At 60.2% G+C, this 56,509-nt stretch carries 55 protein-coding genes, 2 tRNA genes and 1 riboswitch; of the genes, 37 read left to right on the forward strand and 20 right to left on the reverse strand.

The features are described 5' to 3' along the window. On the forward strand, positions 1-305 hold a 305-nt coding region (locus BMY73_RS11815; RefSeq protein ID WP_139214209.1), incomplete at its 5' end, for a transposase. Positions 306-447: 142 nt separating this feature from the next. Here the strand turns inward: BMY73_RS11815 and BMY73_RS11820 are convergent. Both BMY73_RS11820 and BMY73_RS11825 read right to left on the reverse strand, forming a co-directional pair. Continuing rightward, positions 448-861: a YbaN family protein gene (locus BMY73_RS11820; protein WP_092407245.1), complete on the reverse strand. Its 414-nt coding sequence runs from the start codon at positions 859-861 to the stop codon at positions 448-450. A gap of 10 nt (positions 862-871) precedes the next feature. Beyond that, positions 872-1,459: a UPF0149 family protein gene (locus BMY73_RS11825; RefSeq protein ID WP_062389228.1), complete on the reverse strand. Its 588-nt coding sequence runs from the start codon at positions 1,457-1,459 to the stop codon at positions 872-874. A 211-nt stretch (positions 1,460-1,670) separates the two neighbouring features. Here BMY73_RS11825 and recQ point away from each other — a divergent pair, with 211 nt between their 5' ends. The 5 genes from recQ to BMY73_RS11850 all read left to right on the forward strand — a co-directional run bounded on the left by recQ (position 1,671) and on the right by BMY73_RS11850 (position 8,106). Beyond that, positions 1,671-3,797: a DNA helicase RecQ gene (gene recQ / locus BMY73_RS11830; RefSeq protein WP_062389231.1), complete on the forward strand. Its 2,127-nt coding sequence runs from the start codon at positions 1,671-1,673 to the stop codon at positions 3,795-3,797. Positions 3,798-3,938: 141 nt separating this feature from the next. After that, the gene (locus BMY73_RS11835) at positions 3,939-4,373 is read left to right on the forward strand and encodes a MarR family transcriptional regulator (protein WP_062389234.1); all 435 of its coding nucleotides are present in this window, start codon (positions 3,939-3,941) and stop codon (positions 4,371-4,373) included. 136 nt (positions 4,374-4,509) lie between these two features. Then, on the forward strand, positions 4,510-6,822 hold the full coding sequence (locus tag BMY73_RS11840; RefSeq protein ID WP_062389236.1) for a FimV/HubP family polar landmark protein: 2,313 nt from the start codon (positions 4,510-4,512) through the stop codon (positions 6,820-6,822). Positions 6,823-6,825: 3 nt separating this feature from the next. After that, complete coding sequence (locus BMY73_RS11845; protein ID WP_062389239.1) at positions 6,826-7,122, forward strand: Rdx family protein; 297 nt, start codon at positions 6,826-6,828, stop codon at positions 7,120-7,122. Positions 7,123-7,290: 168 nt separating this feature from the next. Further along, positions 7,291-8,106, forward strand: coding sequence for a UDP-2,3-diacylglucosamine diphosphatase (locus tag BMY73_RS11850; RefSeq protein ID WP_062389242.1), 816 nt, complete (start codon positions 7,291-7,293; stop codon positions 8,104-8,106). 146 nt (positions 8,107-8,252) lie between these two features. Here the strand turns inward: BMY73_RS11850 and BMY73_RS11855 are convergent, their stop codons facing one another. Further along, a complete protein-coding gene (locus tag BMY73_RS11855) occupies positions 8,253-8,570 on the reverse strand; it encodes an Mpo1-like protein (protein ID WP_370588163.1) in 318 nt (105 codons plus the stop codon). Between the two features lie 131 nt (positions 8,571-8,701). On the opposite strand from BMY73_RS11855, the gene BMY73_RS11860 reads away from it, so the two are divergent. Then, positions 8,702-9,709, forward strand: a complete 1,008-nt coding sequence (locus BMY73_RS11860; protein WP_062389710.1) for an AraC family transcriptional regulator — start codon at positions 8,702-8,704, stop codon at positions 9,707-9,709. Between the two features lie 51 nt (positions 9,710-9,760). Here the strand turns inward: BMY73_RS11860 and BMY73_RS11865 are convergent, their stop codons facing one another. Further along, positions 9,761-11,215 carry a TrkH family potassium uptake protein gene (locus tag BMY73_RS11865; protein WP_062389245.1) on the reverse strand — a complete coding sequence of 485 codons (1,455 nt, stop codon included), beginning with the start codon at positions 11,213-11,215 and terminating at the stop codon, positions 9,761-9,763. A 173-nt stretch (positions 11,216-11,388) separates the two neighbouring features. Between BMY73_RS11865 and BMY73_RS11870 the strand changes: the two genes are divergently transcribed. After that, positions 11,389-11,949, forward strand: a complete 561-nt coding sequence (locus BMY73_RS11870; RefSeq protein ID WP_062389249.1) for a nitroreductase family protein — start codon at positions 11,389-11,391, stop codon at positions 11,947-11,949. Positions 11,950-12,252: 303 nt separating this feature from the next. On the opposite strand, the gene BMY73_RS11875 is transcribed toward BMY73_RS11870, so the two are convergent. The 6 genes from BMY73_RS11875 to BMY73_RS11900 form a co-directional block, all read right to left on the reverse strand. Next, complete coding sequence (locus tag BMY73_RS11875) at positions 12,253-13,596, reverse strand: sensor histidine kinase (RefSeq protein ID WP_062389253.1); 1,344 nt, start codon at positions 13,594-13,596, stop codon at positions 12,253-12,255. 105 nt (positions 13,597-13,701) lie between these two features. Continuing rightward, positions 13,702-14,145, reverse strand: coding sequence for a Spy/CpxP family protein refolding chaperone (locus BMY73_RS11880; protein WP_062389256.1), 444 nt, complete (start codon positions 14,143-14,145; stop codon positions 13,702-13,704). Between the two features lie 268 nt (positions 14,146-14,413). Then, positions 14,414-15,091, reverse strand: coding sequence for a response regulator transcription factor (locus BMY73_RS11885; RefSeq protein ID WP_062389259.1), 678 nt, complete (start codon positions 15,089-15,091; stop codon positions 14,414-14,416). A gap of 7 nt (positions 15,092-15,098) precedes the next feature. Further along, entirely contained in the window at positions 15,099-15,518 is a 420-nt protein-coding gene (locus BMY73_RS11890; RefSeq protein WP_092407249.1) for an SH3 domain-containing protein, read from the reverse strand. A gap of 157 nt (positions 15,519-15,675) precedes the next feature. Further along, complete coding sequence (locus tag BMY73_RS11895; protein WP_062389265.1) at positions 15,676-15,975, reverse strand: YciI family protein; 300 nt, start codon at positions 15,973-15,975, stop codon at positions 15,676-15,678. 1 nt (position 15,976) lies between these two features. Then, a complete protein-coding gene (locus BMY73_RS11900; RefSeq protein ID WP_062389270.1) occupies positions 15,977-16,585 on the reverse strand; it encodes a septation protein A in 609 nt (202 codons plus the stop codon). Between the two features lie 65 nt (positions 16,586-16,650). On the opposite strand from BMY73_RS11900, the gene BMY73_RS11905 reads away from it, so the two are divergent. The 6 genes from BMY73_RS11905 to rluB all read left to right on the forward strand — a co-directional run bounded on the left by BMY73_RS11905 (position 16,651) and on the right by rluB (position 21,588). Continuing rightward, on the forward strand, positions 16,651-17,511 hold the full coding sequence (locus tag BMY73_RS11905) for a PHP domain-containing protein (protein ID WP_062389274.1): 861 nt from the start codon (positions 16,651-16,653) through the stop codon (positions 17,509-17,511). A 13-nt stretch (positions 17,512-17,524) separates the two neighbouring features. Further along, entirely contained in the window at positions 17,525-18,157 is a 633-nt protein-coding gene (locus BMY73_RS11910; RefSeq protein WP_092407365.1) for an L-threonylcarbamoyladenylate synthase, read from the forward strand. Between the two features lie 131 nt (positions 18,158-18,288). Further along, a complete protein-coding gene (locus BMY73_RS11915) occupies positions 18,289-18,987 on the forward strand; it encodes a segregation and condensation protein A (RefSeq protein WP_162770565.1) in 699 nt (232 codons plus the stop codon). A 17-nt stretch (positions 18,988-19,004) separates the two neighbouring features. Then, positions 19,005-19,796: an SMC-Scp complex subunit ScpB gene (gene scpB, locus BMY73_RS11920; protein ID WP_092407251.1), complete on the forward strand. Its 792-nt coding sequence runs from the start codon at positions 19,005-19,007 to the stop codon at positions 19,794-19,796. Positions 19,797-19,964: 168 nt separating this feature from the next. Beyond that, a complete protein-coding gene (locus tag BMY73_RS11925) occupies positions 19,965-20,153 on the forward strand; it encodes a DUF1289 domain-containing protein (RefSeq protein ID WP_062389289.1) in 189 nt (62 codons plus the stop codon). A gap of 208 nt (positions 20,154-20,361) precedes the next feature. After that, complete coding sequence (rluB, locus tag BMY73_RS11930) at positions 20,362-21,588, forward strand: 23S rRNA pseudouridine(2605) synthase RluB (RefSeq protein ID WP_092407255.1); 1,227 nt, start codon at positions 20,362-20,364, stop codon at positions 21,586-21,588. A gap of 119 nt (positions 21,589-21,707) precedes the next feature. Here rluB and BMY73_RS11935 read toward each other — a convergent pair whose 3' ends face one another. Further along, entirely contained in the window at positions 21,708-22,682 is a 975-nt protein-coding gene (locus BMY73_RS11935; protein WP_092407257.1) for a M29 family metallopeptidase, read from the reverse strand. A gap of 71 nt (positions 22,683-22,753) precedes the next feature. Further along, positions 22,754-22,891: a hypothetical protein gene (locus BMY73_RS28315; protein WP_062389297.1), complete on the reverse strand. Its 138-nt coding sequence runs from the start codon at positions 22,889-22,891 to the stop codon at positions 22,754-22,756. Between the two features lie 533 nt (positions 22,892-23,424). Between BMY73_RS28315 and BMY73_RS11940 the strand changes: the two genes are divergently transcribed. Together BMY73_RS11940 and arfB are read left to right on the forward strand one after the other, a co-directional pair. Continuing rightward, complete coding sequence (locus tag BMY73_RS11940; RefSeq protein ID WP_092407259.1) at positions 23,425-24,849, forward strand: amino acid permease; 1,425 nt, start codon at positions 23,425-23,427, stop codon at positions 24,847-24,849. A 143-nt stretch (positions 24,850-24,992) separates the two neighbouring features. Beyond that, positions 24,993-25,406: an alternative ribosome rescue aminoacyl-tRNA hydrolase ArfB gene (gene arfB / locus BMY73_RS11945; protein ID WP_062389304.1), complete on the forward strand. Its 414-nt coding sequence runs from the start codon at positions 24,993-24,995 to the stop codon at positions 25,404-25,406. A 48-nt stretch (positions 25,407-25,454) separates the two neighbouring features. On the opposite strand, the gene BMY73_RS11950 is transcribed toward arfB, so the two are convergent. From BMY73_RS11950 to phhA, 5 genes are all read right to left on the reverse strand, one after another. Beyond that, a complete protein-coding gene (locus BMY73_RS11950) occupies positions 25,455-26,669 on the reverse strand; it encodes an MFS transporter (protein WP_092407369.1) in 1,215 nt (404 codons plus the stop codon). 190 nt (positions 26,670-26,859) lie between these two features. After that, positions 26,860-27,039: a hypothetical protein gene (locus BMY73_RS11955; protein WP_092407261.1), complete on the reverse strand. Its 180-nt coding sequence runs from the start codon at positions 27,037-27,039 to the stop codon at positions 26,860-26,862. 716 nt (positions 27,040-27,755) lie between these two features. Then, positions 27,756-28,952 carry an amino acid aminotransferase gene (locus tag BMY73_RS11960; protein WP_092407263.1) on the reverse strand — a complete coding sequence of 399 codons (1,197 nt, stop codon included), beginning with the start codon at positions 28,950-28,952 and terminating at the stop codon, positions 27,756-27,758. Then, positions 28,953-29,309, reverse strand: a complete 357-nt coding sequence (locus BMY73_RS11965; RefSeq protein ID WP_092407265.1) for a 4a-hydroxytetrahydrobiopterin dehydratase — start codon at positions 29,307-29,309, stop codon at positions 28,953-28,955. A gap of 14 nt (positions 29,310-29,323) precedes the next feature. Then, complete coding sequence (phhA, locus tag BMY73_RS11970) at positions 29,324-30,112, reverse strand: phenylalanine 4-monooxygenase (protein ID WP_092407267.1); 789 nt, start codon at positions 30,110-30,112, stop codon at positions 29,324-29,326. A gap of 283 nt (positions 30,113-30,395) precedes the next feature. Between phhA and BMY73_RS11975 the strand changes: the two genes are divergently transcribed. Then, positions 30,396-31,949, forward strand: coding sequence for a sigma-54-dependent transcriptional regulator (locus BMY73_RS11975; RefSeq protein WP_092407269.1), 1,554 nt, complete (start codon positions 30,396-30,398; stop codon positions 31,947-31,949). A gap of 71 nt (positions 31,950-32,020) precedes the next feature. Here the strand turns inward: BMY73_RS11975 and BMY73_RS11980 are convergent, their stop codons facing one another. After that, positions 32,021-32,287 (reverse strand): DUF2790 domain-containing protein, encoded by a 267-nt coding sequence (locus BMY73_RS11980; protein WP_062389323.1) that lies wholly within the window; start codon positions 32,285-32,287, stop codon positions 32,021-32,023. 450 nt (positions 32,288-32,737) lie between these two features. Here BMY73_RS11980 and acs point away from each other — a divergent pair, with 450 nt between their 5' ends. From acs to astE, 14 genes are all read left to right on the forward strand, one after another. Then, entirely contained in the window at positions 32,738-34,693 is a 1,956-nt protein-coding gene (gene acs / locus BMY73_RS11985; RefSeq protein ID WP_092407271.1) for an acetate--CoA ligase, read from the forward strand. 600 nt (positions 34,694-35,293) lie between these two features. Further along, positions 35,294-36,070: an ABC transporter substrate-binding protein gene (locus BMY73_RS11990; RefSeq protein WP_062389332.1), complete on the forward strand. Its 777-nt coding sequence runs from the start codon at positions 35,294-35,296 to the stop codon at positions 36,068-36,070. 90 nt (positions 36,071-36,160) lie between these two features. Beyond that, on the forward strand, positions 36,161-36,850 hold the full coding sequence (locus tag BMY73_RS11995; protein ID WP_092407273.1) for an ABC transporter permease: 690 nt from the start codon (positions 36,161-36,163) through the stop codon (positions 36,848-36,850). After that, complete coding sequence (locus tag BMY73_RS12000; protein ID WP_092407275.1) at positions 36,847-37,545, forward strand: ABC transporter permease; 699 nt, start codon at positions 36,847-36,849, stop codon at positions 37,543-37,545. The genes BMY73_RS11995 and BMY73_RS12000 overlap by 4 nt, the downstream gene beginning before the upstream one ends. A gap of 1 nt (position 37,546) precedes the next feature. Further along, positions 37,547-38,659: a succinylglutamate desuccinylase/aspartoacylase family protein gene (locus BMY73_RS12005; RefSeq protein ID WP_092407277.1), complete on the forward strand. Its 1,113-nt coding sequence runs from the start codon at positions 37,547-37,549 to the stop codon at positions 38,657-38,659. 21 nt (positions 38,660-38,680) lie between these two features. Next, on the forward strand, positions 38,681-39,445 hold the full coding sequence (locus BMY73_RS12010) for an ABC transporter ATP-binding protein (RefSeq protein ID WP_092407371.1): 765 nt from the start codon (positions 38,681-38,683) through the stop codon (positions 39,443-39,445). Positions 39,446-39,592: 147 nt separating this feature from the next. Beyond that, the gene (locus BMY73_RS12015) at positions 39,593-40,582 is read left to right on the forward strand and encodes a GlxA family transcriptional regulator (RefSeq protein WP_092407279.1); all 990 of its coding nucleotides are present in this window, start codon (positions 39,593-39,595) and stop codon (positions 40,580-40,582) included. A 391-nt stretch (positions 40,583-40,973) separates the two neighbouring features. Then, positions 40,974-42,194 (forward strand): aspartate aminotransferase family protein, encoded by a 1,221-nt coding sequence (locus tag BMY73_RS12020; protein ID WP_092407281.1) that lies wholly within the window; start codon positions 40,974-40,976, stop codon positions 42,192-42,194. A gap of 172 nt (positions 42,195-42,366) precedes the next feature. After that, a complete protein-coding gene (gene aruF / locus BMY73_RS12025) occupies positions 42,367-43,398 on the forward strand; it encodes an arginine/ornithine succinyltransferase subunit alpha (protein ID WP_092407283.1) in 1,032 nt (343 codons plus the stop codon). 104 nt (positions 43,399-43,502) lie between these two features. Then, entirely contained in the window at positions 43,503-44,528 is a 1,026-nt protein-coding gene (gene astA / locus BMY73_RS12030; RefSeq protein ID WP_062389356.1) for an arginine N-succinyltransferase, read from the forward strand. Then, on the forward strand, positions 44,525-45,994 hold the full coding sequence (gene astD / locus BMY73_RS12035) for a succinylglutamate-semialdehyde dehydrogenase (protein ID WP_175500174.1): 1,470 nt from the start codon (positions 44,525-44,527) through the stop codon (positions 45,992-45,994). The genes astA and astD overlap by 4 nt, the downstream gene beginning before the upstream one ends. A gap of 181 nt (positions 45,995-46,175) precedes the next feature. After that, positions 46,176-47,522, forward strand: coding sequence for an N-succinylarginine dihydrolase (astB, locus tag BMY73_RS12040; RefSeq protein WP_092407287.1), 1,347 nt, complete (start codon positions 46,176-46,178; stop codon positions 47,520-47,522). Between the two features lie 79 nt (positions 47,523-47,601). Beyond that, positions 47,602-47,892 carry a hypothetical protein gene (locus tag BMY73_RS12045; protein ID WP_062389364.1) on the forward strand — a complete coding sequence of 97 codons (291 nt, stop codon included), beginning with the start codon at positions 47,602-47,604 and terminating at the stop codon, positions 47,890-47,892. A gap of 160 nt (positions 47,893-48,052) precedes the next feature. Continuing rightward, on the forward strand, positions 48,053-49,060 hold the full coding sequence (gene astE / locus BMY73_RS12050; protein ID WP_092407289.1) for a succinylglutamate desuccinylase: 1,008 nt from the start codon (positions 48,053-48,055) through the stop codon (positions 49,058-49,060). Between the two features lie 149 nt (positions 49,061-49,209). Here astE and BMY73_RS12055 read toward each other — a convergent pair whose 3' ends face one another. Continuing rightward, the gene (locus BMY73_RS12055) at positions 49,210-49,704 is read right to left on the reverse strand and encodes a 6,7-dimethyl-8-ribityllumazine synthase (protein WP_062389371.1); all 495 of its coding nucleotides are present in this window, start codon (positions 49,702-49,704) and stop codon (positions 49,210-49,212) included. A 126-nt stretch (positions 49,705-49,830) separates the two neighbouring features. After that, positions 49,831-49,976, reverse strand: a riboswitch (FMN riboswitch). Positions 49,977-50,160: 184 nt separating this feature from the next. On the opposite strand from BMY73_RS12055, the gene ltaE reads away from it, so the two are divergent. The 6 genes from ltaE (at position 50,161) to BMY73_RS12085 (ending at position 55,981) form a co-directional block, all read left to right on the forward strand. Beyond that, a complete protein-coding gene (gene ltaE, locus BMY73_RS12060) occupies positions 50,161-51,165 on the forward strand; it encodes a low-specificity L-threonine aldolase (protein ID WP_092407291.1) in 1,005 nt (334 codons plus the stop codon). A gap of 144 nt (positions 51,166-51,309) precedes the next feature. Next, entirely contained in the window at positions 51,310-53,934 is a 2,625-nt protein-coding gene (gene alaS / locus BMY73_RS12065; RefSeq protein WP_092407293.1) for an alanine--tRNA ligase, read from the forward strand. 103 nt (positions 53,935-54,037) lie between these two features. Next, the gene (locus BMY73_RS12070; protein ID WP_062389379.1) at positions 54,038-55,270 is read left to right on the forward strand and encodes an aspartate kinase; all 1,233 of its coding nucleotides are present in this window, start codon (positions 54,038-54,040) and stop codon (positions 55,268-55,270) included. Positions 55,271-55,455: 185 nt separating this feature from the next. Then, positions 55,456-55,644: a carbon storage regulator CsrA gene (gene csrA / locus BMY73_RS12075; protein WP_020290522.1), complete on the forward strand. Its 189-nt coding sequence runs from the start codon at positions 55,456-55,458 to the stop codon at positions 55,642-55,644. A 62-nt stretch (positions 55,645-55,706) separates the two neighbouring features. Beyond that, positions 55,707-55,797, forward strand: a tRNA-Ser gene (locus tag BMY73_RS12080). 107 nt (positions 55,798-55,904) lie between these two features. Then, a tRNA-Arg gene (locus BMY73_RS12085) sits at positions 55,905-55,981 on the forward strand. Positions 55,982-56,022: 41 nt separating this feature from the next. On the opposite strand, the gene BMY73_RS12090 is transcribed toward BMY73_RS12085, so the two are convergent. Then, positions 56,023-56,502: a DUF4124 domain-containing protein gene (locus BMY73_RS12090; RefSeq protein ID WP_092407295.1), complete on the reverse strand. Its 480-nt coding sequence runs from the start codon at positions 56,500-56,502 to the stop codon at positions 56,023-56,025. Positions 56,503-56,509 lie beyond the last annotated feature (7 nt).

Here is a 56,509-nt window from a genome sequence, read left to right on the forward strand (position 1 = left end):
CGAACTTGTACAAAGATCGCTGGAGGATCGAGCTGTTTTTCAAGTGGATCAAGCAACATCTGAAACTCAAACGCTTCTATGCCTTCTCCGAAAACGCCGTGCGCCTGCAGATCTACAGCGCCTTGATCAGCTATCTGTTGTTGCACCTGTTCCACCGCCGCTCAGGGTTTCAGGGCTCGTTGTTTGAGCTGACGGTTCGTATCGCTTATGCCTTGCATGAACGGCCTGCTACCCAGGAATTCAAAGACCGACGACGACAGGAACAGGATCAGTTGAAGGCTGCTCAGGGCAGCCTTCAACTATGAAACATATTTACCGGACACTAGTGACGCTCTGCGTGGGAATACCTGTCAGGACGCTCCGCGTCCACGTTGACGCACAGCGTCAGTGGCTGCGTTACCACGCGGAGCGTGGGAACGATCAAACCATAGCCTGCGAATAAAGCCCTCACCGCCGCAACGTCTTCTGCCGCACGATATAAATCGTCACCAAAACAGCACTTACCGCCATAAATACCCGCGCCCAGACCATCGGCACCAGCCAGCACGAAAAACCGATGCTGACCCACATCAGCCCGATCGCGTAGACCTTGCCCTTGAGCGGAATACCCTCGCCATTCAGATACCCACGAATCCACGGGCCAAGCCGAGGGTGATCGACCAGCCAATGATAAAAACGAGGAGAACTGCGCGCGAAACAAGCGGCGGCCAGCAGAAGAAAAGGCGTGGTCGGCAACACCGGAAGAAAAATCCCGATGACACCCAACGCCACGCTCAGCCAGCCAATGCCTTGCAACAGATACCGCACGAACCGGGACCGGCTCGTGCGGCGTGTGAAATCACTGGAATTGCCGTGCGCCATAGGCGCCGACTCAATGGTGGCGAGGTTTGAGGATCGCCGGCTTTTCATCCGGGGCGTGCAGCAACAGATACAGCGCGGTCAGCGCCTCAGGGATCTGCACGATCATGTCATCCATCAGGTTGGCATCTGCCGCAATGTCGGCGAACTCAGGTTGCTCGTCGAACAGGCCCGAACCGACCATGATCGGCAGCAGCATCTCGCTGACTTCCTCTTCGTCGTTCTCGAACCAGGCCGCTTCACGCAGGAAGACGCCTTCCATGAAACCGATGCACCAGCCGCGCAGTTCGGAGTCGTCGGGGTCATCACCCAGGTCCAGGTCGCAAGGCAGTTCGAATTCTTCGTCCGACGCGAGCTGACGGGCGATGTGCGCCTTGAGCAGGATCAGGGTGGATTCGATCTCTTCGTGCTGAGCCTCGTCCGCGTAGTGCGGTGGCTCGGCGAACAGCGCATCGATCCACTCACGGTCCGGCACGGTTTCGGCACAGATCGAGAGCGCGGTCAGGTAGCCATGGGCGGCCACATAGTCCAGCGCTTCGTCATGCAGCTCATCGGCGTCGAGGAAGGCTTGCAGGCGGTGTAATTGCTCAGCGAAGGACATTGAAGGACTACCTTGGAAATAAACGATGCTGAATTCTAGGCCCTGAGCGCTGCAGATGCCAGTCAAGAGGCCGTTGGAATCGGCATTCGCGCTAATTTCGACCGCTCATGTCACCGCTGTCCTATCTGTCCGGGCGCTCCGGTATACTGCCGCGCTTTGCGATTTCGACAGCGAATCTTCACCCGCTGCAGCGGCACCATCCGGGGTATTTATGCTCGACCAGGCTCAACGCGTACTTAAAGACATCTTCGGCTACGACAGTTTTCGTGGCTTTCAGGGTGCCATTATCGAACGCGTGGCCAAGGGTGGAGATGCGCTGGTACTGATGCCGACCGGCGGCGGCAAATCCCTGTGTTTTCAGGTGCCTGGCCTGTTGCGTGACGGTCTGGCGGTGGTGGTGTCGCCGTTGATCGCCCTGATGGACGATCAGGTGGCGACGCTCGAAGAACTGGGCGTGTCGGCGGCGGCGCTGAACTCGACCCTCAGCCCCGAGCAGCAACGGGACCTGGCCAACCGCATCCGTCTGGGCGAAGTGAAGATGCTGTACCTGGCGCCGGAGCGTCTGGTTCAGCCGCGCATGCTGTCGTTTCTGCAAAACCTGAACATTGCCCTGTTCGCCATCGACGAAGCCCACTGCGTGTCGCAATGGGGGCATGATTTCCGACCCGAATACCTGCAACTGGGTCAACTGGCCGAGCTGTTCCCGGATGTCCCGCGCATTGCGCTGACCGCGACCGCCGACAAGCGGACGCGGGAGGAAATCGTCACCCGTCTGCATTTGCAGAACGCCGAGCGTTTCCTGTCCAGTTTCGATCGTCCCAACATCTTCTATCGCATCGTGCCCAAGGAACAGCCGCGCAAGCAGTTGCTGGCGTTTCTTTCCGAGCGCCGCAGCGACGCGGGCATTGTCTACTGCCTGTCGCGCAAGAAAGTCGAAGAAACCGCCGCCTTCCTCAGCGACAACGGTTATCCCGCGCTGCCGTATCACGCGGGCCTGCCCATCGAAACGCGTTCGGAAAACCAGCGCCGCTTCCTGAACGAGGAAGGGCTGATCATGGTCGCCACCATCGCCTTTGGCATGGGCATCGACAAGCCCAACGTGCGCTTCGTTGCGCACATGGACCTGCCCAAGTCGCTGGAAGCGTATTACCAGGAAACGGGCCGGGCAGGGCGTGATGGTCTGCCGGCCGACGCCTGGATGGCTTATGGCTTGCAAGACGTGCTGATGCTCAAGCAGATGCTGCAGAACTCCGAAGGTGATGAGCGCCACAAGCGTGTCGAGCACCACAAGCTGGATGCAATGCTGGCCTTGTGTGAAGAAACCCGCTGTCGGCGTCAGGCGCTGTTGGCGTACTTCGACGAAGACATGCCCAACCCCTGCGGTCATTGCGACAACTGTGTCGACGGCGTGCAGACCTGGGACGCCACCGAGCCCGCGCGTCAGGCCCTGTCGGCGATCTATCGCACCGGTCAGCGTTATGGTGTCGGTCATCTGGTAGACGTCCTGTTGGGCAAGGAAAACGACAAGGTCCTGAGCTTCGGCCATCAGAAACTGGCGGTGTTTGGGGTGGGCAAGGCCCGTAGTGAGGGCGAGTGGCGCTCCTTGTTCCGTCAGCTGGTGGCACGGGGGCTGGCCGACATCGATCTGGAAGGTTACGGCGGCCTGCGTCTGAGCGACACCTGCCGCCCCTTGCTGCGGGGCGAAGTGACATTGCAACTGCGCCGTGATCTCAAACCGCAAACCACGCCGAAAGCGTCGGGCAGCCCGGCCAGTCAACTGGTCCGTGGCGAAGAGCGCGAACAGTGGGAAGCGTTGCGCGCATTGCGCCGCAAGCTGGCGGAAGAGCATGGCGTGCCGCCATACGTTATTTTCCCCGACTCGACCTTGCTGGAAATGCTGCGCAGCCAGCCCGGCACGATGGCCGAGATGGGCAGGGTCAGCGGTGTGGGCGCGCGCAAGCTGGAACGTTACGGCGAGGCGTTCCTGGAGGTGCTCGGCGGCGCGGCGCCTGCTCCGCGGGTCGTGACCGATGTGCGGCATGAGTTGATCAGCCTGGCCCGTGCCGGAATGACGCCGATGCAGATTGCCGGTCAACTCCAGTGCTCGGAAAAGAACGTCTACACGATGCTCGCCGAGGCGATTGGCAAACAGCAGCTGTCGTTGGAGCAGGCGCTGGACCTGCCCGAAGACCTGCTCAGCGAGATTCAGGATGCTTTCCTTGACGGTGAAGGCGAACTGCCCCCCGTCGCCGCGATCGCTGAACTGTTCACCGGGCGCGTGCCCGAAGGCGTGCTGTATTGCGTGCGTGCGGCGTTGCAGTCGGAGTTTGAGGTTTAAGTCACGTCCACGCCAAACCTGCCGCTCTTCGGACTCATCCCGTCCCTGCGACGAAACACCGCGCCTGGCTACTTGCCTCGTTCCAAGCTCCATGGTTAGCTGCCTATTAATTAGGAATCGTCTTTAACCATCGAGTTAACTATGCCATTAACAGAAGAACACCGCTTTGGCATGCAGTTGGCCAACCTTTCCCGTGGTTGGCGTGCCGAGCTCGACCGTCGTCTGGCCGATCTCGGGTTGTCCCAGGCCCGTTGGCTGGTCCTCTTGCATCTGGCGCGTTTCAAGGAGGCGCCGACTCAGCGCGAACTGGCACAAAGCGTCGGCGTAGAAGGGCCGACGTTGGCCCGCCTGCTCGACAGCCTTGAAAATCAGGGGCTGGTCCGTCGTCAGGCCGTCGTCGAAGATCGCCGTGCGAAAAAGATCCTGTTGTGCGAGCCCGCCCGACCGCTGATCGAGAAAATCGAAACCATTGCGACGGCGTTGCGTCATGAACTTTTTGTCGGCATTGATGAGGAAGAGTTGCGCATCTGTATGCGCGTTCATTCGACCATCCTGGCGAATCTGGAAAAATCTTGAGCGCATGGCGTTAAGTCGGCGACAAATACGTTGAAGGTGTCGAAACATCCTGTTCTATTTGCACCCATACTGGTTTTTCCCGGACACGCTGTCCGCTTCACGAAATTGCAGGGAAGCCTGCCTTATAAGGGTTCGCATGCTGAAGAGTTTTCAGGCCGGTCGTCGGCGCGGGTGTCACGCAGCGTCTCGCGTTCAGTCGGGTCTTCGCACAGGGTTGCTCGCTGTAGCGGTCGCTTCGGCAGCCATGCTCCACAGCACCGTGGCAGCTGCTCTGGGCTTGGGCGAAATCACTCTGCATTCGGCGCTCGGCCAGCCTTTCAACGCTGACATCGAACTGATCGAAGCGGGCGGCCTGACCCCTGAAGAAATCGTCGTTGCGCTGGCACCGGCTGAAGCCTTCACCAAGGCAGGCGTGGAACGTGTTTTTTTCCTCAATGACCTGCGTTTTACCCCCGTTATTCGTGGCAGCCGTGCCGTCGTGCACGTCGAATCGCGCAAAGCGGTCACTGAACCGTATATGGATTTTGTCGTGCGTCTGGTGCGACCCAACGGCGATCAGTTGCGCGAATACACGGTACTGCTCGACCCGCCCACTTCACCAACGGGCCTCGCCGCGACGCGCAGCCGTGCTCAATCGCCTGCCTCGGGCGAAAAAAATGACGTCTCCCGACTGCCCGTCGCGCCACCGAAGGCTGTGCAGGGCAAGCGTTACACCGTGGTCTCCGGCGACACGCTGGCAGGCATCGCGCGCCGCATGCAGGCGCCGGGCAGCAAGGCTTCTGGCAATGAGCTCATCAGCGGTATTCAGGCGCTCAACCCCCAGGCTTTCCCCAATGGTGAGCGCAGCCAGTTGAAGGTCGGCCAAGTTCTGTTGTTGCCGGACAGCGCGATCGAACCCAAACCATCCGTACCCGCCACTGCGGGCGCCCGGCCTCCGACCACTGCTCCCGGCACAGCGCCCCTTGTGCCAGGCGCCCCTGCGCCGGCATCGGATGCCGGCCAGCAGTTGACCGCCACTGCGTTGGAAAACCAGCAACTGGCCAAAACCGTGGACGACCTCAAGGCGCAGGTCCAGCAGGCGAATGAGGACGAGGCGGGCAAAGACAAACAGATCATCGAGTTGCAGACGCAACTGGCTGAAATGAAAGCGCTGGCGGCGCGACCTGCGCCCGCCGCTGTGCCTGCTCCGGCACCTGCAAGCCCTTCTGTCGAGAAGACCCAGCCGGTTGCGACGGCGCCTGCGCCTGTTCAAGTGCCGGCCGCGGCGCCGTCGGTGGAAGACGATGAGCTGCCATGGACGACGATCCTGGCCGCCTTGCTGGTCCTGCTGTTACTGCTCGCGCTGGCGTGGTCTGTCCGGCGCAATCGCATCAAAAACCAGTTGGCGCTGCAACCTGAGCCTGCCGAACCGATCATCAAGCCGGCCCAGGCGACGGTCACACCGGTCTTCGAAGTGCCCGCCGTGACGCCGCGCCCGGTGGCCACTGCCGCGCCGGCTGCCGGCACCACCGCGCCCGCAGGTCAGCGTCTCGCCGGGGCTGCGACGGATGCACTGGACGGGGCGAGCATTTACATTGCGTACGGTCGTTTTGCCGAGGCGCTGGCGATCCTGCGAGAGGCACTCGACAAGCAGCCTCAGCGCACCGATGTGCGGCTGCGCATTCTTGAATTGTTGGGCGAGCAGGGCGATATCGCCGGGTTCGACGCCGAAGAAAAGGTCCTGCTTGACCAGGGTATTGAGGCGCAGAAGCTTGAAGAGATCCGCAGTCGTTATCCGAAACTCAAGGCGGTGGCTGCCCCGGTGGCGCCCGCACCGCTGGCGGCAGAGTCGTCAGTGACGCCGGGCCTCGTAGCAGGGGCTGCTGTCGGCGCAGGGATTGCGGCAGCCCGCGACACCCCGGCAGGCCAACTGGACGAAAACGCAGCGGCGGCCCTGAATCCCGATCCAGCGGACGATTTCCAGCTCAACCTGGACGAACTGTCGATGGACGCCGACTGGGACCTGGTCGACCCGTTCGACAGCACCCCGGCACCGCGCACGCCTGCGCCCGAAGCGCCGCCCGCGCTGGATCCGTCGTTCTCCTCCAACCTGACGGAATTGCCGGAAGTCTTCGAAATGCCGGAAGAGCAGTTCCTCAGCGACTTCGCCGAGGAAGACGAAACGATAGACATGGACGTGCAGTTCGAGGAAGAGCCCAAGCCTGTCTCGATCGTGCAAAGCAACAGTGACCTGATGGACGATGCGTTTCTCGACAGTTTCATGACCGACGACACCGAATTCGACCTGATGGACCTGGATGAAGCGCCACTGAGCAAGATCAATGAAGCGCAAGTGTTGATCGATGAAGGCAATATCGAGGAGGCACGACGGCTGTTGCAGCAAGTCATTGATGAGTCCGACGACGGCCCTCGGCAAACGGCACGTGATCTACTGGCCGGGCTGGGCTGAGCCATGACTGGGAAACCTGAGATCGTCATCACGTATTGCACGCAATGCCAGTGGCTGTTGCGTGCGGCGTGGCTCGCTCAGGAACTACTCAGTACCTTCGGCGACGACCTGGGAAAGGTGTCGTTGGTGCCGGGGACCGGCGGGGTGTTCCACATTACCTGCAACGCCGTGCAGATCTGGGAGCGCAAGGCCGATGGCGGCTTCCCCGAAGCCAAGATCCTCAAGCAACGCGTGCGCGACCAGATCGATCCCGAGCGCGACCTCGGCCATAACGACCGCAACACCCCGCTCGACAGTTGACATGACTTGCGTCTGACGACGCCCCGCGTTGTGGTGGGAGCGAGCTCAGTGTCCTGGAACTACGGCACTGTGTTGCCTCGTTTGTCATGTCATCAAACCTCAACAATGCCGTCATGTTCATTTCACTGACCCGGTCCACCCTTGTGGAAACTCAAGTGGAGGTCATCCATGAGCATTGCCGAGAACGTGAAACCGAGTCGTAAGCAGCGTGTCCGGACCTTATGGATCTCTGATGTGCATCTGGGAACCCGGGACTGTCAGGCCGAGCACCTGTCCGGTTTTCTCAAGCAGTATCATGCCGACAGGGTTTATCTGGTCGGCGATATCATTGATGGGTGGAAACTGCGCGGCGGTATGTACTGGCCGCAAGCGCACACCAACGTCATCCGCCGTCTGTTGACCATGAGTAAGCGGGGGACCGAAGTGATTTATGTCACGGGTAACCACGACGAGTTCTTGCGCCGTTATTCCAAGCTGATTCTGGGCAATATCCAGTTGGTCGATGAAGCCGAGCACGTCACCGCCGACGGTCGACGCCTGCTGGTGATCCATGGCGATCAGTTCGACGTGATTACCCGTTACCACCGCTGGCTGGCGTTTCTGGGCGATTCGGCCTATGAATTCACCCTGACCCTCAACCGCTGGCTCAACCACTGGCGCGCCAAATACGGGTATGGCTACTGGTCACTGTCGGCGTACTTGAAGCACAAGGTCAAGACGGCCGTGAACTTCATCAGCGACTTCGAAGAAGCCATCGCTCATGAATGCGTCAAGCGTGGGCTGGACGGCGTGGTCTGCGGGCACATTCACCATGCCGAGATTCGACAGGTGGGCGCAGTGGAGTACCTGAACTGCGGCGACTGGGTCGAGTCCTGCACGGCGCTCATCGAGCATTGGGACGGGACCATCGAGCTGTTCCGACTGGCCGATGCGCACATCAAGGCCAGGAACCTGGCGACGGAGGCCGTCGGCGAGACGGTTTGACAGGCCGCAATGCCGGCGTTGGCAACCTGTAAGCGCGCTTGCTCGCGATTGCGGTGTGCCAGTCAACGAACCTGTCACAGACGTGCCGCCATCACGGGCGAGCACGCGCCTAAAGCAAATAGCTGTTATCAGTCCCTATCGCCGAGTTAAAAAGGCACTTTGCCAGTCAGCATGTCCCGGTACATCACGAAATCGCCGAGCAAGCTGTAGAACGGATGCTTGAACGTGGCAGGCCGGTTCTTTTCGAAAAAGAAATGCCCCACCCATGCGAAGGTGTAACCCGCCAGCGGCAGCACCCACAGCCACACCCAGCTGGCGCTGAGCACAACGGTCGCCAGGATCAGGATCACTAGACTCGTGCCGATGAAATGCAGACGCCGACAGGTGCTGTCACGGTGTTCCTGCAGGTAATACGGATAGAAATCGGCGAATCGCTCAAAGTTTTTTACGTCATCCACAGCCATTGTCTCTGATGCCCGTCATGTGAATCAGTTTAGCCGAGCGCTCCTGGCGACCAGTGACAATGGGTGCCAACGTAGTATCCTTCGGCTATCCGTCGCAGGGGGCGACCGATTCTGAACAAGAAGACGTGAGCATGGAAAAAACGACTTCTTCAAGTTGGGCGATGGGGATCGTCAAGTCCCTGGAAATGGATGGGCTGGACTGCAAGGCGTTGTTCAAGGAGCTGGGGTTGGTGTATGCCGACCTGGAAAATCCCGACGCCCGCTTTCCGCAGGACTCCATGACCCGCCTCTGGCAACGCGCCGTCGAGCTGTCCGGCAATCCGGCGGTTGGCCTGAACATGGCCCGGGTGGTTCGGCCTGCGTCGTTCAGCGTCGCCGGTTATGCCTTGATGTCCAGCCGTACCCTCAAAGAAGGATTCGACCGGCTGGTGCGTTATCAGCGAATCATCGCCGACAGTGCCGACCTGAGTTTTCGCCTTCTCCCTGAAGGCTATGCGCTGATTCTCACGGTGCATGGCGATCTTCTGCCGCCCACACGACAAAGCGCGGAGGCTTCACTGGCCTTTGCGCTGGCGTTCTGTGGCTGGCTCACCGGCCGTCCACTTCATCCGCGCCATGTACTGATTCAGGGTGACCAACCCAAGAACGTCGAACCCTATAAAAAGTTCTTCCATGCGCCGCTGACGTTCAATGCGCCTTACGACGCGCTGGTGTTTGACCGTGCGGATATGGAAGCGCCGCTGCCCACCGCCGATGAGGCGATGGCCAGGCTGCATGATCGCTTTGCCGGGGAGTTTCTTGCCCGGTTCGCGAGCAACCGCGTCACGCATCAGGCTCGCCAGGTGTTGTGCCGTCTTCTGCCGCAAGGCGAACCCAAGCGCGAAGCCGTCGCCCGGAGCCTGCATCTGTCGCAGCGCACCTTGCAGCGACGGTTGCAGGAGGAAGGCACCAGTTTTCAGACCCTGCTCGACGACACCCGTCGCGAACTCGCCGAGCAATACCTGGCGCAGCCGCAAATGACACTGCTGGAAATCGCCTATCTGCTGGGCTTCGCCGACCCCAGCAACTTTTTCCGCGCGTTCCGCCGCTGGTTCGATGAAACGCCGGGGGAATATCGCGTGCGTAAGGCGATCGAGTAGTCGCTGATGATTCCTACAGGGATCTGGCGGATTCTGCCGGGCTGCGTGAGATCAATGCCGCCAGAACGCCGGAATGCACAGCACCAGCACGGTGATGATTTCCAGGCGACCCAGCAGCATGCCGACCGACAAAATCCACTTGGCCGCATCCGGCAACGTCGAAAAGTTACCGGCAGGTCCGATGGTTTCACCGAGCCCCGGGCCAACGCCCGATACCGTACTGGCGGCGCCGGTCAACGCTGTCATCCAGTCCAGGCCCAGCAGCGACAGCAGCAAGGCGATCAGGCAGATGGTGATGGTGAAGAAGAACGAGAAGGTCAGAATCGACCGCACGATTTCATCGTCCAGCCGATGGCCGTTGTACTTCTGCTTGATGACGGCGCGCGGATGAATGAGTTGATGCAGGTTGGCCTTGAGCAGAATGTAGGCGACCTGAAAGCGAAACACCTTCACGCCTCCGGCCGTCGAGCCGGAGCATCCGCCTATGAAGCCCAGATAAAAGAAGAACATCAGCGCGAAGTTGCCCCACAGGCTGTAGTCCCCGAGCGCAAAACCCGTGGTGGTCAGCACCGATGTGACGTTCAGCGCGACGTGCCGAAGCGCGTCGTACCACGGCAGGTCCGTGGTCGCCCAGTACCAGGCGGTCATCACCAGCCAGGTCACCAGCAGCAGACCGATGAACCCCCGAACCTGTTCATCCTTGAGCAGCGCTTTGCGATGTCCCCTCAGGGTGGCGACGTACAGGGTGAACGGCAGGCTGCCAAGGATCATCACCACAATCGCCACCCAATGCACCGCCGGTTGCCGCCATTTGGCGAGCGACTGATCAGACGTGGAAAAGCCGCCGGTGGATATCGCCGACATTGCATGGTTGATCGCGTCGAACAGGCTCATGCCCGCCCACCAGAACGCCAGACTGCCCAGCACGGTGATGCCGACATACACCAGCACGATAAATTTGGCCACCATGTGCGAGCGCGGCATGACTTTTTCCGAACGGTCGGAGGACTCAGTCTGGAAGAGCCGCATCCCGCCGATACGCAGCAGCGGCAGAATCGCCACCGCCATCGCGATGAAGCCGATCCCTCCAAGCCAATGCAGCAGCGAGCGCCAGATCAGAATGCCCGGTGACATGCTGTCCAGGCCGCTGAGCACCGTAGAACCCGTGGCCGTGATCCCGGACATGCTTTCGAAGAAAGAGTCGGTATAGCTGATGTGCTGCGTGAGCAAGAACGGCAGTGCCGCGAATACGCACACCACCACCCAGCTGCTGACGGTCAACAGGTACATGTCGCGCGGACGCAGATGAACGTGCTCGGGACGGCCCTGGCCAACCAGCGCCAGCCCGGCGACAAGCGTGATCATGCTCGACCAGAGGAATGACGGCATGTCGCCAGTTCGGTCGAAGATCATCAACGTGACCATGGGCACGACCATGGCGATGGCCAGGGTGATGAGGAAGATGCCGATAATGAAACCGATGATGCGAAGAGTCGGCAACGCCATGCAGTCGCTCTGATCAGGTGGTGGAAAAGGCGCACATTCTACCCGCAGGTCTGGGCAAGTAAACCGAGTCCGGCCGCAGGGGTCATGTAAGTAAATACGTCTGTCATTCGTTATTGAAGTTCAAGAACGCATTGGCAGCACTACAATGCCCCATCATTTAAGGAGACGATTCAATGGAAGCGCTCGACGTATTACTCAATCGCGTGTCCGTTCCCCGGCTGGTCGAGCCAGCCCCGGATGCTGCCCAGCGTGAAATCCTGTTCAGCGCGGCCTTGCGTGCGCCCGATCATGGGCAGCTACGGCCTTACCGTTTTCTCACCGTGGAAGGCGATGCGCGCAACCGCATGGGCGAGCTGTTGGCAGAGGCGCTGGTCGAGAGCGGCGGCGGTGCGGATGAGAAAGCGCTGGAAAAAGCCCGTTCAGGCCCACTGCGCGCTCCGCTGGTCGTTGTGGTGATCGCCCGTTTGCAGGACCACTTCAAGGTGCCGAAGAAGGAGCAAGCCATCACCGCAGGTTGCGCCGCTCATGGCGTGCTGCTGGCGGCGTATGCATTGGGTATTGGGGCGGTCTGGCGCACAGGCGATTTGTCTTATTCCCCACACGTCGCGAAAGGGTTGGGCCTGGCGCCGGATGAAGAGGTCGTTGCCTTTCTGTATCTGGGCACGCCTCTGAATCCGCCTCGCGAAGCGCCGAAGCTGGAGGTCGCGGAGTTCGTCAGCGCGTGGCAGGGTTAACCCATAGCGCAGACCTTTTAGGCGTCGGTTCGCCGTGGCTGTGAGCGGGCGGATGCGTTGTGTCAGTCAGCATTGCGCGTGAAGACAGGTTGCATTCGCCAGCAAGCCGGCTCCCACAGTATCTGCGTCGTTCTCAAGCCCGGAGCCTGTAGGAGACGTCCGAGGTTACGAGGGTATGGGCCGCACTTCGGACGAATGCGGTGTGTCAGTCACCGTTGAGGGTGCTGACCTGAAGCATTCGCGAGCAAGCTAACTCCCACAGGTCTGCGGTCTGGATGCAGGTCCGCGCGTCAACCCGGACCCTCATTCAGCAGGTACCGGGCCCATGTCGCACGGAACGACGATGCTGGCGATGAATCCGCCTTGCGGATGATTCTCCAGCACCAGGCTGCCACCGTGCTTTTCCGCCGCCCGTTTGGCGATGGCCAGGCCCAGGCCGTAACCCGGTGCCGTCTGGTTCGGTGCGCGGTAGAAGGGTTCGCCCAGTTGAGCCAAGTGCTCCGCGCTGACGCCGGGACCGTGATCGCGCACACTGATGAACAGCATGGCGTCCTCCTTGCGCGCACTCAGCTCGATGGGTTGCCCTGCCGGGTTGAACCGCAGCGCATTGCGCAGCAGGTTGTCCAGCGCGCGCTCGAGCACGTTCGGCCAGCCCTGCAACTGAACGCCTGGCTGAGCGTCAACACTGACGGTCTGGTCAGTGCTGCTCATTTCGGTTTCAGCCTTCAAGTGATGCAACAGCCCAGGCAGGTCGACGGGCGTCGCATCGCCCATGTCTGCGTCCAGGCGCGCGAGCGCCAGAATTTCACTGATCAGCTCTTCCAGGCGATCACATTCGCGGGTCAGGCGCGGCCACAGTTTTTCCCGCTCGGCAGGCTCCGCGCGTTCGGCCAGTGCCAGGGCGACACGCAACCGTGCCAACGGGGACCGCAGTTCATGGGACACGTCACGCAGCAACTGACGCTGACTGCCGATCAGGCTCTGCAGGCGAGCGCCCATGCGGTTGAAGTCGTTGGCCAGCACGCCGAACTCATCGCGACGGTTGGCGAGTTGCGCCAGACTGTTTTGCTGATAGGTGGTCTGCCCCAGATCGTGGACGGCACCTCGTAGACGACTCAGCGGCCGGGTGATCGACAGGGTGACGAACAGGCTGAACAATGTCAGCACGACCAGTGCGATGCCCAATGCACTCAGGGGCCAGAGCAGGCTTTCGCGGTGCCAGGCATTCAGTTCCGGGTGTGGAATCCGGTAGATCAGCAGATAGGTTTCGTTGGTTTTGGGGCTGGTGTATTCGGAGGTCAGGCGACGCCAGGGCAGCGGGCGTTCATCGTCTTTTTGCTGGCGCGCTTCAAACGCGGCAGCGCGAGGCGGAAAGGTGCCGGGAATCACGGCCTCTCCACTGTCGTTCAACACCTGCACGTCAATGTGGTATTTACGCTTGAGATTCTGCAGAAACGCCTGCGCCGGACCTTCGCCCTGTTCCTCATACAGCTGTGTCCACTTTTCCGGCAGCTTGTGCAAGCCGGGGTGACGACTGAGTATCCAGGCATCCTGATTGAGCATGTGCCCCAGCAGGATCGACAGACCCGCCACCAACGCGATCGCGAGCCAGAAGCTTGCCAGGATTCGCCAGAACAGTGACCGCACGTGAAGTCCTCAATCAACCCCTTAATGACAAAAGCCCGACACGCCGGGGAGAGCGTGTCGGGTTGGGGGAGTGTACTGCCGCGCCAGCAGCCTGCTACCGGATTTTTACTGGGTTTTCTGCGCCTTTTGCGCTTTCCAGGCTTCGAACTCGGCACGGTCCGCGCGACGTTGCGCCTGATCCTTCTGGATCTGGTCGAAGGTTTTCTGCTGATCAGGTGTCAGCAACGCGCGGATGTCAGACTGGGTTTTTGCATGCCTGGCCGCCAATTCGTCCTGCATGGCCTTCTGATCGGCTGGCGACAGCTTGGCCAGGTACTTCTGGGTGATCTCGGAGCGGCCGTGCCATTGTTCGCCCATCAGTTTGCCGACTTGCTGACGCTGTTCCGGGGTCAGATTCAATTTGTCGTACGGGCCTTTACGGTGGTGCATGCCAGGGCCGTCGAAGCCAGGACCGCCTGGGCCACCCATCGGGCCGCCTTCCGGTGGCATCGCCATCGCAACGGTCGGCAGAGCAGCCGCGAACATCAAAGCCATCAAAGTCTTGCGCATGGTGTATCTCCTTGTCTCGAATCCGGCTTTGTGCCGGTTGAGGCCAGTGTAGGGAGATCAAGGTCAAGCGAGGTCAGGGGTGGGTAAAGCTTGGGTAAAGAGGTTTTGTCATGAGGCTGACGGATCAATGTGAGGCCGGCTACCTGTAGGAGCGCGCTTGCCCGCGATTGCGATCCGTCAGGTATCACGATGTGCCTGACACACTGCTTTCGCGAACAAGCTCATTCCTACAGGGTTTGTGTCATGCCCGGATGGCGGGACAGTAGCCTCACACCGCGTAGTAGTAACCCCGGCTGCGCAACGCGACGATGCGCGGGCGTCCGTCCGCGTGCGGGCCGATTTTCTTGCGCAGGTTGCTGACGTGCATGTCCAGGCTACGGTCGTAGAGCGTGAGCTTGCGACCCAGTGCCAGTTGCGCGAGTTCCTGCTTCTCCAGCGGTTCACCGGGTTGGCCGAGGAGCGCTTCGAGCAGGCGGGCCTCGGAGACGGTCAGGGTGAATTCCTGATCATCGATGGTCACCACGCCTCGGGCCGGACTGAAGCACAGGTCACCCAGTTCGATCTGGCTGGAGACGGCAGCGGGATGACTGCGGCGCAGGACCGCCCGCAGGCGTGCCGTCAACTCGCGAGGGTCGCAGGGTTTGGCAAGGTAATCGTCAGCGCCCAGTTCCAGACCCAGAATGCGGTCCAGCGGCTCGCCGCGTGCCGAAAGCATCAACACGGGAAGGTCGGGGTGATCCGTGCGTAATTGCTTGAGCAGCTCCAGGCCGCTGCCATCGGGCAGCATGACGTCCAGCACCACGGCGGCGGGAGCACTGTCGGCGAGCGCCTTGCGTGCGCTCTGGCCATCGTGACACGCCCGTACCTGAAAGCCTTCCTGGCTCAACCAACTGCTCAGGAGCTCACACAGCTCCTGGTCGTCATCAATAAGTAACAGCTCGCTCATGACTCACTCAATTTAGCCATTGCCGACGCCGTCTACGCCAGCCGCTGGCAAAGATACCGCACAGCAGGGCCACCATTGCAACGCCGCCCCCCGTGACGAACCATTGTTGTTGCTCGGTCAGTACGCGCGCAGGCATGACCGACTGTGCTTCTTTGAGCTGCAGTTTAAGCCTTTGGTTCTCCTGACGCAGGCGTCCGAGCTGAATACTTTCGCGTTCAGTGTCGGCATTTTGCAATTGGCGGGTCAACGCCTCGCGTTGCCTCTCGCTTTCAGCCAGACGCTGGCGAAGGTCGTCCAACTGGCTGGTAGCGCCGGGCATCGGCAACGCGTGGCCGACGGTATCGGTCGTTTGTTCGGCCTGGACATCGAGACTCATTGCCGAAACGGCCAGCGCGGCCGCCAGCAGACACCACGGACGTGGACGCATCTGAACTCCTGACTTTTCCTGCGGCACCGGAAAGCGCGCCTGCTTTATTGGGTATCTGGCAGGGTATCGGCAGCAGCATGCGAATAATGAGCAGTCAGAAGGGCAGTGTTGCGAACCCGGCCTCCTGAGGAGGCCGGGTGAACCATCGGGAGGACGGTTAGGGCAGGACTTGTTTGAAAGGCTTGACCACCACGTGGTCATAGACGCCTGCCTTGACGTAAGGATCGGCGTCGGCCCAGGCTTGCGCCGCGGCCAGGGAGTCGAACTCGGCGACGATCAGGCTGCCGGTGAACCCTGCAGTGCCTGGATCATTGCTGTCGACCGCCGGGTTGGGCCCGGCAAGCACGATGCGGCCTTCGGCTTTCAATGCGTTCAGGCGCTCCAGGTGCGCAGGGCGCGCTTCCAGGCGTTTCTCCAGCGAGTTGGCGACGTCCGTTGCTACGATTGCGTAGAGCATTTCAGTCCTCTGTCTTTTTTGTTGATGGCTGGGTCGATGCGTCGGCATCGTGGATGTGACGGGCCAGGAAAATGCCTTGGCCGATCAGGAAGATCAGGGTCATGCCCAGGCTGCCGAAGACTTTGAAGTCAACCCAGAAGTCCTGGTATGTGAATGCCACGTACAGGTTGGCGGCACCGCAGAACAGGAAGAACACGATCCAGGCGATGTTCAGCTTGACCCAGATCGGCTGAGGCAACGTCAGTGCGTGCCCCATGATGCGCTGGATCAGCAGGCGATCGCCGATGAAATGGCTGCCGGCGAAGATCAGCGCAAATAGCCAGTTGACCACCGGGGCTTTCCATTTGAGGAACGTTTCGCTGTGGAACGCCAGCGTCAGGCTCCCGAACACCAGGCAGGCGATCAACGTCAGCCACTGGCTTTTTTCAAGTGTGCCCTGCCGGATATAAAGGATGCCGTAGACCACGATGGAACTGGCGATCAACATCGCGGTGGCGCTGAAAATCCCGCCTACCATGAAGGTGTGCCCCAGAATGTCGACGGCCTGAGGACTGATTTTGTAGACGATGAAAAACAGGATTAGCGGGATGAAGTCGATGAATTGTTTCACAGTAAGAGCCAGAAGCTGGATGTGACGGCATAATAACAAACATCAATGACTGCGAAAGCGCCCCTATGAATGTCGATCTGCACTGCCACAGTACCGCCTCCGATGGTGCGCTTGCGCCCGCGGCACTTGTCGCGCGTGCTTACGAGAACGGCGTTCGGGTGCTGGCGCTGACCGACCACGACACCATCGAAGGCCTTGACGAGGCCCGCGCGGCGGCGGTTGCGCTGGATATGCAACTGGTCAATGGCATCGAGCTGTCATGCACCTGGGGCGGTGCCACCATTCATATTCTGGGGTATGGCTTCGATGTCGATGCCCGGCCGTTGCTCGACGCCATTGAGCAATTGCACACCGGGCGCTGGTTGCGCGCTGAAGAAATTAGTCGCAAATTGGCGATGAAAGGTATGCCCGGCGCGCTGGAAGGCGCTCGCGCGGTCCAGCAGGCACTCGGCGACAGCGGCAATGCACCGGCGCGGCCGCACTTCGCGGACTTTCTTGTCAATGAAGGTTTCGTAAAAGACCGCGCCGAGGCGTTCCGGAAATGGCTCGGCGCAGGCAAGCTTGGCGACGTCAAGCAGCACTGGCCAACGCTGGAGGATACCGTCGCTACGCTACGGGCCGCAGGCGCCTGGATCAGCCTGGCGCACCCATGGCATTACGACTTCACCCGCAGCAAACGCCGCAAGCTGGTCGCCGACTTCATTCAGGCCGGCGGCCATGCAATGGAGGTGGTCAATGGCCTGCAGCCTGCCGATCAGGTCGGCAGCCTTGCCATTCTGGCCCGTGAATTCGGTCTGCTGGTCAGCGCCGGCAGTGATTTCCATGCGCCTGGCGCCTGGTCCGAAATTGGTGTCTATCGCCCGTTGCCTGAGGATCTGCCGCCACTTTGGGGGCGATTCAAACATGACCAGCCTACTGCCGTCTGAACAGGAAGATACCGTGAGTCAATTTTTCCAGGTCCATCCGGAGAACCCGCAGTCGCGTCTGATCAAGCAGGCGGTCGAGATTATCAGGGCCGGCGGGCTGGTGGTTTACCCGACCGATTCGTCCTATGCCCTGGGGTGCCGGATGGAGGACAAGACCGCGGTCGACCGCATTCGCCGCCTTCGTCAGCTCGATGACAAGCACAACTTCACCCTGATGTGCTGCGACCTGTCGCAACTGGGCACGTTCGCCAAAGTCGACACCGCCGCGTTCCGCTTGCTCAAGGCCCATACACCGGGCCCGTACACATTTATCCTAGGGGCGACCCGCGATGTGCCGCGACTGGTGCTGCATCCCAAGCGCCGTACCATCGGCTTGCGGGTGCCGGAGCATCCGATCGCTCAGGCGCTGCTGCGCGAGCTTGGCGAGCCGCTGATGAGTGTCAGCCTGATCCTGCCGGGGGAAACCCTCCCGATGAGCGATCCCCACGAAATGCGTGACGTGCTCGAGCATCAGGTCGACCTGATCATTGACGGCGGCGAGGGCGGAATATCGGCGTCCACCGTGATCAATCTGGCCGAAGGTGACCCGCAAGTGGTCCGTGTGGGCTGTGGCGACCCGACGCCGTTCGGGGTCGAAGTCGAGTGACCGACGTCGAAACGCCTGGCGTGGCGTTGCTCGACCCGCAAGCCGATGCGCAGCAGGAGCTGCCCTTCGCGATGGTCTACGGTCAGGCCGTCACGCAGATGCCGCTTGACCTGTACATTCCCCCGGATGCGCTGGAAGTCTTTCTCGAAGCCTTTGAAGGTCCGCTCGACCTTCTGCTGTACCTGATTCGTAAACAGAACATCAATATCCTCGACATTCCGGTGGCGGAAATCACCCGTCAGTACATGGGCTACGTCGAACTGATGAAGACCGTGCGCCTGGAGCTCGCGGCAGAATACCTGGTGATGGCCGCGATGCTTGCCGAGATCAAGTCGCGCATGCTGCTGCCTCGCTCGGAATCGGTCGAAGAGGAAGAGGACGATCCGCGCGCCGAGCTGATTCGTCGCTTGCAGGAGTACGAGCGTTTCAAGGCCGCCGCTGAAGGCATCGACGGATTGTCCCGCGTTGGCCGCGATGTCGTGGTGCCGAAGCTCGATGCGCCGGAAGCGCGGGCGCGCAAGTTGTTGCCCGACGTCGCGCTGGAAGAGTTGTTGATGTCCATGGCCGAGGTATTGCGCCGTGGCGACATGTTTGAAAGCCATCAGGTCAGCCGGGAGGCGCTCTCGACCCGCGAGCGCATGAGCGATGTGCTGGAGCGTCTGAAAGGCGCCGGATTCGTGCCCTTTGCCGAGCTGTTCACGGCCGAGGAGGGGCGTCTGGGTGTGGTCGTGACCTTCATGGCCATCCTGGAGCTGGTCAAGGAGCAACTGGTCGAGCTGGTGCAGAACGAGCCATTCGCTGTCATTCATGTGCGCGCACGAGCCGAATAAAGAGCAAGAGCTGATCGATGAACCTGAACGAACCCCGCGAACTCGCGCCGCTGCTCGAAGCCTTCCTGCTGGCCTCGGGAAAACCCCAATCGCTCGATCGATTGTACGAGCTGTTCGAGGAGGGCGAGCGTCCCGAGCCCGCCGTCTTCAAAAAAGCCCTGACGTTGCTGAGCAAATCCTGCGACAACCGGGCTTTCGAGTTGAAGGAGGTCGCTTCGGGTTATCGCCTGCAGATTCGCGAAAAATTTGCGCCATGGGTCGGTCGCCTGTGGGAGGAGCGCCCGCAGCGTTATTCCCGTGCATTACTCGAAACCATGGCCTTGATTGCCTATCGTCAACCCATCACGCGCGGCGAAATCGAAGACGTGCGGGGCGTGGCGGTCAACAGCAACATCGTCAAGACCTTGCTTGAACGTGAATGGATCAGGATCGTCGGTTACCGCGACGTGCCGGGCAAACCCGCGATGTTCGCCACCACCAAGGCGTTCCTCGATCATTTCAACCTGAAAAATCTCGATGAGTTGCCGCCCCTGGCCGACCTTCGCGAGATGGAAGCCGAGCCGATTCTGGACTTCGACGACGCCCCGGTGCCCGCGCATTTGCAGGCACTGGCCGATGCCAGTCTGGAAGCGGACCCCGACGTCGAGCCGGAACCGCCGCGTGACGAAACCAGTTTCCGCAGTCTGCTGGCGGAACTCGACACCATGGAACAGGGCCTGAAAACCGATTTCGACGATTTATTGCTCGATGAGGGCGATACAGAGTCTGAATTGGAAGACGAGCCGACGGACGACGAAGATCCGCAGTGACAGGCTGTTGGCGTTATAGCTGCCATTAGATCCTGGTGCTGAAACACGCTTCTGCAGGCGCCGGCTTGCTGGCGATTGCGACGTGTCATTCAACGCTTGTTTCACTGATCAATGGATATCGCCAGCAAGCCGGCTCCTACATTCAGATCATCAGTCAGGCCCAAGCCCATGAGCACCAAAGACCCCTGCATCAGCGTCTGCAAGTTCGACGACGACATCTGTATCGGTTGCGGGCGAAGCAAGCGTGAGATCAAGTCGTGGAAGAAGATGGACAAGGACGAAAAACGCTCGGTCCTGGCCGAGTCGGCCATGAGGTTGATCACGCTCAAGGCGTCCGGTCGGCGGAAAAAGAAATAGGTCCGGCGTTGCCTTCCGGTTTTTCGTCTAGTCTCTGATGCGCAATGCGCGCCATGAGCGTATGATTCGCGACCTTTTGGCGATCCACACGCGCCACAGGTTTTCAGTTTTCAGCCCTTCTGGTCCGGAGAGTCTCTCTTGCCCAGACGCAGGGCAACAGGTCGTGCCCACTCGCGCGCCCTGATTCGACACACCGGGAGGTGCCCAGATGAGTGAACAAGACAAGCAGGACAAAGAGATCGGCCCAGCAGGCGAAAAACTGCAGAAGGTCCTCGCACGCATTGGCGTCGGCTCTCGCCGTGACGTCGAGGCCTGGATCGGCGAAGGCCGCATCAAGGTCAACGGCGTTCAGGCAAGCCTGGGTCAGCGCGTCGATCTGCATGACGCCATCACCGTTGACGGTCGCGTGATCCGTCGCGAAGAAGCGGCCGAAACCGTTCGCCGCGTCATCATGTACAACAAGCCCGACGGCGAAATCTGCACCCGTGACGACCCAGAAGGCCGTCCGACCGTGTTTGATCGGCTGCCGCGCCCGAAGGAAGGCCGCTGGATCAATATCGGTCGTCTGGACATCAATACCACCGGGTTGCTGATGTTCACCACCGACGGCGAACTGGCCAACCGTCTGATGCACCCCTCGTTCGAAATGGACCGCGAATACGCCGTTCGGGTGCGGGGTGAAGTCGACGACGACATGCTGCTGCGCCTGAAGAACGGTGTGATTCTGGAAGACGGTCCTGCGCGTTTCACCGACATCCAGCAAGCGCCGGGCGGTGAAGGTTTCAACCATTGGTACCACTGCGTGGTGATGGAAGGCCGTAACCGCGAAGTCCGTCGCCTGTGGGAATCCCAGGGGCTGGTGGTCAGCCGTCTGAAGCGCGTGCGCTTCGGTCCGGTGTTCCTCAATTCCGACCTGCCGATGGGTCGCTGGCGCGAAATGAGTCAGCAGGAAGTCGACATCCTCAGCGCCGAGGTGGGCCTGAAACCGGTCGCAATGCCGCAGATGAACGCCAAGACCAAGGACAAGCTGGAGCGTCTTCAGCGCCAGTCTTCGCGTCCATTGGGCAAAGGCGAACGCGTGCGTCAGTTGCGTCCGGCCAAGGACGCCGCGCCAGTCGAGCGAGCGCCTCGCGAGCCGCGCATGGCCGACGGCGAGCGCCCGGCGCGCAAGCCGGCCGAAGGTGGTCGTCCGGCTCGCACGCCACGTCCTGCCGCTGGCGGTCGTAGTGACAGCCGTGGTGAACCGCGTGGCGACAGCAGCCGCGGCACGCCAGTGGCCGAACGTCCGAGCGACATGAACAAGCGCCCGGCCAAACCGAAGGCTTCGCGTCCCGGCATCAAGCTGGTCGATGACAAAAGCCCGTCGGGCAAGCGCCGTGGACCGCCAGCCGGTTCCGGTCAGCGCCCGGGCTTCGGTCGTCGCAAGCCTGAGTGATTGCGGTGTGAACTGAAAACGCCAGTCGAAAGACTGGCGTTTTTGTTTCTGTCGCAAAGGGCCTGTTGGAGTGAGCGTGTCCGCGCTACCTGCGCACGCCTGGCGAGCGAGGGCGATGCCTAAACATTCAGGTTGAACGCCCCGTCAAACACCACGCGTTTATCCACGCTCAGCGTTCCGCTGTCGAAGATCAGGTCCAGATGATGGCTGCCTTTTGCGCCGCCGCCGAGGCCCAGATGAAGGCCGCAGTGACGTTCTTCGAACCCGGCGTTGCGTGCGTACAGCCGGGTCACGCCTTCGTTGGTGCCGATGCCCAGCTCCTCCACTCGCCGGTTGGACGGGTTGGCGTCCAGGTATTTGTTGAAATCTATTTCCAGTCCCGGCACCTCGGTCTCGACGCGAGTGATGGTGGAGTTTTCGATCCACAGCTCCAGCGGTGATTCGATCACCCCGTATTTGCGCGCGAACGGGATCGTGCTGAGAAAGGTGCCGACGAATTTAACGTGGCCGTTGATCGAGTCGCTGTGGGTGGCGATTTCACCCGGCGCCAGGTCGTAGTTGCCGACCCCGTTGATGTTGGTCCATTTCTTCAATTCACGCAGCGGCGCTTCGAAGTACGAACCCTGTTCATCGCTGAAGCTCAGCGTTTCGCCCTGATTCATGCGCTCGATCAGGGCCGCGTTCAACTGTGCGATGCGCTCGGGTTTTACACTGAAGGTGTCGTAGAAATAGCGGCCATAATCCTTGAACAACAGGGATTTCTTCCATTGATCCGACATCACCGTCTGCAACGAGCGAATGAAGGCCGGGCCTTCGGCGCTGGGATGGGGCAGGGTCGAGGCATCGTAGAACAGCACGTAGAGGTCGGCGTCGGTAATGGCCTGGGCCAACTCATCCATAGGGGATGTATCAAGCCCCATCGTGCTGAAGCGGAAGGTATCGCGGGCGGTGGGGCTTTCGACGATGTTGCCGACTATTGCTGTGTAATCTCCGGTGTGGGCCAGCAACACCTTGGGTGAGGACATCCCGTTGATTGCCGGATGGTGTCGCAAGTAATAAAGAAAGTGCTCGATGGCGCTGCTCTGTTCCGTCATGGGGGCGCTCCGCTGCAAATGCTGAAAACAAAAAGGGCGAACGCGTCAGACGCGTTCGCCCTCTGTCTGCCTTAGAACGGCCACATCGCGGTGCCAAACGCCACCACGGCGTCGGCTTGCATCATCTCCACGGCGGCGTCATGAGTCGGTGCTTCAAACCAGTCGTCCAGTTGCAGTTCTTCTTCCAGAGTTTGTTCCACTGATTGCATAGGTGAATCTCCTGGGGAATGACGTACTTGCCGAATGCGACGAGGACATCTGGCCGGCGCCTTTGACGGCCTCGTCATGGAAGCACACTGACCTTCTTGGCCAGCAGCGATGAAAAAACTAGTTCAATAGTCTGACTGTTGCAAAAGAAAATTCAGGCTTGAAATACTGGCAATCTGCCTGAAAAACAAAAAGTTGCAGGAAAAACAACGCCACAACTGAAGCGTTTCCGCTGAATTATTTTTACGACGGAATTGTGTCGGTTTTCATGAATTTTCCGCGCAGTTCAAATGCAAAATAGTCTGACCTTTATCCGGGATCCTTGTATTTGCCGGGGCATAACCCTGACCGAGCGCACAGCTTTTCTCGGCCAACTGCAACCTTGCCGGTGTACAATGCGCCGCGTTTTTTCTGTGATTCATCGGCGTATGGACGCCACAAACATTCGGGGTTACCCACTCCGTTTCATTCCGCCGCGTCATGAGCGCGTCGGGTTCGATTCCGTCACAGACAAGAACAAGAAGGTGACTATCCAATGAGTGAACACATGTCCCATTCGGGTGACTTGAAACGTGGTCTTAAAAACCGTCACATCCAGCTGATCGCCTTGGGCGGCGCCATCGGCACAGGATTGTTCCTGGGATCGGCGGGCGTTCTCAAATCGGCGGGCCCGTCGATGATTCTCGGTTATGCCCTGTGCGGCTTCATCGCCTTCATGATCATGCGCCAGTTGGGCGAGATGATTGTCGAAGAGCCGGTTGCCGGGTCGTTCAGTCATTTTGCACACAAGTATTGGGGCGGTTTCGCAGGCTTTCTGTCCGGCTGGAACTGCTGGGTGCTGTACATTCTGGTGGGCATGTCCGAGCTGACGGCCGTCGGCAAATACGTGCAGTACTGGTGGCCGGAGATTCCGGCCTGGGCGTCGGCCGCCGTGTTCTTCGTGATGATCAACGTCATCAACCTGGCCAACGTCAAAGTCTTTGGCGAGGCAGAGTTCTGGTTCGCGATCATCAAGGTCGTGGCCATTCTGGGCATGATCGCGCTGGGCAGTTACATGCTGGTCAGCGGCAGCGGCGGCCCACACGCGTCCGTCAGCAACCTGTGGGACCATGGCGGGTTTTTCCCCAATGGCGTGAGCGGTCTGGTGATGGCCCTGGCGTTCATCATGTTCTCGTTCGGCGGTCTGGAAATGCTGGGCTTCACCGCAGCCGAAGCCGATCAACCGCGCACCGTGATCCCCAAAGCCATCAATCAGGTGATCTACCGCATCCTGATTTTCTACATCGGGTCGTTGGTGGTCCTGCTGTCGTTGACGCCATGGGACGCCTTGCTGGTTGACCTGAACGCATCCGGCGATGCCTACAGCGGCAGTCCGTTCGTGCATGTGTTCTCGATGCTGGGCAGCACGACAGCGGCCCATATTCTTAACTTCGTGGTGCTGACGGCCGCGCTGTCGGTCTACAACAGTGGTACGTACTGCAACGCGCGGATGCTGTTCGGCATGGCCGAGCAGGGCGATGCGCCGCAGTCGCTGGCGCGGGTCGACGGTCGTGGCGTGCCGGTGCGGGCGATTCTGGTGTCGGCGGCAGTGACATTGATTGCGGTGTTGCTCAACTACCTGATCCCGCAGAATGCGCTGGAACTGTTGATGTCGCTGGTGGTTGCGACCCTGGTGATCAACTGGGCGATGATCAGTTACTCGCACCTGAAATTCCGCCAGCACCTGGCCCGGAAGGACCGGCAGCCGTTGTTCAAGGCCCTCTGGTATCCGTTTGGCAACTACCTGTGCCTGGCGTTTGTCGTGCTCATTCTGGGGATCATGCTGATGATTCCGGGCATTCAGGTGTCTGTGTATGCAATCCCGGTGTGGCTGGTGGTCATGTGGGTGTTCTACGTGATCAAGAACAAGCGCCATGCCGATGGTGAGTCGATGGCGCAGCGTACGTCGATTATCAAATAAACGCCGAAACGGCGGCTTTATGTAGGAGCGCGCTTGCCCGCGATTGCCATCTATCCATCACCTCTTCGGTGGCTGATACCCTGCGATCGCGGGCAAGCGCGCTCCTGCAAGGTTTTCATTCCCTTCACGAGCTGCGATGTCCCATGCTGATCATTTCCAACAACGTGCATCTGCCGGACAGCGAAGTCGAGCTGACGGCCATTCGTGCGCAAGGCGCGGGCGGTCAGAACGTCAACAAGGTGTCCAGTGCGGTGCACCTGCGGTTCGACATCCAGGCGTCGTCCTTGCCGCCGTTTTACAAGGAACGGCTGCTGGCGCTGCGGGACAGTCGGATCACCAGCGACGGCGTGATCATCATCAAGGCCCAGCAATACCGTACCCAGGAACAGAATCGCGCGGACGCGCTGGAGCGGCTGAGCGAATTGATCGTCAGCGCGGCGAAGGTCGAGAAAAAGCGTCGGCCCACCAAACCGACGCTGGGGTCAAAGACTCGCAGGCTTGAGTCCAAATCCAAACGCGGGTCGATCAAGGCGGGGCGGGGGAAAGTGGATTTTTGAGGGCACGACAGGGCTCTCACTGCTGAAGGCGTGGAAGCCCTGTATCCGTCAGACCGGCGCCGCTTTGTCTCGTATCACCTTGCCCTGCCTATACAGGTAAACGCTCAGCGCCAGCCCGCCCAGCGAAGCCAGTGCCGCAAACAGAAAGATCGACGAGAAACCGAAACCGGCGGCCACGGCGCCCGCCACCGGACCGGTAATCCCGAGCGACAAGTCGATGAACAGCGAGTACGCGCCCACTGCCGCGCCCCGGCTGGCGGCGGGCACCAGATTCACCGCCTCGACACCCAGTGCTGGAAACACCAGCGAGAAGCCAAAGCCGGTCAGCGCAGCGCCTGCCAGCGCCAGATCGGGATTGGGTGCCAGCCACAACAGCAGTAAACCCAGCGCCTCAACCGACAGACAGGCAATCGCCACGCGGAAACCGCCGATGCGGTTGATCATGTTGCCGAACAGCAGTCGCGCGCCGATGAAGCAGGCGCCAAACAGGCTCAGGCACAGCACCGCATTCGGCCAGGTGTGGCTCGCGTAATACAGCGTGATGAACGTCGCGATGGTGCCGAAGCCGATCGACCCCAGCGCCAGGCCCGTGCCATGCGGCAGCACCAGACCGAGCACATGCAGAAACGGCATGCGCTCGCCGTGTACGATCGGCGCGGGTGTCTTTTTCCACGCCAGCGAAATCCCCAGGGCCGCCAGGAGCATGATGCTCACGCCCATGCTCCACAGGCCCATGGCATTGACCAGCAACACGCCCAGCGGCGCGCCGATGGCCAATGCGCCGTAGCTGGCAATGCCGTTCCAGGAAATCACCTTGGCGGTGTTGGCGGCGCCCACGCGGCCAATCCCCCAGCCGATCGAACCCGAACCCACCAGGCTCTCGGCGCTACCCAGCACCAGCCGACCGATGAACAGGCTGATCAGGCTCGCCAATGGCCAGGCATCGAGCCATCCGGCCAGCAGCATGAACACGCCGCTCAACCCGCAGCCGAACAAACCAATGATGACGGCCTTTTTCGGGCCGCGCGTGTCGATGATGCGCCCGGCATACGGGCGGCTGAGCAGCGTCGCGAGGTACTGAACACTGATCACGAGACCGGCAGCAACGGCGCCGAACCCGAGGTCGGTGTGGACATAACCTGGCAGTACGGCCAGCGGAATGCCGATGTTCAGGTAACCGATGAACGTGAACAGAACAATGGAAACGACCTGAAGCGTGACGGCCATAGGACGGGGTGTAGCGGCGCTTGAAGCGTCTGGCATGGGCAACAAATCCACGATTACGACAGGGAGGTACAACGAGGGCAGAAACAGAGTGAAGCGTAGACGCTCGAAAGCCAAGCGGTGCCACACCTGATTTAACGAGGCCTGCTGTCTGACAGCAGATGAGGGCATCGTTCAGGGCAGCAGAAGGTTGAAACCTGACGCGGGGGGCCGAGACCGGCTCTTATGATTATTCGGCGGCGGGTGCCACGAGCTGTGTCGTGACCAGGGCTGCGAGCGCGTTTTCCTGAGTGCCGAAGCGGGCCAGCAATACGCTCTGTTTTTCCGGGCTCAGACGTGCCCAGATTTCAATCATCTTCTCGGCTGTGCCGATCAAGGCCTGGGCCTGTGTTTCAGTGAATTTGGTCATTGGGTCATCTCAAAGCAATCAGCCCTTATGGAAGTACGCCTCGAAGACGCTCTTGCATAGGGGCTGAAATTAGCCTTTAGCGTCGGCTTTGGGCTTTCTTGCTGTCACCACTTTTCCCGCTGGTTTTCATCTCGATCGGCTGACCAAGTTCCTGACGGGCTGCTGCGCTTTGCTGGTTTTGGCTTGGGAAGGGGAAGTTTGGGATTTCATGCATAGCGTCGCTCCTCACAAGTTTTGTTGCTGCTGGTTTGAACAGCGCGTCCAAAAAACGCTCAGGGAGGATACAGCACACCACATGACAAACAGACTTTTAATGCTGGCCGTTGGTCATGTAGTGGCGAATGGTTGCTACCACCAAACGGACAGAACCCCCTCACGGATTGACGCTGGAACCTGCCTCCAGACCTCAGGCCTGTGGGAGTGAGCTTGCTCGCGAATGCAGTGGTTCAGCAACATCCACAGTGACTGACACACCGCTTTCGCTGCCCTCGTAACCTCGGACGTCTCCCACAGCGTCCGGGTGAGACACGGACCTGCGTCCAGACCTCAGACCTGTGGGAGCCGGCTTGCTGGCGAATGCGGCGGGTCAGCAACATCAGCAGTGACTGACACACCGCATTCGTCCGAATGGCGGCCCGTACCCTCGTATCCTCGGACGTCTCCTACAGGGAACGCGCCAATCCGCAAATCGGCGCGCTTCTGCATGGAGTCAATGATCAGTCCTTGCAGACGGCAGCAAACGCCGCTGCCAGTGCATCCAGCCGCGTAGCGTCTATCCCTGCAACGTTCGCCCGGCCAGCGGCGACCATGTACACGCTGTGTTCCTTACGCAGGCGGGCGACTTGCTCGTCGTTCATGCCGGTGTAAGAGAACATGCCACGTTGTACGCCGATGTGGGCGAAGCGTTCGCCCAGGCCCAGCGGAGTCAGTGCTTCGACGAGGCCCTGGCGCAGTTGCGCGATGCGGCTGCGCATTTCTTCGACTTCGTCGGCCCACAAGGCTTTGAGTTCTGGATCGCCCAGGATCTCAGCGACGACGGCGGCGCCGTGGTCCGGCGGGTTGGACCACAGGTTGCGCGCGGTGGCCGACAATTGGCTGCGTACATCCATCAGTTTTTCGGCGCTGTCGGCACACACCAGCAACGCACCAGTGCGTTCACGGTACAGACCGAAGTTCTTCGAGCAGGAGCTGGTGATCAGCAATTCAGGCAATTCAGCGGCGAACAGGCGCACGGCCCAGGCGTCTTCCTGCAAGCCATCACCGAAACCCTGGTAGGCGAAATCAATCAGAGGCAGCAGGTTACGGCGCTTGACGATCTTCAACACTTCGCGCCAGTCATCGTGGCCGAGGTCGAAACCGGTCGGGTTATGGCAGCAGGCGTGCAGCAGCACGACGTCGCCTTCGGGCACGGTGTTCAGTGTTTCCAGCATGGCCGGAACATTGAGTTTGTTATCGCTGCCCACGTACGGGTAGTGATTGACCTTCAGGCCAGCTGCGGCGTAGATCGTTTCGTGAATCGGCCAGGTCGGGTCGCTGAGCCAGATGCTTTTGCCCGGAAGGCAGTTGGCGATGAAGTCCGCAGACAGGCGCAATGCGCCGGTGCCGCCCGGCGTCTGAGTCGCGCCGACGCGTTTGTCCTTGATCAGCGGCGAGTCGGCGCCCATCACCAGTTCACAGATCAACGTGCCGAACCGCGGTTCGCCGTGGCCGCCGATGTACGTTTTGGTCGGTTGCGAATCCACCAGACGCTGTTCGGCCAGCTTGACCGCGCGTGGGATGGTGGTCAGGCCTTGCGCGTCCTTGTACACGCCCACGCCCAGGTCGAACTTGTTCGGGTTCGGGTCGTTGGCATAGGCCTGGATCAAGCCCAGGATCGGATCGTCCGGTACACGCTGAATCTGTGAAAAATGCATTTACTTACGGCCCTCGGCGCCTTTGGCCACCTCGTCGGTGCGGGCGGCCATGATGAAGTCGTTGCGGTGCAGCCCTTTGATGGAATGGCTCCACCAGGTCACGGTCACTTTGCCCCACTCGGTCAGAAGACCGGGGTGATGACCTTCGGCTTCGGCAATTTCGCCGACCGCGTTGGTAAACGCCAGCGCAAATTTGAAATTCTTGAACAGAAAGACCTTCTCCAGTTGCATCACGCCGTCACGGACTTCGATGTTCCAGTCAGGGATCTGGCGCAGAAGCTCGGGTAGTTCGGCTTCGCTGACCTGAGGGGCGTCGGCGCGGCAGGCTTCGCAGTGGGCTTGGTTAAGGGATGTCATAAACGATGTCCTGTTCAGGCGGCTTTCGGTTTAGGGGGGAAGCGAGGGGCATGCAGCCCCAGCTGCATGGCAGTCTGGACCATGCCCATGATGTCCTCGTGGGCGAGATCGAACAGACGCTTGAGCCCTGGCAGCACGAAGTAGAGCGGCTGCAGAATATCGATGCGGTACGGTGTGCGCATTGCTTCGATCGGGTCGAAGGCCTGATGCGCAGGCGTACCGGACAAGCTGTACACGGTCTCCTTCGGCGAGGAGAGAATCCCTCCGCCATAGATCTTGCGCCCTTGCGCGGTTTCCACCAGACCAAACTCGATGGTCATCCAGTAAAGGCGGGCAAGGTACACGCGCTGCTCTTTGCTGGCTGCCAGCCCGAGCTTGCCGTAGGTGTGGGTAAATTCAGCAAACCAGGGGTTGGTCAGCAGCGGGCAGTGTCCGAAGACTTCATGAAAGATGTCGGGTTCTTGCAGGTAATCCAGTTCTTCTTCGGTGCGAATGAACGTGGCCACGGGAAATCGCTTGCTGGCCAGCAGTTCGAAGAACGTCTGGAAGGGGATCAGCGCGGGCACCCTGGCAACCTGCCAGCCGGTGGTGCCGTTCAGCACGCGATTGATTTCGCCCAGCTGAGGAATCCGCTCGTGAGGCAGGTTCAACTGCTCGATGCCGTCCAGGTATTCCTGACAGGCGCGGCCTTCGATCACTTTCAATTGGCGGGTGATCAGCGTGTTCCACACCGCATGCTCGGCCTCGGGGTAGTCGATAAACCCGACGGCATCCGGTTCTCGGGCGACGTACTGCGTGCTCATGCTGCTCTCCTGTATGGCTTGTTCTTGTCTGGAGCTTGTTACCTGGAGCGAGGCGGAGTGCCTGTCGCTATAGATAACGTTTTTCATGCCGTTTACGGCGGGCCGTAACCCGTCACGAGGTCAGAAAATGGCTCACTCTTGTAAAGAAATCCTGACAGCTGCGTCGTTAACGTCTGAAATCTGCAGTCTTTCAGCTCATGAACGGCTTGCGCCGTAACGTATTCTTGACGATAAACTTCGCCTTACCCCACAAAGTGTCGCCCGCTCAGAGAGTCGACTGCCCATGCGCATCAAAGTGCACTGCCAGAACCGCGTCGGAATCCTGCGCGATATTCTCGAATTGCTGGTTTCCTACGGCGTCAACGTCTCTGGCGGCGAGGTCGGCGGTGAACACGGCGATGCGATTTATCTGCGCTGCCCGAATCTGATCAATCTTCAGTTCCAGGCGCTGGTGCCGAAGTTCGAAACCATTCCGGGTGTATTTGGCGTCAAGCGCGTAGGACTGATGCCGAGCGAGCGTCGGCATATGGAACTGAACGCGCTGCTCGGAGGGTTGGAGTTTCCCGTGTTGTCCATCGACATGTCAGGGTCGATCGTGGCGGCGAATCGCGCGGCGGCGCAGCTCCTGGGCGTGCGTGTGGATGAGGTGCCGGGGATTCCGCTCGCCCGCTATGCCGAAGATTTTGATCTCCCACAACTGGTGCGCACCAATCGTTCGCGCATCAATGGCCTGCGGGTGAAAGTGAAGGGCGGCGTCTTTCTCGCCGACATCGCGCCGCTTCAGTCCGAGCATGAAGACAGCGAAGCCATGGCTGGCGCGGTGCTCACCCTGCACCGTGCGGACCGCGTGGGTGAGCACATCTATAACGTGCGCAAGCAGGAGTTGCGCGGTTTCGACAGCATCTTCCAATGCTCGAAAATCATGGCTGCGGTGGTGCGCGAGGCGCGCCGCATGGCGCCGCTGGACGCGCCTCTCTTGATAGAGGGCGAAACGGGGACAGGTAAAGAGTTGCTGGCGCGCGCCTGTCATTTGGCCAGCCCGCGTGGGCAGTCGCCCATGATGGCGCTCAACTGCGCGGGCCTTTCCGAGTCGATGGCAGAAACCGAGCTGTTCGGTTACGGGCCGGGTGCCTTCGAAGGCGCACGGGCCGAGGGCAAACTCGGCCTGCTGGAGCTCACGTCGGGTGGAACATTGTTCCTCGATGGCGTCGCGGAAATGAGTGCGCGCTTGCAGGCGAAACTGTTGCGTTATCTGCAAGAGGGCTGCTTTCGCCGGGTCGGCAGCGACGAAGAGGTCTATCTGGACGTGCGGGTGATCTGCGCGACTCAGGTGGACCTGTCGCAGTTGTGCGCGCGCGGCGAGTTCCGGCAGGACCTTTACCACCGACTCAACGTGCTGTCGTTGCACATCCCGCCGTTGCGTGAATGCCTCGATGGGCTTGAGCCGTTGGTGCAGCATTTCCTCGATCAGGCGAGCCGGCAGATCGGATGTCCGCTGCCGACGATCGCCCCGGCCGCGATTGCCCGCCTCGGTCAATACCACTGGCCGGGCAACGTCCGTCAGCTGGAAAACGTGCTGTTTCAGGCGGTCTCGTTGTGCGACGGCGGGGTGGTCAAGGCCGAGCACATTCGTCTGCCGGATTATGGCGCGCCGAAACCGCTCGGAGACTTTTCGCTGGAGGGCGACCTGGAAGATATTATCGGGCGCTTTGAGAAAGCCGTACTTGAACAACTCCATCCAGCGTACCCGAGCAGTCGGTTATTGGGTAAACGACTGGGTGTTTCTCATACCACCATCGCCAACAAGTTGAAGCACTACGGTGTAGATAAACATTAAGTGCGCTTTTGCAATATTAACTACGCCCCGGCGAATACATTCGTCAGGGCGTTCATATAACAGAGGATTTATTATCCGTTGCTGCACCCGTTGCCCATGACCAGGTATTCCAGCACATGGCGCTTGCCTTGAGAGTCTTCGTACGTCATGTGCTGCGGTACGACGCTGCAGACGCTCGGCACTTCGTCTACGGAGATAACTTTGGCAATGTCCAGATGAGTCGAGTAGGTGTATTGCTCGACGGGTTGTGCTTGGCTGGAACTTTCACTCGGTCCGTCCTGCGCCATTGCCGCAGCGCTGAAACCACAAAGAGCCATTACAACCAGTGCAGCTTTCATTACAGGTTTCCTCTTGATCGCTTCATCAACCCTGCCAGACAGGAATTCCATTCGGCAGGGTGCACAGAACCCTTGTGGGGCTCTGCGTGAAGCCAGTTGTTTACGTGATGGGTGTGTTGATCGACAGGCCAGTGTGGGGGGCTGTTAGTTGTCAATCATTTGCCGTGTTGGCGAGATGAATTCTATGCGCCTGTTTTGAATTCATATAGAAACCATTCTGATAAAGACTATTGAGCAAACTGGCAACAATCGTTGAATTGGCGTGGAGCGCTGGCCGTTGACTAGTTCTTTGGTCGTAGCTGATACATGAAGATTTGCCGCAAACAGGGTACTTGAGCGCTTTTCGGGGTTATGCTGAGGTCCGGTAAGACCATCGTCGAATGGCTTTCAGGGCCTTCGGCGGATACAACGGGTTCATACAAAAACAACATTTCCACCGAGGTAAGAAAGATGAGTGCGGCTTCCCTGTACCCCGTTCGCCCTGAAGTGGCAGCAAACACGCTGACTGACGAGGCGACCTACAAGGCCATGTACCAGCAGTCGGTGGTCAACCCGGATGGCTTCTGGCGTGAGCAGGCCAAGCGCCTGGATTGGATCAAGCCTTTCACCACCGTCAAACAGACCTCCTTCGACGATCACCGCGTTGACATCAAGTGGTTCGCCGATGGCACCTTGAACGTTTCCTACAACTGCCTGGATCGCCATCTGGCCGAACGAGGCGATCAGCTCGCAATCATCTGGGAGGGCGACGATCCTTCCGAAAGCCGCAATATCACCTACCGCGAACTGCATGAAGAAGTGTGCAAGTTCGCCAACGCGTTGCGCGGTCAGGATGTCCACCGTGGCGATGTCGTCACGATCTACATGCCGATGATCCCCGAAGCCGTGGTCGCCATGCTGGCATGTGCCCGCATCGGTGCGATTCACTCGGTCGTGTTCGGCGGCTTCTCACCTGAGGCCCTGGCCGGCCGCATCATCGACTGCAAATCGAAAGTGGTGATCACCGCTGACGAAGGTCTGCGCGGCGGCAAACGTACTGCGCTCAAGGCCAACGTCGACCGTGCGTTGACCAACCCGGAAACCAGCAGCGTGCAGAAGGTCATCGTGTGCAAGCGCACCGGTGGCGACATCGAGTGGAACCGTCATCGTGACATCTGGTACCACACCCTGCTGGAAGTGGCATCGGCCACTTGCGCACCGAAAGAAATGGGCGCTGAAGAATCCCTGTTCATCCTCTATACCTCGGGGTCCACCGGGAAACCGAAAGGCGTGTTGCACACCACCGCCGGTTATCTGCTGTACGCCGCGCTGACCCATGAACGGGTGTTCGACTACAAGCCGGGTGAAGTCTACTGGTGCACCGCCGACGTGGGCTGGGTCACCGGCCACAGCTACATCGTCTACGGACCGCTGGCCAACGGTGCGACCACGATGCTGTTCGAGGGCGTGCCGAACTACCCGGACATCACCCGCATGTCGAAGATCATCGACAAGCATAAAGTCAACATCCTCTACACCGCGCCCACCGCCATTCGCGCGATGATGGCCGAGGGCGCAAAGGCCGTTGAAGGCGCGGACGGTTCGAGCCTGCGGCTGTTAGGGTCGGTGGGCGAGCCGATCAATCCGGAAGCCTGGAACTGGTACTACAACACGGTCGGCAAGCAGAAATGCCCGATCGTCGACACCTGGTGGCAAACCGAAACCGGCGGCATCCTGATCAGTCCGCTGCCAGGCGCCACCGCGCTCAAGCCGGGCTCGGCGACGCGTCCGTTCTTCGGCGTGATTCCTGCCCTTGTGGATAACCTTGGCCACCTGATCGAGGGCGCGGCCGAAGGCAATCTGGTGATTCTCGATTCGTGGCCGGGCCAGTCTCGCAGCCTGTACGGCGATCACGACCGCTTCGTCGACACGTACTTCAAGACCTTCCGTGGCATGTACTTCACCGGTGACGGTGCGCGTCGCGACGAAGACGGCTACTACTGGATCACCGGTCGTGTGGACGACGTGCTCAACGTGTCCGGCCACCGCATGGGAACCGCCGAAATCGAGAGCGCGATGGTGGCGCATCCGAAGGTCGCCGAAGCCGCTGTGGTCGGTGTACCGCATGACCTGAAAGGGCAGGGCATCTATGTCTACGTCACCCTGAACGGCGGTGAAGTGCCGGACGAAGCGCTGCGCATCGAGCTGCGTAACTGGGTACGTAAGGAAATCGGCCCGATTGCCTCACCTGATGTCATTCAGTGGGCGCCGGGCCTGCCGAAGACCCGGTCCGGGAAGATCATGCGCCGCATTCTGCGCAAGATTGCGACGGGGGAGTACGACGCACTGGGCGATATCTCCACGCTGGCCGACCCGAGTGTGGTTGCGCATCTGGTCGAAACCCACAAGACCATGAACGTCGCCTGACGCTCAACGGTTGAAAACGCCCCGTCCGGTGAAAGTCGGTCGGGGCGTTTTTGTGTGCACGATCCTTGTAGGAGCGCGCTTGCCCGCGATGGCGGCATGTCAGTCAGCTCAGGGTTCTCAGACACACCGCCATCGCGGGCAAGCGCGCTCCCACACAGGTGACATCGGGATATATCGAGTTGTTACTGAATGCCCCCGTTGACGTAACAGGTCGCGCCACGGTGGGGCGAATGTCCCCTGAGGTGGAGCGTTTCATCGGGCCGTGGGCCTCTCCCTCTACGCCAGACTTGCCGGATTAGAAGGCTTTGCGAATAATGGGCGCGTTATTTGCTTCGTTGATGGGTTTGCCACAAGAGCCTCTTGCATAAACGCTTTAGGCTGTCAATCAGGCTGATCGGCATTTCCAGTGCTTCTGTAACTAGTTGTCGCATTGAAGAAATATCGACTTTCAACCTGTCGCTAAAATGCCGGTCACTCGCCGAAGGCTCGTCGAGCCCTGAGACTCGATGGCACCTCGCGTCGCAATTTCAGTTATTCCTTCTGCACATTGAGCGTCTCGCTCACTGCCACTTGTCGCGTTATACCGATGGAGTTCCAAGAATGAAAAAGCTCATGCTGCTGGGTGCGCTGGCGCTGTCCGTATTGGCACAGCCAGTGTTTGCCGATGAAAAGCCACTGAAAATCGGCATCGAAGCGGCGTACCCTCCATTCGCCTCGAAAGCGCCTGACGGCAGCATCGTGGGCTTCGACTACGACATCGGCAACGCGCTGTGCGAAGAAATGAAGGTCAAGTGCGTTTGGGTCGAGCAAGAGTTCGACGGTCTGATTCCTGCGCTGAAAGTGCGCAAGATCGACGCCATCCTGTCCTCGATGTCCATTACCGAGGACCGCAAGAAATCCGTCGACTTCTCCAACAAGTACTACAACACCCCGGCCCGTCTGGTCATGAAGCAAGGCACTGTCGTCAGCGACGGCCTGACCGAACTCAAGGGCAAGAACATTGGTGTGCAGCGCGGTTCGATCCACGAGCGTTTCGCCAAGGAAGTCCTCGCTCCACTGGGCGCGGAAATCAAGCCCTACAGCTCGCAGAACGAGATCTACCTGGACATCGGCGCCGGGCGTCTGGACGGTACTCTCGCTGACGCCACCCTGCTGCAAGACGGCTTCCTGAACACTGATTCGGGCAAGGGGTACGCCTTTGTCGGTCCGGCGTTCACCGACGTCAAGTACTTCGGCGACGGCGTGGGCATCGCGGTCCGCAAAGGCGACAAGGCTGATCTGGACAAGATCAACGCGGCCATCGCGGCCATCCGCGCCAACGGCAAATACAAGGCCATTCAAGACAAGTACTTCAACTTCGATATCTACGGCCAGTAAGTCGAAGCCAGCACGCGATGGCGCAAGCAGTGGGTATTCGACCCTTCTGATTGCGCCATTTTTCTATCCCGCGCTCGAGGGCCAAACAACATGTTGAAAGGCTACGGAGCCGTCATCCTCGACGGTGCATGGCTGACCCTGCAGCTCGCGCTGTGCTCCATGGCCCTGGCGATCGTGCTCGGCCTGATCGGCGTGTCGCTGCGCCTTTCGCCGCTGCGCTGGCTGGCCTGGCTGGGCGATCTGTACTCCACCGTCATTCGTGGCATTCCCGACCTGGTGCTGATCCTGCTGATTTTTTACGGCGGTCAGGACCTGCTCAACCGTGTAGCGCCCTTGCTGGGCCATGACGACTACATCGATCTGAACCCGCTGATGGCCGGTATCGGCACGCTGGGTTTCATTTTCGGTGCGTACCTGTCAGAAACCTTCCGTGGCGCGTTCATGGCGATTCCCAAAGGGCAGGCCGAAGCCGGCATGGCCTATGGCATGAGCAGCTCGCGGGTGTTTTTCCGCATCCTGGTACCGCAGATGGTCCGTCTGGCAATCCCGGGATTCACCAACAACTGGCTGGTACTGACCAAGGCCACCGCGCTGATTTCCGTGGTCGGTCTGCAAGACATGATGTTCAAGGCCAAGCAGGCGGCTGATGCTACCCGCGAACCCTTCACGTTCTTCCTCGCAGTCGCGGCCATGTACCTGGTGATCACCAGTGTTTCGCTGCTGGTACTGCGCTACATCGAAAAACGCTACTCGGCCGGCGTAAGGGTGGCAGACCTATGATTTTCGATTACAACGTCGTCTGGGATAACCTGCCGCTGTACTTCGGCGGTCTGTTGATCACCCTCAAACTGCTCGCGCTCTCCCTGTTTTTCGGCCTGCTGGCGGCGTTGCCGCTGGGCCTGATGCGCGTGTCCAGAGTGGCCTGGGTCAACCTGCTGGCCTGGAGCTACACCTACGTGATTCGTGGCACGCCGATGCTGGTGCAGTTGTTCCTGATCTATTACGGTCTGGCGCAATTCGAAGCGGTGCGCGAGAGCTTCCTGTGGCCGTGGCTGTCGAGCGCGACCTTCTGCGCGTGCCTGGCGTTCGCCATCAACACCAGCGCCTACACCGCCGAAATCATCGCCGGCAGCCTCAAGTCCACACCGCCAGGCGAGATCGAAGCCGCGAGGGCGATGGGCATGTCGAAGGCCAAAATGTACCGCCGCATTCTACTGCCGTCGGCCCTGCGCCGGGCGTTGCCGCAATACAGCAACGAAGTGATCATGATGCTGCAGACCACGAGTCTGGCCTCCATCGTCACGCTGATCGACATCACCGGCGCGGCGCGCACCGTCAATGCCCAGTTTTATCTGCCGTTCGAGGCCTACATTACCGCCGGCGTGTTTTACCTGTGCCTGACTTTCATTCTGGTGAAACTGTTCAAGCTGGCCGAGCGCCGCTGGCTCAGTTACCTCGCACCGAGGAAGCACTGATATGCAACGCATCGATCACCGCCTGCCCTGGAGCACCCTGGGCACGGAACGCACGCTGAGCGTGTTTCGCTTTGGCGAGGGCGGCCGGAAGGCTTACATTCAGGCCAGCCTGCATGCCGACGAATTGCCCGGCATGCGCACGGCCTGGGAGCTGAAAAAGCGCCTGACGGCCCTGGAAGAGCAGGGCCTGCTCAACGGTGTCATTGAACTGGTGCCCGTTGCCAACCCGATTGGTTTGGGGCAGTTGCTGCAAGGCAACCACCAAGGGCGATTCGAGTATGGCAGCGGCAAGAATTTCAACCGCGACTTCACGGAATTGAGCGAGCCGGTCGCCGAGCGGCTGACAGGCAAGCTGGGCGACGATGCGCACGCCAACGTGCAGCTGATTCGTCAGGCAATGGTCGACGTGCTCGAGCAACTCCCGCCTGCGGGCAGCGAACTGGCCGGCATGCAACGCGTATTGCTGAGCCATGCCTGCACGGCGGACATCGTGCTGGACCTGCACTGCGACACCGACGCGTCTCTGCACATGTATGCCTTGCCACAGCACTGGCCACAATGGCGCTCGCTGTCGGCGTACCTGGGCGTGACTGTCGGGCTGCTGGCGGAAGATTCCGGTGGCAGCTCGTTCGACGAAGCCTGTTCGCTGCCATGGCTGCGTCTGGCCAAGCAGTTTCCCGAGGCCCGGATTCCGCTGGCCTGCATGTCCACCACCCTGGAACTGGGCGGCCAGACCAACACCGGCAAGGCCGACGCCGAAGCGTACGCAGAAGGCATCCTGGCATTCCTCGCCGAGCACGGCCTGATCAGCGGCGAGTGGCCGCAACCGGCATTTGAAGCCTGCGAAGGCATGCCGTTCGAAGGCACCGAAATGATCTATGCGCCGCACGCGGGCGTCCTGACATTCCTGCGCCCGGCCGGTGCCTGGGTCGAGCCCGGCGAGCCGCTGTTCGAAGTCATCGACCCCTTGAACGATCGTGCGACCACCGTGTGCGCGGGGACGGCAGGCGTGTTGTTCGCCATCGAAAAACTGCGTTATGCCCAGCCGGGCTACTGGATGGCCAAAGTGGCGGGGCGTACACCGCTGCGCACCGGCCGCCTGCTCAGTGACTGATTACTTGTGAGAACCGACATCATGAACAAACTGGAAGTCCAGGACCTGCACAAGTGCTACGGCAGTCACGAAGTGCTCAAGGGTGTTTCGCTCACCGCCAAGGCAGGCGATGTGATCAGCATCATTGGCTCCAGTGGCTCGGGCAAGAGTACTTTTTTACGTTGCATCAATTTGCTGGAGCAGCCCAAGTCCGGCCGTATTCTGCTGAACAACGAAGAGTTGAAACTGGTCGCCAACAAAGACGGCGGACTGAAAGCCGCCGACCCGAAGCAGTTGCAACGCATGCGTTCGCGGCTGTCGATGGTGTTTCAACACTTCAATCTGTGGTCGCATATGACGGCGATGGAAAACATCATCGAGGCGCCCGTTCACGTACTGGGTGTTTCGAAGAAGGAAGCGCTGGAAAAAGCCGAGCATTACTTGAACAAAGTGGGCGTCGCCCATCGCAAGGACGCCTATCCGGGGCACATGTCCGGTGGCGAGCAGCAGCGGGTGGCCATTGCCCGCGCGCTGGCGATGGAACCGGAAGTCATGCTGTTCGACGAGCCGACCTCGGCGCTGGACCCGGAGCTGGTCGGCGATGTGCTGAAAGTCATGCAGACCCTGGCACAGGAGGGCCGCACCATGGTGGTGGTGACCCACGAAATGGGTTTTGCCCGCGAGGTGTCAAACCAGTTGATCTTCCTGCACAAGGGGCTGGTCGAAGAACGTGGCGATCCCCGTGAGGTGTTGGTCAATCCGAAGTCGGAGCGGTTGCAGCAGTTCCTCTCCGGCAGTTTGAAGTAGGGATCGGCACCGTCTGCAACGGTGCGTTTTGTGTCAGAACAGTTCATGCTGCGCGTCACCCAAACCGCTGCCCTGAACTGAGCGCAACAGATTTACCGCATGCTTGCCGTGCGGCCCATAACAGCGACACGTTTCGGATTGCACGCCATGACTGCCCATCGAATTGGTTTTCTTATCTGGCCCGGTACCAAAGCCCTGACGCTGGCACTGGCGGAGGAAGCCCTGCGTGTTGCTCAGCGCGTTCATCCCGACGTGGTCTACGAACTGGCGTTCATGCAGGCCGAGCCGGTCACCGCGGTTGACGGTGCCAGCTGGCAATTGCCGGGTGAGCCGTGGAGCGGTCGTCTGGAAGGGTGTCAGAAGGTGTTTCTGCTCGCCGATGAACCGCCAGCGCCCATGGCGTCGGCGCTGGCCGGAGCACTCAAGCAACTGGTGCGGGCGGGCTGTGTGATCGGAGGTCTGTCGGCCGGTGTGTATCCACTGGCGCAACTGGGCTTGCTGGACGGTTACCGGGCTGCGGTGCATTGGCGCTGGCAGGATGATTTCGCGGAGCGTTTTCCCAAGGTCATCGCCACCAGTCATCTGTTCGACTGGGACCGTGATCGCCTGACCGCGTGCGGCGGGATGTCGGTGCTGGACCTGCTGCTGGCGGTGCTGGCGCGAGATCACGGCGCGGAACTGGCCGGTGCGGTTTCTGAGGAACTGGTGGTTGAACGCATTCGTGAAGGGGGCGAGCGTCAGCGCATTCCTTTGCAGAACCGTCTGGGCTCCAGTCATCCGAAGCTGACCCAGGCCGTGCTGTTGATGGAAGCCAACATTGAAGAGCCGCTGACCACCGATGAAATCGCCCAGCACGTCTGCGTATCGCGACGACAACTGGAGCGAATTTTCAAGCAATACCTCAATCGTGTTCCCAGTCAGTATTACCTCGAACTGCGCCTGAACAAGGCCCGGCAGATGCTGATGCAGACCAGCAAATCGATCATCCAGATCGGCCTTTCCTGCGGTTTCTCCTCCGGCCCGCACTTCTCCAGCGCCTACCGCAACTTCTTCGGCGCCACGCCCCGTGAAGACCGCAACCAGCGCCGCAGCAGCAGCCCCTTCGAATTGTCCTCGGTGCCGGCCGAGCGCGGTTAGGGCCTCTGACTGCAGGTGACTCGTGTAGGAGCGCGCTTGCCCGCGATTGCAATCTGTCTATGAAAGACCATCGACTGACACACCGCCATTGTCCCGAAGCGGCCCGGATCAAGTGAGCACCTGCAATGACTAATGGCTCCCGAAGAGGTGTTAGTCATTCCTGTGTTTGTGGTTCAGCAATTCAAATCCACACAACGCTGCTACTGCCCGCCGCTAACGTTTAAACTGCGCCTTTCCGACGCTATTTGTCGCATTGCCGAACGGCGCGGGAAAAGCCGGTTTGGCGCTATAAGAAGTTGTCGCTTGGCGGCAAGGCCTGACCGGACTCAATCCTTACAATCTTTCCATCGCTCGCCAGTCCCAGGCAGGCGTTCCTCTTCAGGAGACTCCGATGTCCGTTGAGCAAGTTCCGGTGCAACGTGCCGATTTTGACCAGGTGATGGTCCCCAACTACGCCCCTGCAGCGTTCATTCCGGTGCGTGGCCAGGGTTCCCGCGTCTGGGATCAATCGGGTCGTGAACTGGTCGATTTCTCCGGCGGCATCGCGGTCAACGTGCTGGGTCACGCCCACCCGGCGCTGGTTGGTGCACTGACCGAACAAGCCAACAGGCTGTGGCACGTCTCCAACGTATTCACCAACGAACCGGCGCTGCGTCTGGCCAAAAAGCTGGTCGACGCCACGTTCGCCGAGCGCGTGTTCTTCTGTAACTCCGGTGCCGAAGCCAACGAAGCGGCCTTCAAGCTGGCCCGTCGCGTGGCTCACGATCTTTATGGCACCGAGAAGTACGAAATCATTGCCGCGCTGAACAGCTTCCACGGTCGCACCCTGTTTACCGTCAGCGTGGGCGGTCAGCCGAAGTACTCCGACGGTTTCGGCCCGAAGATCACCGGCATCACCCACGTTCCCTACAACGATCTCGACGCACTGAAAGCTGCCGTCAGCGACAAGACGTGCGCCGTGGTGCTGGAACCGATTCAGGGCGAGGGCGGCGTACTGCCCGCCGAGCTTGAATACCTGCAAGGCGCGCGCAAGCTGTGTGACGAGCACAACGCGCTGCTGATCTTCGACGAAGTGCAGAGTGGCATGGGTCGCAGCGGTCACCTGTTTGCGTACATGCACTACGGTGTCATCCCGGACATTCTTTCCAGCGCCAAGAGCATTGGCGGCGGTTTCCCGATGGCGGCCATGCTGACCACCGAAAAACTCGCCACACACCTGGCCGTCGGCGTTCACGGCACCACGTACGGCGGCAACCCGCTGGCGTGCTCGGTGGGCGAAGCGGTGATCGACATCGTCAACACGCCAGAAGTATTGGCGGGCGTTAACGCCAAGCACGCGCTGTTCAAGGCGCGCCTGGAAAAAATCGGCCAGCAATACGGCGTGTTCAGCGAAGTGCGCGGCATGGGCCTGTTGATCGGTTGTGTATTGACCGAGGCCTGGAAAGGCAAGGCCAAGGATTTTTTCAACGCCGCCGAACAGGAAGGCGTGATGATTCTGCAGGCTGGCCCTGATGTCGTGCGTTTTGCACCGAGCCTGGTGATTGACGATGCGGACATCACCGAAGGCCTGGACCGCTTTGAGCGTGCCGTAGCCAAGTTGACCGGAGCCTGACAGACGCAATCCTGTAGGCGCGCGCTTGCCCGCGATTCAATCTGCCTGTTACGCATGTGTTGAATGACACACTGCGATCACGGGCAAGCGCGCTCCTACAGGGATCTCTGTCGTGATCCTCTTTTTTTCTTTTGCCGTTCAATCGGCCCGATTTTTTTCAAGGAGTGACACCATGCTGGTGATGCGCCCCGCGCAAATGGCTGATCTGAGCGAGGTCCAACGTCTCGCTGCGGACAGCCCGATTGGTGTCACGTCCCTTCCGGATGATGCTGGACGTTTGAGTGACAAGATCGCCGCCTCCGAAGCGTCGTTTGCCGCCGAGGTCAGTTTCAACGGCGAGGAAACCTATTTCTTCGTGCTGGAAGACACCGACAGCGGGCGTCTGGTGGGTTGTTCCGGGATTGTCGCCTCGGCGGGGTATTCCGAGCCGTTCTACAGTTTTCGCAACGAGACCTTCGTTCACGCCTCCCGCGAGCTGAAGATTCACAACAAGATCCACGTGCTCTCGCAGTGCCATGACCTGACCGGCAATAGCCTGCTGACCAGCTTCTACGTGTTGCCGGAGCTGGTCGGGACCCTGTGGTCGGAGCTCAACTCCCGCGCGCGCCTGCTGTTCGTCGCGGCTCACCCCGAGCGTTTCGCCGACTCGGTGGTGACCGAGATCGTCGGTTACAGCGATGAGAACGGCGACTCGCCGTTCTGGGATGCCATCGGACGCAACTTCTTCGACCTGAATTACGCCGAAGCTGAGCGTTTGTGTGGCCTGAAGAGCCGGACATTCCTGGCCGAACTGATGCCGCATTACCCGATCTACGTGCCGCTGCTGCCCGATGAGGCTCAGGAAGCCATGGGGCAGGTGCATCCGCGTGCGCAGATCACCTTCGACATCCTGATGCGTGAAGGCTTCGAGACCGATCATTACATCGATATCTTCGACGGCGGTCCGACCCTGCATGCTCGTGTTTCCGGCATTCGTTCGATTGCCCAGAGCCGTGTCGTACCGGTCAGGGTTGACCCGGTCAGCAGCGGCGACGCGGTCAAGGGCGGACGTCCCTATCTGGTTGCCAACAGTCAGTTGCAGGACTACCGCGCGGTCATGCTGGAGCTTGATTGGGTGCCAGGTAAACCGGTGAGCCTGAGTCTGACGGCTGCCGAGGCACTGGGTGTCGGAGAAGGCGCGAGCGTGCGCATCGTCGCGGTTTGACCGTTGAGTCGTCGGCTGTCAGTGCGTGAGTCACACCCTGACGCCCTATTGCGGGTTTGAGTTCGCCGGTTCTTCAAAGCAGAGAACCGGGTTGAGGAGAAAGCATGATCGTTCGTCCCGTACGCAGCAGTGACCTTCCGGCGCTGATCGAGCTGGCGCGCAGCACAGGTGCAGGCCTGACCACGCTGCCCGCCAATGAAGAGCGTCTGGCGCACCGGGTCGGCTGGGCCGAAAAAACCTTTCGCGGCGAGGCCGAGCGCGGTGACACCGACTACCTGTTCGTCCTCGAAGACGACGACGGTCGTGTGGTGGGCATTTCCGCCATCGCGGGTGCGGTCGGTCTGCGTGAACCCTGGTACAACTACCGCGTGGGCCTGACGGTCAGCGCGTCTCAGGAATTGAACATCTACCGCGAAATCCCGACGCTGTTCCTGGCCAACGACCTGACCGGCAACTCGGAACTGTGCTCGCTGTTCCTGCACGCCGACTACCGGAACGGTCTCAACGGCCGCTTGCTGTCCAAGGCGCGGATGCTGTTCATCGCCGAATTCCCGGAGCTGTTCGGGGCGAAAATCATTGCCGAGATGCGTGGCATGTCCGATGAGGAAGGGCGCTCGCCGTTCTGGGAAAGCCTGGGCCGCCACTTCTTCAAGATGGAATTCAGCCAGGCGGACTACCTGACCGGCGTCGGCAATCGCGCATTCATTGCCGAGCTGATGCCGAAATTCCCGTTGTACAGCTGCTTCCTGTCGGAGGCCGCGCGCAACGTCATCGGTCGTGTACACACCAGCACCGAACCGGCGCTGACCATGCTCAAGGCCGAAGGCTTCAGCTATCAGGGGTATGTCGACATCTTCGACGCGGGGCCTGCCATTGAGTGCGAAACCGGCAAGATCCGCGCGGTGCGTGACAGTCAGGCACTGGTGCTGGCGGTCGGCACGCCGGGTGACGACGCCACGCCGTTTCTGATCCACAACCGCAAGCGCGAGGATTGCCGCGTGACGGCGGCTCCGGCTCGATTTGCCGCCGGCACGCTGGTGGTCGATCCGAAAACCGCCAAGCGCCTTCGTCTCAATGCAGGCGATCAGGTGCGCGCGGTGCCTCTGTCTCCGGCTCGGGAGGGCATTTGATGAACACGTTGTATATCGCCGGCGCCTGGCAAGCCGGGCAGGGCGAGGCGTTCGAATCGCTGAACCCGGTGACCCAGCAGGTGATCTGGTCCGGTCAGACCGCAACCCCCCAGCAAGTCGATTCGGCGGTCAACGCTGCGCGTCAGGCCTTTCCGGCGTGGGCGTCGCTGACACTGGACGAGCGTATCGCCGTGCTTGAACGTTTCGCCGTCAACCTGAAAGGCCGCACCGACGAAATCGCCCGATGCATCGGCGAGGAAACCGGCAAGCCGCTGTGGGAATCCGCCACGGAAGTCACCAGCATGGTCAACAAGGTGGCGATCTCGATTCAGAGCTACCGCGAGCGGACTGGCGAGAAGAGCGGCCCGCTGGGCGACGCCACCGCCGTCTTGCGCCACAAACCGCATGGCGTGGTTGCGGTGTTCGGGCCTTACAACTTTCCGGGGCATTTGCCCAACGGTCATATCGTGCCGGCGCTGTTGGCGGGCAACGCGGTGGTGTTCAAACCCAGTGAGCTGACGCCGAAAGTCGCCGAGCTGACCGTGCAGTGCTGGATCGACGCCGGACTGCCAGCCGGTGTGTTGAACCTCGTTCAGGGCGCGCGGGAAACCGGCATCGCCCTGGCGGCCCACTCAGGCATCGATGGTCTGTTCTTCACCGGGTCCAGCCGCACGGGCAATTCGTTGCATCAGCAATTTTCCGGTCGCCCGGACAAGATTCTTGCGCTGGAAATGGGCGGCAATAATCCGCTCGTCGTCGATCAGGTCGCTGACGTGGACGCCGCGGTGTACACGGTGATCCAGTCGGCGTTCATTTCGGCCGGTCAGCGCTGCACGTGCGCGCGTCGTCTGCTGGTGCCGGAAGGCCCATGGGGCGATACGTTCATGGCGCGTCTGGTCGATGTCACCAAGACGATTCAGGTCGGCGCCTTCGATCAGCAACCCGCGCCGTTCATGGGGTCGGTGATTTCGCTGCGCGCCGCTCAGGCGTTGCTCGATGCCCAGGAGCACCTGCTGGCCAATGGCGCCGTGGCATTGCTGGAGATGACCCAGCCAGCGGCGCAATCGGCGTTGCTGACGCCGGGCATTCTGGACGTCAGTGACGTGAGCGATCGTCCTGACGAAGAGCTGTTCGGCCCGTTGCTGCAAGTGATTCGCTACGCTGATTTCGACGGGGCTATCGCAGAGGCCAATGCCACGCAGTACGGTCTGGCGGCGGGTTTGCTGTCGGATTCGCAGGAGCGCTATCAGCAATTCTGGCTGCAAAGCCGGGCCGGCATCGTCAACTGGAACAAGCAATTGACGGGGGCCGCGAGTACGGCGCCGTTCGGTGGGATCGGTGCGTCGGGTAACCATCGCGCCAGTGCCTATTACGCTGCTGACTATTGCGCGTATCCGGTGGCGTCGCTGGAAAGCGGGACATTGGCGCTGCCGGCGAGCCTGACGCCGGGGATTACCCTGTCCTGAACAGGCTGGAATCGGCTTGGCACCACACACGCTGTAGGAGCCGGCTTGCTGGCGAACACGGTAGGTCAGTCACCCTTGATGTACCTGACATACCGCTTTCGCCAGCAAGCCGGCTCCCACACGAGGTGGCAGGGCCAGATAAAGAATGTGCACATAAAAACAGATCCACGGAGCCTCACCGATGAAATCCTGTGAAGTCAACTTTGACGGTCTAGTGGGGCCGACCCATAACTACGGTGGGCTGTCCTACGGCAACGTCGCGTCCCAGAGCAACTGCCAGCAGTCGTCCAACCCGCGCGAGGCGGCGTTGCAGGGCCTGTCGAAAATGAAAGCGCTGATGGACATGGGGTTCACCCAGGGTGTGTTGGCGCCACAGGAGCGCCCGGACGTCGCCGGTTTGCGCAAACTGGGCTTCAGCGGCACCGACGCGCAGGTCATCGAGCGTGCGGCCAAAGAATCCATGCCGCTGCTGGTGGCCAGTTGTTCGGCGTCGAGCATGTGGGTCGCCAATGCCGCCACGGTCAGCCCGAGTGCCGACACGGCCGACGGTCGTGTGCATTTCACCGCCGCCAACCTCAACTGCAAGTACCACCGCAGCATCGAACATCCGACCACCAGCCGTGTGCTGGGTGCGATGTTCGCCGATCAACAGCACTTTGCGCATCATGCGGCCCTGCCTGCCGTCGCCCAGTTCGGTGACGAGGGCGCGGCCAACCACACACGTTTCTGCCGTAGCTACGGCGAGGCGGGCGTCGAGTTCTTCGTGTTCGGGCGCGCGGCGTTCGACACCCGCTTCCCGACGCCGCAGAAATACCCGGCGCGCCAGACCCTTGAAGCCTCGCAGGCGGTTGCGCGCCTGCACGGGCTGAGCGACGACGGCGTGGTCTACGCGCAGCAGAACCCCGCAGTGATCGATCAGGGCGTGTTCCACAACGACGTCATCGCGGTCGGTAATGGCGAGGTCCTGTTCTATCACGAGGATGCCTTCCTCAACACCGAACAGGTGCTCAGCGAACTGCATGACAAACTGGGGCGTCGCGGCGGTCGTTTCCAGGCCGTTTGCGTGCCGCGCACCGAAGTCGGCGTGGAAGACGCCGTGCGCTCCTACCTGTTCAACAGTCAGTTGTTGTCGTGTGCCGACGGTTCGATGCTGCTGATCGTCCCGGAAGAGTGCCGCAGCAACGAGCGTGTCTGGCATTATCTGCAACGCCTGATCGCCGACGAAAGCCCGATTCGCCAGGTCAAAGTATTCGACCTCAAACAAAGCATGCAGAACGGCGGCGGTCCCGCCTGCCTGCGCTTGCGCGTTGCGTTGAATGAAACCGAACTGGCAGCGGTCAATCCAGGCGTTATCATGACGGCGCCGTTGTATGACACCCTGACGCAGTGGGTGGACAAGCACTATCGCGACCGCATGACGGAAAACGATCTGGCCGATCCCCACCTGTTGACCGAATGCCGTACGGCACTGGATGAGCTGACCCAGCACTTGAAGCTGGGCGCGGTCTATCCTTTCCAGATCAATTGATGCACCTCACACATCGCGCCCGGTGTCTTGCGGCCTTGGGCTGACGATGTTTTTTGCTTTTACAGAGAGATTTTTTGACATGACCGACGCCCTGCGTTTGATCCTTGAAGACACCGACGGCACTCAGCTGGAAACGTCCTGCACCCGTTTTGCCGTTATCTGGCAGGGCAAAGAGGTCTGGATTCAGCAGGATGGCCGCGGCCAACTGCTGATCGGTGTCGACGTCGAAGAAGACGATGCCGAGTACGCCAACCTGTTGCTGCGTCCGTTGGCCACCAATCTGGTCAGCCTGCAACTGGAAATGGAACCGGCTGACATGGGTGGCGACGACGAAGACGGCCATGTGCATGGTCCAGACTGCAACCACTAAGCAAGCTCGGGCTAAAAATGGCTGCACTCGCCCAGGCTGCGTTAAAAACAGGCTCGGAATGCTCATTTAGGTGCCCTAAACTCCGCTTCCTCGCCTGTTTTTGCCTTGCCTGACCTTCGTTCGCCGATTTTTAGTCCCGACCTTTTTAGGAAATCGACCCATGCTTGCCCTCGGCAAACTGCTTGAATTGACCCTGGCGGGTCGTGAACCCGCGGAAAAGACTCAGCTGACCGTCGAAGGCGTTCGCATGCGCTGGCTGGCCGAAGGTGCGCTGGAAGTCCGGCCACCCGAAGCGCGGGACAATGGCACGGACCTGCTGTTGTCCGCTGGTATCCATGGCAACGAAACGGCACCCATTGAACTGCTCGACGCGTTGATCCATGCCATCGCGCGAGGCGAACTCAAGCCTCGCGCGCGCATTCTTTTCCTGTTCGGTAACCCCGAAGCGATGCGTCGCGGCGAGCGATACGTCGAACATGATATCAACCGGCTGTTCAATGGCCGCCACGAGCAAAGCGGCGGCAGCGAAGCCTTGCGCGCCTGTGAACTCGAGCGCCTGGCCGCCAGTTTCTTCAGCCTGCCGGGTCGCTACCGCTTGCATTACGACCTGCACACGGCCATTCGCGGCTCGAAGATCGAGCAGTTTGCCCTGTATCCCTGGAAAGCAGGGCGTCAGCATTCACGCCGTGAGCTGGTGCGTTTGCACAAGGCGGGCATTGAAGCGGTGCTGCTGCAGAACACGTCGTCCATCGTATTCAGCGCTTACACCTACGACAAACTCGATGCCGAGGCTTTCACCCTGGAACTGGGCAAGGCGCGGCCTTTCGGGCAGAACCAGGGCGTCGACCTCGGGCCGCTCAAGGCCACCCTCGAACACTTGATTCGGGGCACCGAACCTCTGGTCGGCGACCAGATCGACGGCCTCAAATTGTTCAGCGTTGCGCGGGAAATCATCAAGCACAGCGACGCATTCCGTCTGAACCTCGCGTCGGATGTCGAGAACTTCACCCAGCTTGAGAAAGGCTTCGTGCTGGCCGAGGACCTGGCCGATTCACGCTGGATCGTGGAAGAAGAGGGTGCGCGCATCATCTTTCCCAACCCGAAGGTCAAGAACGGGCTGCGGGCGGGGATTCTGATCGTGCCGACGACCGGGGATGGATTGGTGTGAGTTATGTCTCGGATTGTCGCGGTTCATTGTCGGAGCGCGCTTGCCTGCGCATGCGGTGGGTCAGCCCAATATCGGTGACTGACCCACCGCATTCGCGGGCAAGCGCCCCTACATAGCCATGTCGGCGTCCCGAAGAACGCCGCCATCCATCAACCCACGGCTTTCTGCGATTCGCTGCTACGACGCACCGCGCGCAACTTGGTCAGGGTGTCAGCACAGGTTTTGGCCGCTTCCTGGCCCTTGTGAACGAAGTGGTCGAAGAAGAATTTCTGATGCTCTTCACCCGCGTGGAAATGGTGCGGGGTCAGGACCACCGAGAACACCGGCACTTCGGTTTCCAGCTGAACCTGCATCAACGCACTGATCACCGACTGCGCGACGAACTCGTGACGGTAGATGCCGCCGTCCACGACCAGACCAGCCGCCACGACGCCGCCATAACGGCCGGTTTTGGCCAGCAGCTTGGCGTGCAGAGGAATTTCAAAGGCGCCGCCCACTTCGAAGAAGTCGATATCACTTTCGGCGTAACCGTGGTTTGCCATCTCGGCAACGAAGCCTTTGCGCGCCTGATCGACGATATCTTTGTGCCAGCAAGCTTGAATGAAAGCGATGCGATCGTGAGCGTGAATTGCGGTGGGTTGCATCTGTTCTGACTCCTGTTTAATTAAAAAACAGGGCGTGTTGGATCGAATGGGATGCCAGGGTACGGTCGGCAGCCGTCCGGCGATAAACGCACGTGACGATGCTGCGGGACGATCCTGTGGTGCCAATCCCGTTCTCTCTTCATCCGGACTATGACCGTCGGCCCTGGAATCACACCAGGTCTGCTGACCTCGCCTTCGCGAGCGCTCGCGGGCTAGACGCATTGCGCGTCATTACCGCCGGTGGGGAATCGCACCCCGCCCTGAGAACGTTGCCAACAGCATTTGCCGCTGGCGTGCAGTTTGTAACACAGATTTTCAGAATGTGCTTGGAGCCGTTTTGATGGTTTTCATCATCTTTTCTTATAAGCATGACTTGGCATCGGGGATCGAAGCCTTGATTATCGGTTCTCGCGGCCTCAGAACTGAGGCCTGAACCATTTCTCAGGGAGCTTCATCGTGACGGTTATCGATCTGCGCAGCGACACAGTGACCCAACCCACCGCGGGCATGCGCGACGCCATGGCGCGGGCGCCATTGGGCGACGATGTGTACGGCGAAGACCCGACGGTCAACAGGCTGGAGTCGTGGCTGGCGGAGCGCCTGGGTTTTGCCGCAGCGTTGTTCGTACCGAGCGGCACCATGAGCAATCTGCTTGGCCTGATGGCGCATTGCGAGCGTGGCGACGAATACATCGTCGGCCAGCAAGCGCACACCTACAAATATGAGGGCGGCGGTGCAGCGGTCCTGGGCTCTATCCAGCCACAGCCGCTGGACAACCAGGCCGACGGCTCTCTGGATCTGGATCAAGTGGTTGCGGCGATCAAGGCGGACGATTTCCATTTCGCGCGCACACGCCTGCTGGCACTGGAAAACACCATGCAGGGCAAGGTTCTGTCGCTGCAGTACCTCGCTGCCGCGCGCAAATTGACCCGCGAGAAAGGCTTGGGTCTGCATCTGGACGGTGCCCGGTTGTACAACGCTGCGGTCAAACTGGGCGTCGATGCGCGTGAAATCACTCAGCATTTCGACTCGGTGTCGGTCTGTCTGTCCAAGGGACTGGGCGCGCCGATCGGCTCTGTGCTGTGCGGCTCCAAGGAACTGATTGCCAGGGCGCGTCGCCTGCGCAAAATGGTCGGCGGCGGCATGCGTCAGGCCGGCTTGCTGGCGGCGGCGGGGTTGTATGCGCTGGAGCATCAGGTCGAGCGCCTGGCCGACGACCACGCCAACGCAGCGCTTCTCGCCAAGGGGCTGGCGGAACTGGGCTTCGATGTAGAGCCGGTGCAGACCAACATGGTCTATGTGCAGATCGGTGATCGCGCCGAGGCGCTCAAGGCTTTTTGCGCCGAGCGAGGCATCGTCCTCAGCGCGGCGTCCCGTTTGCGCATGGTCACGCACCTTGACGTGTCCGCCGCGCAAATGGAGCAGGTGGTCGCGGCATTTGCCGAATTCGCAAGCCGATAATCGACCGATAATCCAATTGGCCGCTTCTATCGTACAAAGTCACTGTACCGTGGAAGCAACGCCTATATAATGCGGCCCTTTGCCGTCGCTACGTCGAATGACGTTATGCACTTGCCTCTGGCCGCAGTTCCCGTGGAAGAACCTATGAAAAGCGCAGAAATCCGTGAAGCCTTCCTTCGCTTCTTCGAAGAGCAAGGTCACACCCGTGTAGCCTCCAGCTCCTTGATTCCGGGCAATGACCCGACCCTGCTGTTTACCAACGCAGGCATGAACCAGTTCAAGGACTGCTTCCTGGGCCAGGAAAAACGGGCCTATACCCGTGCCGTCAGCAGCCAGAAGTGCGTGCGCGCCGGTGGCAAGCACAACGACCTGGAAAACGTCGGTTACACCGCTCGTCACCACACCTTCTTCGAGATGCTGGGTAACTTCAGCTTCGGCGATTACTTCAAGCGCGATGCGATCACCTACGCGTGGACCTTCCTGACGTCCGACAAATGGCTGAACCTGCCCAAGGAAAAACTCTGGGTCACGGTGTACGCCTCGGACGACGAAGCCTATGACATCTGGACCAAGGAAATCGGCGTGCCGGCCGAGCGCATGGTCCGCATTGGCGACAACAAGGGTGCGCCTTACGCGTCCGACAACTTCTGGACCATGGGCGACACCGGCCCTTGTGGTCCTTGCACCGAGATTTTCTACGACCACGGCCCTGACATCTGGGGTGGCCCACCGGGCTCGCCTGAAGAAGACGGCGACCGTTACATCGAGATCTGGAACAACGTTTTCATGCAGTTCAACCGCACCGCCGACGGCGTGCTGCACCCGCTGCCAGCACCGTCGGTCGACACCGGCATGGGCCTGGAGCGTGTCAGCGCCGTCCTGCAGCACGTGAACTCGAACTACGAGATCGACCTGTTCCAGAGCCTGCTGGCCGCCTCTGCCAAAGCGATCGGTTGCAGCAGCGACAATCAGGCTTCGCTGAAAGTCGTGGCCGACCACATTCGTTCCTGCGGTTTCCTGATCGCCGACGGCGTGTTGCCATCCAACGAAGGCCGCGGCTACGTGTTGCGTCGCATCATTCGTCGCGCGTGCCGCCACGGCAACAAGCTGGGCGCCAAGGGTAGCTTCTTCTATCAGATCGTCGCTGCGCTGGTGGCCGAGATGGGCGAAGCCTTCCCTGAGCTGAAAGCCCAGCAGGCGCACATCGAGCGCGTGCTGAAAGCCGAAGAAGAGCAGTTCGCCAAGACCCTGGAGCAGGGCCTGAAGATTCTCGAGCAGGATCTGGCTGAGCTCAAAGGCACCGTGGTGCCCGGCGATGTGGTGTTCAAGCTGTATGACACTTACGGCTTCCCGATGGACCTGACCGGCGACATCGCCCGTGAACGTAACCTGACCCTGGATGAGGCCGGTTTCGAGCGCGAGATGGACGCCCAGCGTGAGCGCGCGCGTTCCGCCAGCGCCTTCGGCATGGACTACAACAGCCTGGTCAAGGTCGATGTGGCCACCGAATTCACCGGTTACAGCGCCACCGCCGGGGAGGCCAAAGTCGTCGCGCTGTATAAAGAAGGCGTGGCGGTCGAGCAGTTGAGCGAAGGCGAAGACGGCGTGGTCATTCTTGATCGCACCCCATTCTACGCCGAGTCCGGCGGCCAGATTGGCGACAGCGGTTATCTCACCGCGGGTGACGTGCGTTTCGACGTTAGCGACACCACCAAGACCGGCGGCGCTTTCCTGCACCATGGCATTCAAGTGTCCGGCAGTCTGAAAATCGGCGATACCGTCAGCACTCAGGTCGCTGCCGAGGTGCGTCAGGCCACGTCGCTGAACCACTCGGCCACTCACTTGCTGCACGCGGCCTTGCGTCAGGTGCTGGGCGATCACGTTCAGCAGAAAGGCTCGCTGGTCGACAGTCAGCGTCTGCGCTTTGACTTCAGCCACTTCGAAGCCATCAAGCCCGAGCAGATAAAGGCGCTGGAAGACATCGTCAATGCCGAGGTGCGTAAGAACACCCCGGTCGAAACCGAAGAAACCGATATCGAAACCGCCAAAAAGAAGGGCGCCATGGCGCTGTTCGGCGAGAAGTACGGTGACAGCGTTCGCGTACTGAGCATGGGCGGTGATTTCTCTGTCGAGCTGTGCGGCGGCATTCACGCCAACCGTACTGGCGACATCGCGCTGTTCAAGATCGTCAGTGAAAGCGGTGTTGCTGCTGGCGTTCGTCGTATCGAAGCGGTCACCGGCGCTGTGGCGCTGGACTATCTGAATACGGCCGAAGAACAACTGAAGGAGGCTGCGAGTCTCGTCAAGGGCAATCGCGACAACCTGCTGGACAAGCTGTCGGCTGTCCTGGAGCGCAATCGCCTGTTGGAAAAACAACTGGAACAACTGCAGGCCAAGGCCGCCAGTGCGGCGGGCGACGATCTGTCGGCCTCGGCAGTGGACGTCAAAGGCGCCAAGGTCCTCGCTGCCCGTCTCGACGGTCAGGATGGCAAGGCGTTGCTGGCGCTGGTGGACCAGTTGAAGAACAAGCTCGGTCGCGCAGTGATCCTGCTCGGCGGGGTGCATGAGGACAAGGTCGTTCTGGTGGCGGGTGTCACCAAAGACCTGACTGGCCAACTCAAAGCCGGTGATTTGATGAAGCAAGCGGCTGCTGCCGTGGGCGGTAAAGGCGGTGGTCGTCCTGATATGGCGCAGGGCGGTGGCGTGGATGCCGCCGGCCTGGACGCAGCGCTCGCGCTGGCGGTTCCGTTCGCCGAACAGGGAATGTAAGGGAAGCTAAGTCGACCCACCGAAGTCCGCTATCCAGCGGGCTTCGGCGCTTCGCGGTTTGAATGTTTAACGGGCGCCCTTCACGGGCTGAGGCGGCTTTGAGATGGCTTTAATCGTACAGAAATTTGGAGGCACCTCCGTGGGCTCGGTAGAGCGCATCGAGCAGGTGGCCGACAAAGTCAAAAAATTCCGTGACGCGGGTGATGATCTGGTGGTGGTGCTTTCCGCCATGAGCGGCGAAACCAATCGCCTGATCGACCTGGCGAAGCAGATCAGCGATCAGCCGGTTCCTCGCGAACTGGACGTGATCGTTTCCACCGGTGAGCAGGTGACCATTGCCTTGCTGGCCATGGCGCTGATCAAGCGTGGCGTTCCAGCGGTGTCCTACACCGGTAACCAGGTTCGCATCCTGACCGACAGCGCGCACAACAAGGCGCGTATTCTGCAGATCGACGATCAGAAGATTCGTGCCGACCTGAAAGAAGGCCGCGTGGTAGTGGTCGCTGGTTTCCAGGGGGTGGACGAGAGCGGCAACATCACGACCCTGGGTCGTGGCGGTTCCGACACCACCGGCGTGGCACTGGCTGCAGCCTTGAAAGCTGACGAATGCCAGATCTACACCGACGTCGACGGCGTTTACACCACCGATCCGCGCGTGGTGTCTCAGGCTCAGCGCCTGGACAAGATCACGTTCGAAGAGATGCTGGAAATGGCCAGCCTCGGTTCCAAGGTGCTGCAGATCCGCGCGGTGGAATTCGCCGGCAAGTACAACGTCCCGCTGCGCGTACTGCACAGCTTCAAGGAGGGTCCAGGCACCCTCATTACCATTGATGAAGAGGAATCCATGGAACAGCCGATCATTTCTGGCATCGCCTTCAACCGCGACGAAGCCAAGCTGACGATCCGTGGCGTGCCAGACACCCCGGGCGTTGCCTTCAAGATTCTGGGCCCGATCAGCGGCGCGAACATCGAAGTGGACATGATCGTGCAGAACGTTGCGCACGATAACACCACCGACTTCACCTTCACCGTACACCGCAACGACTATCAGTCGGCGCTGACCGTGCTGGAAAACACAGCCAGGGAAATCGGCGCGCGTGAAGTCGTTGGCGACACCAAGATCGCCAAGGTTTCCATCGTCGGTGTCGGCATGCGTTCGCACGCAGGCGTTGCCAGCCGTATGTTCGAAGCACTGGCCAAGGAAAGCATCAACATCCAGATGATCTCCACGTCTGAAATCAAGGTTTCGGTGGTGATCGAAGAGAAGTATCTGGAGCTGGCTGTGCGCGCCCTGCACACAGCGTTCGAGCTCGACGCCCCTCGTCAGGGCGAATAAGGCGTTGAACGAAGGGCGCGGTCGATACCGCGCCTTTTGTGTTTCCGAGATGTGCGCGAGAAAACTGTTTTTTTTCCGGCGCTAGTCAATACTCAAGGCGTAGACCTGACGCTGATGCTGGTGCGGGCCGACGCCTTTTTGGTTGTGCAGACTGTTGTCCCTGAATGCAGGTTGAGGAGATAGGTATGCTGATTTTGACCCGTCGGTGCGCGGAGAGCCTGATTATTGGTGACGGTGAAATCACCGTGACCGTGCTCGGCGTTAAAGGTAATCAAGTCCGGATTGGGGTCAACGCGCCCAAGGAAGTGGCTGTCCACCGTGAAGAGATTTACCTGCGCATCAAGAAAGAGAAGGATCAGGAACCAAGCCATTAATTTTTATTGAATTTTTGGTTTGCAAACGGGGAAAAGGGTGGTTATTATACGCCCCGTGTTGCGGAGAGCTGGCCGAGTGGCCGAAGGCGCTCCCCTGCTAAGGGAGTACACCTCAAAAGGGTGTCGGGGGTTCGAATCCCCCGTTCTCCGCCATTATTTGCGTAGTACGTTGTAATCTGGCTTGATCGGTAAGTGGTTGAATTTACTGGAAAAAGTGCTTGACCAAAAGATTTGACGGCCTATAATGCGCGGCAACAAATGCACTCGTAGCTCAGCTGGATAGAGTACTCGGCTACGAACCGAGCGGTCACAGGTTCGAATCCTGTCGAGTGCACCATAAAACGAAAAGCCAGCATGCAAATGCGGGCTTTTTGCTTTTTAGCGTTTGCCTTTTACGCAGCCGTTTTCGTCGAACGTCACCTGCCGGCTTTTCCCTTTCTTCTCCTCGTACACATACCGAAGTTCGGCGTTGCGTCCGACAATCTTGTCCGGCTTGCCCAGCAGGCTTTCGACGTCACGCTTCGTCATGCCGGCAGGTGTTTGCTGATTGATGATTGCCCTTCGCCGTTGTTCGGCGTTCAGGACGTTTCCGCATCCATCGTCGCGCTGACCCACGACGACCAGCTCTTCGGTTTCCCTTCTGGTTCTGGTTTCCGTGGACGAGTTGGCGGTTACAACGGTACCTGGCAATGGACTGTGTACGTTTTGCCGTTTCAGTGCATGGCCCGTTGGGCAGGCAAGGGTAGTGAAGGTGATGCTTCCATGTTCATCCTCGCAACGGTTCACCGTGGTTGCGGTGGCGATAACGGGAAGAAAGAGCAGGGCAGCAAAAACTGGTTTGCAGGTGTCCAACAGCATGACAGCG

This window comes from Pseudomonas sp. NFACC02 (assembly GCF_900110765.1).
Classification (GTDB): Bacteria; Pseudomonadota; Gammaproteobacteria; order Pseudomonadales; family Pseudomonadaceae; genus Aquipseudomonas.

Coding starts and splice junctions, on each gene's coding strand:
- BMY73_RS11835 (WP_062389234.1), top strand. CDS start 3,939: ATGCCATTAACAGAAGAACACCGCTTTGGCATGCAGTTGGCCAACCTT.
- arfB (WP_062389304.1), top strand. CDS start 24,993: ATGCTGATCATTTCCAACAACGTGCATCTGCCGGACAGCGAAGTCGAG.
- BMY73_RS12020 (WP_092407281.1), top strand. CDS start 40,974: ATGTCCGTTGAGCAAGTTCCGGTGCAACGTGCCGATTTTGACCAGGTG.
- BMY73_RS12010 (WP_092407371.1), top strand. CDS start 38,681: ATGAACAAACTGGAAGTCCAGGACCTGCACAAGTGCTACGGCAGTCAC.
- BMY73_RS11870 (WP_062389249.1), top strand. CDS start 11,389: ATGGAAGCGCTCGACGTATTACTCAATCGCGTGTCCGTTCCCCGGCTG.
- BMY73_RS11840 (WP_062389236.1), top strand. CDS start 4,510: ATGCTGAAGAGTTTTCAGGCCGGTCGTCGGCGCGGGTGTCACGCAGCG.
- BMY73_RS11960 (WP_092407263.1), bottom strand. CDS start 28,952: ATGCATTTTTCACAGATTCAGCGTGTACCGGACGATCCGATCCTGGGC.
- BMY73_RS11885 (WP_062389259.1), bottom strand. CDS start 15,091: ATGAGCGAGCTGTTACTTATTGATGACGACCAGGAGCTGTGTGAGCTC.
- BMY73_RS12045 (WP_062389364.1), top strand. CDS start 47,602: ATGACCGACGCCCTGCGTTTGATCCTTGAAGACACCGACGGCACTCAG.
- BMY73_RS12005 (WP_092407277.1), top strand. CDS start 37,547: ATGCAACGCATCGATCACCGCCTGCCCTGGAGCACCCTGGGCACGGAA.
- phhA (WP_092407267.1), bottom strand. CDS start 30,112: ATGAGCACGCAGTACGTCGCCCGAGAACCGGATGCCGTCGGGTTTATC.
- BMY73_RS11955 (WP_092407261.1), bottom strand. CDS start 27,039: ATGACCAAATTCACTGAAACACAGGCCCAGGCCTTGATCGGCACAGCC.
- rluB (WP_092407255.1), top strand. CDS start 20,362: ATGAGTGAACAAGACAAGCAGGACAAAGAGATCGGCCCAGCAGGCGAA.
- BMY73_RS11865 (WP_062389245.1), bottom strand. CDS start 11,215: ATGGCGTTGCCGACTCTTCGCATCATCGGTTTCATTATCGGCATCTTC.
- BMY73_RS12000 (WP_092407275.1), top strand. CDS start 36,847: ATGATTTTCGATTACAACGTCGTCTGGGATAACCTGCCGCTGTACTTC.
- BMY73_RS11825 (WP_062389228.1), bottom strand. CDS start 1,459: ATGTCCTTCGCTGAGCAATTACACCGCCTGCAAGCCTTCCTCGACGCC.
- astB (WP_092407287.1), top strand. CDS start 46,176: ATGAAATCCTGTGAAGTCAACTTTGACGGTCTAGTGGGGCCGACCCAT.
- BMY73_RS11880 (WP_062389256.1), bottom strand. CDS start 14,145: ATGCGCAAGACTTTGATGGCTTTGATGTTCGCGGCTGCTCTGCCGACC.
- BMY73_RS11925 (WP_062389289.1), top strand. CDS start 19,965: ATGAGCACCAAAGACCCCTGCATCAGCGTCTGCAAGTTCGACGACGAC.
- BMY73_RS28315 (WP_062389297.1), bottom strand. CDS start 22,891: ATGCAATCAGTGGAACAAACTCTGGAAGAAGAACTGCAACTGGACGAC.
- acs (WP_092407271.1), top strand. CDS start 32,738: ATGAGTGCGGCTTCCCTGTACCCCGTTCGCCCTGAAGTGGCAGCAAAC.
- BMY73_RS11975 (WP_092407269.1), top strand. CDS start 30,396: ATGCGCATCAAAGTGCACTGCCAGAACCGCGTCGGAATCCTGCGCGAT.
- recQ (WP_062389231.1), top strand. CDS start 1,671: ATGCTCGACCAGGCTCAACGCGTACTTAAAGACATCTTCGGCTACGAC.
- scpB (WP_092407251.1), top strand. CDS start 19,005: ATGAACCTGAACGAACCCCGCGAACTCGCGCCGCTGCTCGAAGCCTTC.
- BMY73_RS11845 (WP_062389239.1), top strand. CDS start 6,826: ATGACTGGGAAACCTGAGATCGTCATCACGTATTGCACGCAATGCCAG.
- astA (WP_062389356.1), top strand. CDS start 43,503: ATGATCGTTCGTCCCGTACGCAGCAGTGACCTTCCGGCGCTGATCGAG.
- csrA (WP_020290522.1), top strand. CDS start 55,456: ATGCTGATTTTGACCCGTCGGTGCGCGGAGAGCCTGATTATTGGTGAC.
- BMY73_RS12055 (WP_062389371.1), bottom strand. CDS start 49,704: ATGCAACCCACCGCAATTCACGCTCACGATCGCATCGCTTTCATTCAA.
- BMY73_RS11850 (WP_062389242.1), top strand. CDS start 7,291: ATGAGCATTGCCGAGAACGTGAAACCGAGTCGTAAGCAGCGTGTCCGG.
- astE (WP_092407289.1), top strand. CDS start 48,053: ATGCTTGCCCTCGGCAAACTGCTTGAATTGACCCTGGCGGGTCGTGAA.
- BMY73_RS11990 (WP_062389332.1), top strand. CDS start 35,294: ATGAAAAAGCTCATGCTGCTGGGTGCGCTGGCGCTGTCCGTATTGGCA.
- BMY73_RS11820 (WP_092407245.1), bottom strand. CDS start 861: ATGGCGCACGGCAATTCCAGTGATTTCACACGCCGCACGAGCCGGTCC.
- BMY73_RS11940 (WP_092407259.1), top strand. CDS start 23,425: ATGAGTGAACACATGTCCCATTCGGGTGACTTGAAACGTGGTCTTAAA.
- BMY73_RS11890 (WP_092407249.1), bottom strand. CDS start 15,518: ATGCGTCCACGTCCGTGGTGTCTGCTGGCGGCCGCGCTGGCCGTTTCG.
- BMY73_RS12015 (WP_092407279.1), top strand. CDS start 39,593: ATGACTGCCCATCGAATTGGTTTTCTTATCTGGCCCGGTACCAAAGCC.
- BMY73_RS11905 (WP_062389274.1), top strand. CDS start 16,651: ATGAATGTCGATCTGCACTGCCACAGTACCGCCTCCGATGGTGCGCTT.
- alaS (WP_092407293.1), top strand. CDS start 51,310: ATGAAAAGCGCAGAAATCCGTGAAGCCTTCCTTCGCTTCTTCGAAGAG.
- BMY73_RS11995 (WP_092407273.1), top strand. CDS start 36,161: ATGTTGAAAGGCTACGGAGCCGTCATCCTCGACGGTGCATGGCTGACC.
- BMY73_RS11950 (WP_092407369.1), bottom strand. CDS start 26,669: ATGCCAGACGCTTCAAGCGCCGCTACACCCCGTCCTATGGCCGTCACG.
- BMY73_RS11860 (WP_062389710.1), top strand. CDS start 8,702: ATGGAAAAAACGACTTCTTCAAGTTGGGCGATGGGGATCGTCAAGTCC.
- BMY73_RS12090 (WP_092407295.1), bottom strand. CDS start 56,502: ATGCTGTTGGACACCTGCAAACCAGTTTTTGCTGCCCTGCTCTTTCTT.
- BMY73_RS11965 (WP_092407265.1), bottom strand. CDS start 29,309: ATGACATCCCTTAACCAAGCCCACTGCGAAGCCTGCCGCGCCGACGCC.
- BMY73_RS11855 (WP_370588163.1), bottom strand. CDS start 8,570: ATGGCTGTGGATGACGTAAAAAACTTTGAGCGATTCGCCGATTTCTAT.
- BMY73_RS11895 (WP_062389265.1), bottom strand. CDS start 15,975: ATGCTCTACGCAATCGTAGCAACGGACGTCGCCAACTCGCTGGAGAAA.
- BMY73_RS11935 (WP_092407257.1), bottom strand. CDS start 22,682: ATGACGGAACAGAGCAGCGCCATCGAGCACTTTCTTTATTACTTGCGA.
- BMY73_RS11980 (WP_062389323.1), bottom strand. CDS start 32,287: ATGAAAGCTGCACTGGTTGTAATGGCTCTTTGTGGTTTCAGCGCTGCG.
- aruF (WP_092407283.1), top strand. CDS start 42,367: ATGCTGGTGATGCGCCCCGCGCAAATGGCTGATCTGAGCGAGGTCCAA.
- BMY73_RS12070 (WP_062389379.1), top strand. CDS start 54,038: ATGGCTTTAATCGTACAGAAATTTGGAGGCACCTCCGTGGGCTCGGTA.